Below are 57,671 nucleotides of genomic sequence, written 5' to 3' on the forward strand. Positions count from 1 at the left end.
CCGAGAGGATCTTGTCCGTTATGGCCGATCAAATGCCATGTTCGATGCCACGATCGATGAAGCGTATGGGGCCAGCATAGAAGGCCTTGGTCAATGCCAACCCCACTGCCAGTAAGCAGACCTTTCCAAGGTCCTAGAAGGATCGACACCGGACGGACGGTCACCTGATACTGAATGTCCGCTACCGGGCGTTGAGCTGATGTCTGCTCATGGCGCGAAGCTGCGGTCTGGAATGGCAGGGTTTGGCCGTAAGAAGCAGGTCCGCTCCGGAGAAGTGCCGCTGCAAAAGCGGACGGGCTCATACCGACCCATGTCAGCCGTACCGACAGCCGTCGGCGCTTCTTAAGAGCGTCCGTTCGCTGACCGTCCCGCAACTCCGGCTCGGGGTGAGAAGCCGACTTCAGAACGCCATGGCGCTCTGGCGCGAGATCCGCGATCAGGGCTTTGCTGGAACTCATCGGCAGGTGCACCGCTACGTCGCCGAGCGCGCACGGTGCCGGCGCCGCGCACCGCCCACAAGTAGCTGTCGCGAACCGACGCGACGAGCGCGGAGGCTCCCAAAGCAGAACCGATCGCCTCTCCGAAGCAACTGGCCTGGACCCTGGTTCAGCCGATCAAGACGTTGCCGCCCCGTGCCGCGGCCGACTCGCTCGCATCCGGCACGACGCCGAAGCAGCACGCGTCGCCGATCTGGCTCGGCGGTTCACGATGTTGGTGCGCGCCTGTGGCCTAGATGGCGACCGACCGGTGGATGCGGCCGGCGAACTCGACAGATGGCTCCTCGAGACGCGCACCTGCGGCGTGGCGGCATTGGAGACCTTCGCGGCTGGCTTGGCGCTGGACGGGCCGGCGGTTCGGGCGGCGCTGACGACGCCCTGGAGCAACGCGCAGGCCGAAGGGCAGATCACTCGGCTGAAGATGCTCAAGCGTACCATGTACGGCCGCGCCAGCTTCGCACTCCTCCACCGCCGCGTGCTCCTCGCTGCCTAATCCACGCAAAGTGCGGGAGAACCGCGAAATCGGGTGAGGATCAGGAGAACCTGTCCCATAGCGCGTCCCTCCATGCGGCATCAGTCGTACCACCACTCAGCGGGACCAAACATCTAGTGGCGACGTTAGGTCACCCCGGCCGGCGCATAGATCGATCGGAAGCGCACGGCGCAGGACCGACGCGCCGGTGCCTCGATGCGCTGGCGCTGGATCAATGCGGGCCTGCCGCCTCCGGACGATGCACCACCATTCTTTTCACGCGCAGCACTTACGTGTTCACGTCGAGAACCCGCGTGCCCACGATTGTTGCTGAGCCAGCGGAGCCGGTGCTGCCGTACCCCGATCTGGAGACCTGCGTACTCTGCAGGTTCTTGATGAACGCCGCTAACACGGCGCCAGAGTCTTGCACGCCTCCTGCGCCTTGCGAAGATAAGTCGGCTGTTGAGGGCCCCGCTTTTGTGGGTCCTTTGGGTTGCGGGACAGTCTCAGGCGTTGTCGCGACAGCGCTGGAGTCGTCCGAGGCAGTGGAACCTTGATTCAGGACTCTCTTGAGCACATCGCCTTGCGAGTCCGTCAGCTTTCCGGATGAAACCTGCGCATCGATGAGCGAACCGAGACGGTCCTGGACCTGCGAGACCTCGAGTTCGGTAGAGGCAGCGGAACCGACGTTGTTAGTTTGAACCGACGCGAGCTTAAGACCCGCTCCAGCAGTGTCCGCCGGTTGAGCCTTGGCGCCGTTGGTGTTCGTACCTGGTGCGTCCGACCTGGCTTCACGATCACGGAAGTACTGCAGGAGCGCCGCTGTGGAGCTGGAGACTGAGGTCATATAGGGCCCGCCGATACGCACGAGGCTACCGACAAGCATTAATGGACCAGCAAGGTTAACGCTCGCTTGTTTGCAAGTGCCGCAGATCCGCCTTTCACATGCGGCTTCTAACCTGTTGCGGAAACGTGAGGGTCACTGAGCCATCATCCGGCTGATCGCAGCGAGCACCTTCGCCTCGCCGTAGGGCTTCGGCACGAAACAAGCATTCCTCGGCACGTCACCAGGCATAGGCTTCACCTTGCCCGATGTCATGACAATGCTGATGCCTGGCCAGCCCAAGTCCACGCAGGCCGCCAACTTGATACCATCGATGCCCATCGGCATGTCGATGTCGGTCAGGATCACACGGATTCCCGGGACCCGCATAAGCTCCTGAACAGCAGACGAGCCACTATCTGCTTCCACCACCTTATACCCGGCGCTATCAAGCATGGCCACGGCTGCCATGCGGGTGACAGCATCGTCTTCGACAACAAGGACCAACGGTTTGCCGCCCAGTGCCCTGCCCATGGTGCTGCCCCCGAGATTTCTTGATTAGTCTGAAACTCCCGCAGTCGACGGCTGCCGCTTACAACCAGTAGGTGTGTGAGTTGCTAATGTCGAGTTAACGGGCCACAAATTCAAACTAACTACAACTAGCGAAGATCAGCTAACATACCTTCTACGTCAACGTGTCCGGATGTCGAGATGGATCGAGGTTGTAGGACGCCCTTGCTAAGGGCCAGTCAGCATGCACTTCAAAGCGAACCAAGATCCAGTGCGCCGGGGCCCTGGTGGAGGTTCCGAGAGTGCATCGCGCCATGGCACGCTGAACAACGCCTCGGCGAAAGCGTTTGGCGCCTCGACGACATCGACCTGCCGCCACGCGCCGCTCAAGCGGGGCTCGCACTTTCCTGCACGGAGCGACGGCGAAGAACCACACTTATGTACCCCAAAGCACAAATGATTTAGGTTATTTAGGCCCTGTATGCGTATCTTTCCTGATGTGACTTGAGCGTAGCTTCTGTATGTGCGTCGGCGGATGCGGCGCGCGACCTAAAGCAGGACGCCTGATATAGCTGGAGTCTCAGCGCCCCCCCCCCGATTGGATTGCATCCATCCAGGCAGGTGAAGGTTCGTGCAAATCATCTACAGTATCGACAGCATGCGAAAATTTCTTCTCGCGGTCTATAGATTAATCAACTTCAACACCTGAGGCCCCGCTACCAAGACTGAACAATTTTAGATACCCTTCGAACGGCGAGACCATATGCATCTGCATCCGATTCGATGCGGAGATGGACGCCGCGCTCGCTGGTCGCAACAACGCGCACGCGCACGGTGCCGATCATCGCCACCTCAATCTCAAGTCGGGTGCCGGGATCAGCCACAAAGTCTTTCGGCACTATCATCAGAAGTCCACCCGTGCTCACATCGAGAATCGCCGTTCGATAGGTGCGCGCTGCATCTCGGACCCGAGCCGAGAGGGTCACCAAAAATCGAGGCGCTTCGCGCCGGTCACCGCCATCGCACATGTCGTTATTGTGATCCGGGCAAATTCAATTCGACACTGGCAGTCTGAAGATGATCCCTTAGAAATCTTCATAGCCCGCATTAGGGTAAAGAGACGGTTAACCTTCCGAGACGAGACTGCGCGCACTTTTGTAACCCAGCGCCCGCGCCGTATCGCAGCCGATGACCGCAGATCAGGCCTTTTCTCATCCCGCTTGCACCTCAACCTGCCAACGCCCGTGGAGCGCCACTGGTCGCCGGGCCTTTCGGCGATGACCGACCCGCGCCACGTGTCGCACGGCTCCAAGGCTGAGGCGCTGCGCCAGGTCGTTGACGCCGTCGCCGGGCTGATCCTGCGCCTCGATCCTGCGGGGCGGGTGACCTTCGCATCCGCGGGCGGGCAGGCATTCCTCGGCGAGGTAGCCACTTCCCTTGTAGGCCGGTTCTTGCACGAAGCCGTTCACCCGGAGGACGAGGTCGCCCTCGCTACTACCGCACAACCGTGCGGCTCCGACACAGCTGTTGTCCGAATGCGCGATGCGGGTGCGCGCTGGGTCGCGACGGTGCTGGTCGTCCGGAACGTCCCCGGCACCGGTGACCGCATCGTCACTATCCGCGAGGCATCCGAGCATGAGCGGACTCATGCGGACCTGCGCGCGAGCCGCGACCATTACCGGGCGCTCGTAGATACGCTGCCGCAACTGGTCTGGATGGAACGCGCCGACACGGGCGAGACGGTCTACGTCAACCAAGCCTTCGAAACCTACTGTGGGCCGATTCCTACCACCCGCGCCGCCCGCACCGACCGGTTCCACCCTGACGACGCCGGCCAGATCGGCGACGCCTACGCCAAGGCGCGCGTGCACGGCCGGTTCTGCGAGGTCCAGGGTCGCGTCCGCGACCGGAACGGTCGCTTCCGCTGGCACCAGTTTGTGTTCCGGCCCCTGCACATGGGCAGCGACCTGATCGGCTGGCTCGGGTCTGCCCTCGACATCGACGAGGTCGTGAGTGCGCGGGAGGCGCTGGCGGAGAAGGGCGAACTCCTGCGCCTTGCTCAGGAAGCGGCGGGGGCCGGGCTGTTCGCCATCGACCTCGCGACTGGCGAGATGATCCTCTCGCCTGAAAGCGCATGCAGGCTCGGGTTGCCAGAGGATCGCCCTGCGGTGGTAGACGTCGCCGATTGGATGCGCCGGGTCGTCCCGGATGATCGCGCGACGACCCTACGGGCGGTGCGGGAGGCCTCTTCGGGACGCAGGACCTTCGACGTCGCGTTTCGTGTCCCCATAGCCGGAGGCGATCGCCGATGGATCCAGGCGATCGGACGCCCACAACTCGACCGGGACGGCGTCGCGGTGCGAATCGTTGGCCTGACTCTCGACATCACCACCCGGAAGGACGGCGAGCGTGCGCTGATCGAGGCCAAGGCGGCGGCCGAGGCCGCACGGATCGAGGCGGAGTGCGCCAACACAGCCAAGACTGAGTTCCTCTCCGCCATGAGCCACGAAATCCGCACGCCGCTCAATGCGGTGATCGGCTTCGCCGGTTTGCTAGCGGAATCCGAGCGTCTCGACGGCGATCTTAAACGTTACGCGGAGCTCGCCGCGACGGCAGGCTCGAACCTACGCACCATCGTCGACGACATCCTAGACTTCGCGTCCGTTGAGGCCGGCGCAGTTAGCCTAGACTCCGCGCCGTTCGCGGTTCGCCCACTGGTCGATGCCTGCGTAGGCATCGTCGGAACGTCAGCGGCTGCAAAGGGCCTCGACCTCGTCGTGCGGATCGATGACGTCATTCCAAGCTCCCTCGTGGGTGATTCCGGGCGACTGCGGCAGATCCTCCTGAACCTCCTCAACAACGCCGTGAAGTTCACGCCTCGAGGCAGCGTCACCATCAGCCTGCGCCATGAAGGGATGAGCCTGGCTGGCGACCTGATCCGATTCAGCGTGACGGACACGGGTATCGGCATCTCGCCTGACCGTCAGGAGCGGTTATTCCGGCGCTTCTCGCAGGCCGACAGCTCGATCCGTCGCGATTACGGCGGCACCGGTCTCGGCCTGGCGATCAGCCGCCGGCTGGTCGAGCTGATGGGCGGCACGATCGGCCTCGTATCGGAGGCGGGCAGAGGCTCGACCTTCTGGTTCACGCTTGCGCTACCCCTGGCGTCCGCCGTCGCTGCGGCCATCCCGTCCCGTTCGTCGCGTCGAGGCAGAGCCGGACGCATCCTCTTGGTGGAGGATGTGGAGATCAACCGCGAGTTGGCCTGCACCGTGCTCAGGGCTGCTGGCCACACCGTCGACTTCGCCACGGATGGTATCGACGCGGTGCGCGCCGTGGAGGCGGCCAACTACGACCTCGTGCTGATGGACGTCCAGATGCCACGCCTCGACGGCATGATGGCTACCCGACTGATTCGCTGCCTGCCAGGTTCAGTTGCCCAGGTACCTGTGGTCGCGCTGAGCGCCAATGTACTGCCGGATCAGGTGGAGGCGTTCCGAGCTGCCGGGATGGATGATCACTTCGGTAAGCCGTTCCAGCCTCAGGAGCTCTGTGACGCGGTGGCACGATGGCTCGACAGGTCGGCCGGCGCAATTCTAGATGCAGAACCGACGCTCGACTGTGAGCGCCACGCGGACAACATGGCGCTGATCGCTCCAGACACGCTGACCCGACTGCTGGGACAATTCCATGAACGCGCCGAGCATGCGTTCGCGAATCCCGACGCAGGCTTCAACGCAGATCCTGCTCGCGCCGCTGCGCTTAAGCCGCCTGGTACGGCGGCCGAGCGTGCGGTCCTGCGCGCGGAGGCGCACGCCCTGGCAGCGGCAAGCGGCCTTCTGGGCTTCATGCCGCTCAGCCGAGCCTGCTTGGCCCTGGAGCGGGCGACCGAGGACGTTGCGTTCGACGAGCTCCTGGTCAGAACCCAGGCCCTCGCTGTCGCGGCCGCTGCCGAGACGCGGGCGATGCTGGCGTGCGGCCTTGTCCCGGCCCGGACCGCGTCGGGAGCGAGGTGATGGCGACGGCAGAACCGGATGGAGTGACCCGTGGCCGCATCGCGATCCTGGCGGACGACGATGAGTTCTTCCGCCTCGCCATGACCTCCCTGCTCACCCGGCAGCTCGGCTTCGCCCGGGTGATTGAGACCGCAAGTCTGGACGAGGCGATCGCCGCTCTATCCGGAACACCTGAGACGGCACTGGCCCTGTTCGACTTACAGATGCCTGGCATGGCGGGTGCAGGCTCGGTGGCGGCCGTGCGCGAGTGCTATCCCGCGGTCAAGGCCGCCATCGTCTCGGCCTCCAACGCACGTGCCGATGTGCTGACCGCGCTGGCTGCCGGCTGCCACGGCTACGTGCCCAAGACGCTGGGTACCGCGGAGGTGCTGCGCGCCGTCTCGGCTATCCTCGACGGGGCGATCTACGTGCCTCCTTTCATGGCCGAGCCACCGCCCAGCGCGTCCGCGCCGCCTGCCGGCGAGGTGGTGCTGACCCGCCGTCAACGGGAGGTGCTGGAACTCATCGTGGCCGGCCGATCCAACAAGGAGATCGCCCGGAGCCTCGATCTCGGCGAGGGCACCGTGAAGGTGCACGTGGCGGCGCTCCTGCGCACCCTCGGCGTTGCCAACCGGGCGGCTGCCGCGGCGGCCGGTCCACGGATCCTCGCGGCCGGACTAGGCCAGTCGGCCTAGTCTCAAATCGCCCATCCACAGGCTGCGCGTGCAAGCATGGTCCGCACGGATGTACGCCAGTGCTTCAAGGGCGGAGCGAGATCTTGGACCTCGTCTTTCGAAGACCACATGTTTAGGCGCCTATAGCGGCTTAGTCCGTCTTTTCGCTGCATCCTAACCGCTTCAGCAAGGACCGATTAAGGCTGCTGGCCGGATCCTAAAGGCGTCCTGCAAGTCACGTAGTGTATCGATATGCACCGTAGCCTCATCGGGTGCGCCGCGGCCCTGGCCACGGCGGGTTGCCCCGTCGCCCAGGCCGCCGACTGGTATACAGGGGCCGAGCCGCCGTCCGGCCCCGACGCCTGGATCGTGGCCGTCGACACCTCGGCCTCCATCGCGTCGCAAGGGTCGCAATTCGCCAGCGCCACCGTGACGGCAGCGCCCGCAGGGGACCTGCTCACCAGCGGTATCCGCGTGCGGGTCGATGGCCTGATCGGCTCATACCGGGCTGAGAGCCCCGGCGCGGCCCACGCCGTCGGCCAGCAGACCGATGTCGCCGCGATGGCCGGCTACGCGCTCGTCGGTCCGGACAGCGTGCTCACCGGCTTCGTTGGGCTGAACGCCCGCCACGACGAGGTCGCGCAGTCCGGGGCGAGCGAGACCACCACGCACACCGGCGTCGGCCTGAAGACGGCCCTGGACTACTATGCCCGGCCGACCGCCTTCACGATGTTCCAGGCGACCGGCTCCTACGCCACGACGTTCAACGCCTATTACGGCCGCGTTCGCTTCGGCATCGCGGCGCTCGCCGGCGGGTATGTCGGGCCAGAATTCACCGCGCTCGGTGACGACTACTACCGGCAATGGCGGGTCGGTGGCCACCTGAGTGGCATGCAGATCGGTGCGGTGCAGCTCGGACTGTCGGCCGGCTACGTCTACGACCACGTCCGCAAGGGCGGTCTCTACACCTCCCTCGATCTGCGGACGGGCTTCTGATGGGCACCACGACGCTGGACAGCCCGGTGACGGGGGACGTCGTGACCGTCGGGACGGCGGCCTCCGCCAGGGCCGCGCGACCGCGCATCCTGATGGGGCTGCTCTGGGCGACCTGGGCGCTGTGCGCCGCGCTCGCCCTCGGATTTCTGGTGCAGCCTGTCGGCCCGACGGCTCAGCTCGCGCTGTGCGGCGCGGCCGGCGCTGGCATGGTCGTACTCTGGCTGCTGTTTCCGCGCCGGGGCCTTGCTCGGATGTTGTTCCTGGCGCTCGGCACGACCGTGGTCATCCGCTACGTCTACTGGCGGCTCACCGGCACGCTGCCGGCGCTCGATGATCCCGTCAGCTTTGGGCTCGGCGTCGTGCTGGCACTCGCCGAGCTCTACTGTGTGCTGATCCTTACGGTCAGCCTGATCATCAACGTCGAGCCGCTGGCCCGTGGCGCGGCGCCGACGCTGCCCGAGGCGGAACTCCCCACCGTCGACATCTTCATCCCCTCCTACAATGAGTCTGTGGAAATCCTGGGCGTTACCCTGGCGGCGGCGCGCAACCTCGACTACCCGGCCGGGCGCGCCTGCGTGTGGCTGCTCGACGACGGCGGCACCGATCAGAAATGCGCCGATGCCGACCCCGCCAGGGCCGAGACGGCCCGGTTGCGCCGGGCCGAGTTGCAGGCGCTCTGCGCCGCGCTGGGCGCCCGTTATCTCACCCGGGCGCGCAATGAGCACGCCAAGGCCGGCAATCTCAACAACGGGCTGACGCAGGCGCGCGCCGACCTCATCCTGGTGCTCGACGCCGACCACGCGCCGTTCCGGCCGTTCCTGCGCGAGACCGTCGGCCTGTTCGCGCAGGACCCCAAGCTGTTTCTGGTGCAGACGCCGCACGTCTTCATCAACCCGGACCCGCTGGAACGGAACCTGCGCACATTCACGAAGATGCCGTCCGAGAACGAGATGTTCTACGGCGTCACGCAGGCCGGCCTCGACAAATGGAACGGCTCGTTCTTCTGTGGCTCTGCGGCGCTGCTCAGGCGAGCCGCGCTCGACGCGGTCGGCGGCTTCTCGGGCATCACCATCACGGAGGATTGCGAGACCGCATTCGAACTCCACGCCCGCGGCTGGACCAGCGCCTATGTCGACCGGCCGCTGATCGCCGGCCTCCAGCCGGAGACCTTCGCGGACTTCATCGGCCAGCGGGCGCGCTGGTGCCAGGGCATGTTCCAGATCATGCTCCTGAAGAACCCGCTGCTGAAGCGCGGCCTCAAGCCGATCCAGAGGCTCTGCTACCTGTCCAGCATGACCTTCTGGTTCTTTCCGCTGCCGCGGCTGATCTTCATGCTGGCACCGCTTCTGCACATCTTCTTCGACGTGAAGATCTTCGTCTCGTCGATCGATGAGGCGCTGGCCTTCACGGCGACCTACGTGGCCGCCAACATGATGATGCAGAATTACCTCTACGGCCGCGTGCGCTGGCCGTGGGTATCCGAACTCTACGAATACGTGCAGGGCGTCTATCTCGCCCGCTCAATCGTCTCGGTGATGCTGTCGCCGCGCAAGCCGAGCTTCAATGTCACCAACAAGGGCGTTGGCCTCGACCACGACCACCTGTCGAGCTTGGCATGGCCGTTCTTCGCGATCTTCGGCGCGCTGGTGGCGGGCTGCGCGACAGCCGCGTGGCGCTACCTCTTCGAGCCCGGGGTGACCAGCCTGATGCTTGTGGTCGGGCTCTGGTGCCTGTTCAACCTCGTGATCGCGGGCGCGGCGCTGGGCGTCGTGGCCGAGCGCCGGCAGCCGGAACGCAGCCATAGCCTGCCGGTGAAGCGGCGCGCCGTCGCGTCGGTCGGTGGCGCGGTGTTCGAGGTGATGGTGGAGCGGGCCTCGGCCGAGGGCTGCCGCCTGCACCGCTGCGACGGCTCGGCGTGGCCGGTCTCGGCCGGGGCGGGAAGCGTGGGCCGGATCGTCCTCGCCGAGGCGGCCTGCGGGCCCCTCACGTTCCGTCAGGGCAGCGGCCTGTCGGGCGAGACCTGGGACGTGACCTTCACGGATTCCAGCCCCGCCATGTTCCGCAGCCTCGCCGAGCTGATGTACGGCGACGTGTCAGCCCTGCGAGCGTTCCTCTCTGGCCGACACCGGCACGAGAACCTGCTATCCGGAAGTCTGCGCTTCCTCGTCTGGGGCGTCACGGAGCCGGTGCGAGCCATCACGTACGCCGTCCGCGACCGCCGCAGCGTCCCGCCCGTCGCGCAACCGCTGACCGCTCCGGCTGTGGCCGCGCCGGCCCGCCCGACCCCGACGGAAATTCCCTCCGCATCGGCAGGGTCAATCCGCGCGTATGCGGCGGAGGAGCCGTCAACGCTGATCGCTTCCCCGGTCGTCGCTCCGGCCATCGCCCCGGATGCCGCGCCCCTGGCCGCTACGGCGGCCGCCGCGACGCTCCCACCTCTGGCGACGGTGCCCGTGCCGCTGATCGTCCCGGCAAGTGCGGAGACGCCCATCCAGGCGCGACGCGCGGCCCCGCCGGCTCAAGCGCTGGAGGCAGGCGCTTCCGTCGGCATGCCGCTCACGGACGCAGCCTGGAGACGCGCGGTCGCCGAACTCGCCGCCGCCGAGGCTCCCGCCGCGCTCACCGTCGCGACTCCGGCTGCAGCCTCCATCGGGGCCGCCGCCGAGACGCGGCTCGACCCTGCGGCCTGGCTCGCCGAAATCTTCGCCCTCGCCGGGGTCGAACGCGCCGAAGCCAATCGCGCGGACCTCGTCCGCGGGCCTGATTTTCGCGCGCTCGGCCGCGAGCCGGTCGCTCCCGCCACCATCCGCTCCGCCGCCTGAGAATCCTATGCGCAACGGTCTCCGCCCGGCTCTCGCGGCCACCCTTCTCACCTGCGCGGCGGGGGCCTCGGCCCAATCCTTCTCGGGGGCCGGACCGGCCCCGGTTCTGATGCTGCCCTCGACCGAACGGGCGGCGACCGTCACCCCGGTCGAGCTGGCTGCCGCCGCGCGGCCAGTTCCGGCCGGCGCAGCCGAGACCGGCCCGACCCTCCGCCGGCCGCCCGCAATCGCGGCGCCGATGCGGCTCTGGGGCGAGAACGGCCGCCTGAGCTTCCCACTCTACGTCACCGAGGCGGAGGCGCGGGCTGGTGGCCGGTTCCAGGTCGGCTACGTGGCCGCGGTCTCGATCCTGCCTGAGACCGCGCGGCTGACGTTCAGTCTCAACGGCATCGAACTGGGTAGCGCCGCCATTGACGGAGCCAGGGGTGCCCGCAGCCTCGGCTTCGACGTGCCGCCGGGGGTGATGTCCCGGGGCTTCAACCGAATCGACATCGCGGTGGCGCAGCGCCACCGCGTCGACTGCTCCATTCCGGCGACCTACGAGCTATGGACACAGATCGATCCCGCGACGACTGGCCTGCTGGCGACGTCCGAAGGGCCGTCCGATCCCGCCGACCTCCCGGCGATCCGGGGCGGACCCGACGGGGCAGTGCCAATCCGCCTGATCCAGACTGGTGAGAAGCTGAGCCTGCGCACCGTGGAGCGGGGACTCGCTGCGCTCCAGGCCACCGTCCTGGCCGGCCGGTTCATCCAGCCGGCGGCGGATTTCGGCCCAACCGCCGAGGATGGCGACGGGCTGGCGCTCGCGGTTGGTCGCGTGGCCGAACTCGCCGGGAGTGTTGATCTGGCGTCGCTTGGCCCTGTGACCGGGCCGCGCCTTGCGCTCCTGCCACGGACGGCGGAGCGCCGCCCCGTCCTGGTTTTGACCGGGCCGGAAGATGCCGATGTGACCGCCGCGCTTGCGCAGCTCAAGGAGCTGTCGCGGGCGGACCCACTCGGGACGCCACGAGGCCTGCGAGCGCTCGCCGATGCCGGCGGCCGCCGGGTCTCGGACGGGGAGACCCTCACCTTCGCGGAGCTCGGCATCCCCGACACGCACGTGTCCGCGCGCACCCATCGGATCGCCTTCGACCTCGCCCTGCCGCACGACTTCATGCCGGCGGACTACGACAAGCTGATCCTGGACCTGGACGCAGGCTACCCGGCCGGCCTCGCGCCTGGCGCCCAAATCGTCGTGGAGATCAACGGCGCGAACGCGGCGAGCGCGCCACTGGGTCGCCCGGGCGGAGAGGCGATGAACCGCCGCGCGGTGTTCCTGCCGCTGCGGCTGCTCCGTCCGGGTTTCAATCGGATCGCGATCCGCGCCGAGTTGCCGCGCACCGATGACCAGGCCTGCGCGGACGAGACGGGGGTCCCCACGGAGCGACTGTTCCTCGCCGGCTCGAGCCGCTTGACCATCCCGCCGCTGGCGCGGGTCGGCCGGCAGCCCGAGATCGCCGAGACCGTCGCCGAGGCCTTCCCCTACGCCGGCTCGGCCCGACGCCCGACCCTCGTCGTCCCGGCCCCGGATCGCGACACCATGGCGGCCGCGGCGACGCTCGTGGCACGACTCGGTCTCGCCGCCGGCCGGGTGCTGCCCTTCGCGTTCGCCGCCGGCCGCGCCGCCATAACCGGACCGACCGTCTTCGTGTCAACCGCTAGGACCCTGGACGGAACCGTCCTGACCGCAGCAGGCCTCGATCCGCAAGCCTTGCTGGACGCCTGGGCCGACCATGAGGCAGCACCGTCACGGGAGAGCGGCCCCGCGTTGCGGCGCCGCGTGCTGCGCACCGACGGCATCGCGGCCTGCAGCGCGCTGGCGCCCCCGCTACCCGAGGCCGTGGCCGAGGCCGCCGTCAAGCCGGACGGGAAGCGGGGGGTGCGGACGGGCGGTCCAGTCCTGGCGGAGGCCGCCGCCCTCATCGCGCAGGGTATCACCGGACCCGCCGAGGACGATCTGCTGACCCTGGTGACGGCCCCCACCGCCGCCAGCTTGCGGGAGGCGGTTGCGTGCCTCGTCCATCCACGGGTTTGGAAGCGGCCGGAGGGCCGCCTCACCGCGCTCTCGTCCATCGACGGCTCCGTGATCGTCGAGGCTGCGGCGGAGCCCCGATACGTTGCCACGCTGCCACCCGCACCAGCCAATCTCCGCCGCGTCGCGGCCGGCTGGCTCTCTCTGCATGCCGGCCTCTACGGCCTGTTCGGCCTGCTGCTGGCGGGCGGTCTCGCTGGCTCAACTCAACTGCTCGTGCGCAACCTCGGTCGGAGATCGGAATGAGCGTCTTCGTGCGCGGCGGCGCCATCCTGAGGATGGTCATGAGCATCCTGGCCATGACGTTCCTGGCCGTGAGCTTGGCCGAAGCAGCGACGGCCGGCCCCGCGCCGCCTCTCGCCGGGGCTCTCGGCAGCGGCGAGGCGTGGCGCGCCTACAAGGCCCGATTCATCACCGAGCAGGGCCGCGTGGTGGATACCGCCAACGGCGGCATCAGCCACAGCGAGGGCCAGGGCTACGGCATGCTGCTCGCCGTGGCGGCGGGCGACCGCGAGACGTTTGAGCGGATCTGGACTTGGACGCGGGCGAACCTGATGGTCCGCGACGACCAGCTTCTGGCGTGGCGCTGGGAGCCGGACAAGCGCCCCGCGGTCGCCGACATGAACGATGCCTCCGACGGCGACCTGCTTGTCGCCTGGGCGCTCACGGAGGCGACCGAGGCGTGGCACGATCCCTCGCACCGGGTTGCCGGCCGCCGGATCGCCGTCGAACTCGGGCGCAAGCTGATCCTGCCGCGCACCCCGCAAGGTCCGCTGATCCTGCCGGCGGTGGCAGGCTTCTCCGCCGAGGAGCGTCCCGACGGTCCGGTGGTCAACCTATCGTACTGGATCTTCCCGGCCTTCGATCGCGTCTCGCTGCTCGCGCCTGAATTCGACTGGAGCGCGCTGACGCGCAGCGGGCGCCGCCTGCTCGCGGCCGCACGCTTCGGAGCCGGCCGGCTGCCGGTCGAGTGGGTCTCGCTGTCCGGGTCCGCGCCCCGGCCCGCGGCCGGGTTCCCGGTTGAGTTCGGCTACAACGCCCTGCGCATCCCGCTCTACCTCGCGATGGCGGGCGTCACCGATCCGGACCTTTACGCGCCGTTTCTCGCCCTGTGGCAGAAGCCCGACACCGGCCTGACCCTGATCGAGACGGATACGGGCCGGGTCGCGGCGCGGCTCACTGAGACCGGGTACGCCGCCATCCCGGCGCTCGCCGCCTGCGCGAGCCGCGGGGCGCCATTTCCGTCGGCTCTGATGCGCGTGCGAACCGACAGTGAGAACTACTACCCCGTCACCCTGCACCTGCTGGCCCTTGCGGCCCTGCGTTCGAGGTATCCGACATGCGCGCCGCGCTGATCCTCGCGGTCGCCTTGTTGGCCGGCGCGCCCGCCATCGCCGGGACGGCCGACGCCGCCAAGCCGGACGAGACCGCCCTGCGCTACTACGCGAGCCAGCATCAGCGCGCGCGGGTGGAGGCGGAGACCGAGCGGCTGCGACGGCGCTATCCGGGCTGGCAGCCGCCGGCCGATCTCTGGACCGCGCGCGCCGGTGGCGAGGATGAGGACGGGCTCTGGGACCTTCTCGCGGCCGGCCGCGATGCGGATCTCGGGACAGCGCTCGTCACCCGGGCCAAGGCTGAGCCGGGCTGGAAGCCATCGGCCGCGCTGCAGGCCGCCGTGGCTGCGCGCGCCCTGCGGCAGTCCTGTCTGTCCCTCGCCAGGACTGGCCGCTGGGCCGAACTCGCAATCTTCTCGGCGGGCCGCCGGTCCGAGATCGAGGCAGCCGACGCGGAGGTGGTCTGGGCCGCCGCCGAGGCCTACGGCCGGACGGAGCGCCAGGGACTGGCCCTTGACCTGCTCCGCGCCGTGCTCACCGCCGGCCGCTTCGGCCCAGAGGAGCGGCGGGTCAGTCTCCTGCGGGCGATGCAGATCCTGCCGATGTCCGACGTCGACCAACTCGCCGCGCTCGGGCCCGCCCGGGACCTCGACGCGATCCGCGTGGACCTCGTCCGCGGACGCATCGGCGCGGTGCTCCACGACGAGGCCGGCCAGTCCGTACCGCCCGAGGACCTCGCCGTTTTCCAGGCTTACGCGGAGACCGCGCCCGACCCCGATCAAGCGGCGCTCGTGGCTTGGCTCGCCTTCAAGCGGCACGACCTGCCCACCGCCCTCACCTGGTTCAAGCGCGCCATCGCCCGTGGCGGCGACGCCATGGTGGCGCACGGCCTGGCGCATACTCTGCGTCTCCTAGGCTTGCGCCGTGACGCGGAGGACGTAGCCTATGCGTGGCGCGAACCGCTGGTGAACAACACCCTGCTGTTCATCGATCTTCTCGAGGCGGATCTCACGCAGGAGGACCCGCCCGCTATCGAACCGGAACGCCTGAAGCGTTACGCCGAGGTCACCCTTGCCACGGCGTCGGGAGAGGGTGCGCAGGCGCTCGCCTGGTACGCTTACAACCGCTGCCAGTTCGACACGGCGCTCAGCTGGTTCCGGCGTGCCGTGGCGTGGTTCCCCAAGGAGGCTACGGTCTACGGCTACGCCCTGTCGCTGCGTCGGATGCATCAGGAGCGCACGTTTCTGGACGTCGTCAATCGTTACGACGGATTGTTCCCGCGGGTCGTCAGCCTCCTGTTTCAGTCAGCGGTCGGCCGACCGATGTCCTGCGAGACCGCCCCGACCCGGGTCGCCAGGACCGTCACAGGCCCGGTATCCGGCTATCTCGACCTCGCATCCCCGGTCGGAGCGGCGAAGAGCGGGCGCGTGCCGCAGCCCGACGAGGTCATCGCCAACCGTGCGTCGGCGGCCCCCGTGATCCGGCGCAGCGACTTTCCGGTCGCCGTGCTCATGGAGAACGACCTGCGCGCCGCGCCCACCAACAGTCCGGTCGCCGACGCGCACTGGTCCGACCGACCGCGGGGCAGGCCCCCGACTGTCGCCCGGCGCGTGCCCGGCATCGGGCCGATGCCTTACGAGCGCTACGGCTTCTCGCTGCTGCCGGCCTGGAACGGAGCCGAGCAAGCCAGTCAGCCCAGCGCCGCAGAGAGCCCTGCGCCACGCGGGACGCTCTGGGCGGACGAACGTGCCGCCCAGGCCGACGAGCCGGCGCGCGGCCAAGTACAGGCGCCTACAATCCCGGAGCGAGGCGCCCCGACGACGACCGGTTCAATCGGCGCGCCGCAAGTGATGCGTAACCAGATCGTGCGAGAGAAGGCCCCGTGACGCTCACCATCCGCACATACCTGGCCCTGGCGTTGACCGCCCTCGCCCTCGGCGCCTGTACGGCCCGCGACGAGGTGCGCTCCTCATCAGGCGGTGCACGCTATGCCAGCCTGGACGCAATCGCGGACGGGCGGCGACACTCCGCGCGGGCGACCGCACCGGCACGGCCAGCCACGCCGGTCGTCGTCCTGCCGGACTGGATCGGTCGCCCGGTGCGCCTGCAGGAGCGCGACGCCGCGGACGAGTTCGAGCAATCCGTGTCGCTAAGCCTCGCGCCGCGCGGCGGAACACGGGAGAACCTCGTGCTGCTGCGCATGTCTCACACGGAAGCCGGCGCCGAGGTGGTGAGTGGGGATCTCGTTCCCGGCGGACGGCCGACCGAGGCCGGGATTCGCGCCGAATTGGCGGCGGCCTTCCCGGGCACGGTGATGCACGTCGTGACCCACCCCGCCGCGAATGCCTACGGACCTTACGGGCTCGCGGTTGGACGGACAGCGGGGGGCGCCCGCTGCCTGTATGCCTGGCAATGGATCGCGGCGGCGCCGGAACTCGACCCGGCGTCCAGAAGGTCCGCCTCGCTATCGCTTCGGGTCAGGCTTTGTCGCGCCGACATCCCGCTCGACGCGATGGCGGCGGCAGTGAACCAGATCAAGCTCGTGACGCGTTACGAGGGGTCTCCCGTGATCGGGACACCGGCTCCTCGCGCCCCCTCGGCGGCGCGCCGGCACGCGCGACCCCGCACCGTCGTCGGGTCGCCGGACCCGGCACCAGCCGGGACCGCCGGGCAGGCCGCCACCTTGCCGGCGGGCCGGCGCTACCTGGGTATACCCGACGCGGCCGCAACTCCGGACGATGGGCGAGCCCTCCGGGATGCCGGACCCGGCCCGGCGGCGCTAAGCCGGGCCTTCGTTGGCGCCCAGCCCCCCGCTCCGGCCGAGGCGATCGTCGCGGACCTGCCGCCGGAGGCGCTCCGCGGCCCGGTCGCTCGTGCCGCGGCCCGCCCATGAGGACCGCATGACCGACCGAATCCTGCTGGTCGAGGACGACCCCGGTTCGCGCGACCTGATCGGCACCTTGCTCACGGCCCGAGGCTACGCGCTCGACAGCGCGGCCGACGGCTTCCTGGGGCTGCGCCAGTTGAGTGAGCGCCGCCACGGCATCGTGTTGATCGACTATCACCTGCCCGAGATGGATGGCTACGCCCTCGCGCGACTGATGCGCGAGATCATGGGAGTGCATGGCCACGTCCGCCTCGTGGGGATCACGGCCGACCGCCACGGGCTCGCCTCCCGCCGCGGCGCGGACGCGCTGTTCGACGCGATCCTGGTCAAACCGATCGAGCCCGAGCTGCTCTACGCCACGCTCGACCGCCTGCGAGAACAAGATGAGCCGCCAGCGGCGCCGGTCGCCGTGGAGCTGCCGGCCGAGGCGCTCTGGCGCCGACGCGGAATGGCTGGACGACCGCGGGCCGTCCTGTACCCGGATCTCGGCGCCGAGGCCATCGCCGCCGTGAGCCACGCCTTTGTCGTCGGCCCCGTTGAGGACGCCGAGGTTATCCTGATTGGCGCAGAAGACGGCCTCGCGCAGCTCCGGGCCCTCCCAGCCGGCAGCCCCGGACATCTTCTGCCCGCCATCGACCTCACCGGTCGTTTCGAGCGAGGCTGCGACGCGACTTTCCGGGTGAACGACCCGAAGGCGTGGACTGGGCTGGCAGAGATCTGTCGCGCCTTTGGCGAGCGCCGCACGGGCCTCGCCGCGACTATCCGGAGTAGCGATGCAGCCGCCAGCCAGTTACTCGCCTGGCTTTATGTCGGTGAGCGCAGCCTACCCTTGTCCGCCAATAGAGTGCCTGCAACCATCCTGGCGGCCGGGCTCGCTCACAGCGCGGCGATGGCGGCTATACTGTCTCTGAAAGAGCAAGATCTGGTGGCGTGCGAACCGGCTGAGGGTGGACTTTTGGTACGACTAACCTCAGCCGGGCTATCTGCCGCGACGGCTGGCATGCCCGCCGCCGCGACCCTGTTGCCAGATTCCAACCCGGACCCAATCTGCGACCAGGAACGGGTCCAACGCCTCCGGGAGGCGATCGGCGCGGCTGAGGTAGAGCGCCTGACCGGTGATCTATGCGTGCGGATCGAATCTGCGTTCCCGACCGAGGCGACACGCCCGCTTATCGCGCAGGAAGCGCACGCACTGATCGCCATGGCCGGCAGCCTCGGCTATACGCGCTTGGCAACAGCGTGCCGGACCCTCGAAGCTGCCGCCTCGTCGGGAGCGGACGAGACGGCAGCCCTTCGACAAGCTAAGCTGGCGATTGCTGATGTTCTCCGGATGCGATCCGCCGCGTGAACCTCTGAACTCGCTGCGCCATGAACTGCATCTATGCGAATGGTCAGTTGCAGCTGGTAACGTCCGCTTACGGAACAACGTCACAGCCAGCTGAATGACCGCGATGGGCGCGAAGCGGAACGCCTGCTTCTGGACGCCGAGCCAAGTTCCGCCAGCTGCGCGAATTCGGAGCTTGAGTGCCCTAGCCCACACCGCAGGTAGATCGGTTCACCGTCGTAGGTCGCTGATGCCGAGTTCGGTCCACATCCAGCCGAAGTCGTAGCTCGCCATCGGATCGCTGGGCGCGCGGCCACGCCTGCTCTCGCTCTCCAGGAACTTCAGCCAAGCCGCCGCCTTCTCGCGCCCCGCCTTCGAGCGCACGCTGGCGCGCGGGGTCTTGTCGCCCAACATGCCGACTGGCTGATCGAGAGCAGCGCGGTAATGGCCGCTCAGCCCCTCGTGCACGAGGCTCGTCTGCAGGTCCGGTGGAAGCTCCACTTCATGGGGCGGAGCCTCCTTCTGAGATGAGGCCATCGCCTGCGCGACGGTTTGGATCTCGGTCAGCGGCGAGCGCACCAGACCTTCCAACAAAGGTGTGAGAAATGCCTGTGCCCGCGTGGCCCGATCCGCCGAGTTGACGCTCACCAGCAAGCCCGTCTCGATCAACTCGATGGTGCCCAGCACCGTGCCACCGTTCTCAAGCGTCACGCTGTAGGTCTGCATCGTTCCGGTGCCGGCCGTACCGGTGTTCCGTGGCTTCGAAGCTGGACGAGACCCTGTTTCGAGCCAGTTCCAGAATGTGTCGGTCTCCTCCCGCAGGTCCGGCACGGTGCGTAGTCGCGCCCGCACCTCGGCCACGGCTATCCTCGGCAGGAGTGGGTACCGCATGGTGTGGAACGCGATCTCGGTGCCCTCGCTGTTCACCAGGGTCGGTAAGCTCGGATCCAGCAGCCCGGGCAGGATGTCTGCGAGCCACAGGTTGGTGAACAGCGGCGCCGCGTCGGTCAGGAGGAGTGTGTCCAGGACGCTCCGGTCGGCATCGGCCGGCAGATCCCCCTTCCGCGCCAGCTTCTCGAACTCACGACCGGCGCGCTTGGCCGAACTCTTCAGGATGCGCAGCACCTCCTCGGAGGCATCGCGCCCGAACGAGAGCACACCGCCTGCCATAACATGCGAGCCGCCGTGCTCGACGATGCGTGCGCCGATCCGCTCCCAAGGCGCGAGAGATCGACTGGCCGTCCGCTCCGTGATGCGGACCGGCTCGCCTCCGCGGACCAGATCACGGGCCAGGAAACTATCGCCGGGAACGAGGCCGCTGACCTCGTACAGGCTCATCACGGAGCGGCGCAGCGCCTCCATGTAGCGCCTGTTGGCGACCGGCTCCTTCCAGCCACGGCGCTTGAGGTACGCGTAGACCAAGTTGACGTCGTCGGGTTCGACGGTGCGGGTGAGGAAATCCTCGAAGGCGCAGCCCCACAGCGTCATGAACTGAGCCGGACCCAGGAGGCTCTCCAAGTCCTCCAGCTCCAGGTCGGCTTGCTCGCAGGCTGGCCCAACATGCAGCCAAAGCGCCTCCTCGAACGGCTCCCGCCACTCCTCGCGCGTGAGCCACTTGATGAGACCTGAGAGCGAGGAGCTGCTGGGCATGGCGGTTCCGGAAGCTCACGCCAGGGTAGCGGCTGGTGCTCGACGATCCAAGCATCCCGGCTCTGCGAACCCTTCTGCTCGGGGAGGCACACAGTCCAGGAAACGAGAGAGCTGCCGCCGTTGCTGCCGAGCTTAGATCACAGGCCCGCGAGCCCTCGCTGCGCCTGGAACCACAGGGTGCGCGAGGCGCTGACCATATCGACCGCAGCGGGTTGTGGAACCGGAAGCGAACCATGGCCGACAGAGCGAACGCCGAGCCTCCACTGACCGTCGATCGCCGCGACTTCGTCAAGCTCGCCGGCGTCGCCGCAGCTGCAGTCGGTACGCCGGCCACCGCGGCCTTGGCCCAGGTCGCGCAGACCGAGCGCGTCACGTCACAACCTGCGCCGCCTCTCGTGGCCGACGAGACCACCGCCGACATCTTGGTCGACACCCTGATCACCTGGGGCGCCACCCACGTGTTCGGCATCGTCGGCGACGGCATCAACCCGATCGTCGAAGCCCTGCGCAAGCGTCAGGACAGGATCGCTTTCATCGGCGTTCGCCACGAGGAGGCCGCCGCCTTCATGGCCGGCGGCATGGCCAAGCACGGCGGTCGCCTGGGAGTGTGTCTCGCCACGACCGGACCCGGCGCTGTTCACCTCATGAACGGCCTCTACGACGCCGCCTACGACAACGCCCCCGTAGTCGCAATCACCGGCACGACCTTCCACGACCTGGAAGGAATGCGCTTCATGCAGAGCGTCGACACCGTCAAGCTGATGCAGGATGTCGCGCTGTTCAACGAGCGTGTCACCGGCCCCGCCAACGCTGTGATGCTCGTCAACCGCGCTTGCCGGGCGGCACTTGCCGGCAGGGGCGTCGCGCATCTCACCATCGCCAAGGACGTGCAGCGCCAAGTCCTCTCAGCCGACAAACCCTCGCCCGAGAACCATGGCGGGCGCACCTCGTCCTCTTGGTCGCCGCCGATGGGCACCCCGCCCGCAGACCAGCTTCGGGCCGCCGCAGAGGTCATCAATGCCGGCAAGCGCATCGCCATACTGGCTGGTCAGGGCTGCGCAAACGCCGTGCCGCAGCTGCGCCGTCTGGCCGGGAGCCTCGGTGCGCCGGTCGCCAAGGCTTACCTCGCCAAGGCGCTCCTGCCTGACGACGATCCGCTGACCACCGGCGGTATCGGCCATCTCGGCACGGCGCCGTCGCAATGGGCTATGCAGGCCTGCGACACGGTCCTGATCCTCGGCTCAACCATGCCGTGGATCGACTACTACCCGAAGCCCGGTCAGGCGCGGGGCGTGCAGATCGACATCAAGCCGGATCACATCGGCCTCAAGTACCCCGTCGAGGTCGGCCTGACCGGCGACATGGGCGCGACGCTCGACGCGCTGATGCCGCTGCTGAGGGCGGAGCCCGACCGCGGCTTCCTCGCCGAGGCGCAGACGCGCATGCGCGATTGGCGCAGCCTGCTCGACCGGGTCGAGACGACCCAGAAGGGGCCGCGCCTGCGGCCGCAGACGGCGATGCGCGCGCTCAGCGACTTCGCGCCGGCCAACGCCCTGTTCAGCATGGATTGCGGCGCAAACACCCATTTTGCCGCGCGCCACATCCAGATCCGGGACGATCAGAGCTGGACGGGCTCGGGCACGCTCGTGACGATGGCCTCGGCCCTGCCGCTGGCCATCGCGGGCGCGTTCGCCCATCCGGGTCGCCCCTCGATCGCGGTCGCGGGTGATGGCGGCCTGGCGATGCTGATGGCGGAGCTGTCGACGGCGGTCCTGCACGGGCTCTACGTCAAGGTCATGGTGCTCAACAACGATGCGCTGGCGCAGGTGAAGGGCGAGCAGCGGGAGATCGGCGCGCAGGAATACGGCTGCAAGTTGGGTCACATCGACTTCGCGGCCTATGCGCGTGCGGTAGGCGCCAAGGGCTTCAGCGCCGGCAGCGTCGCCGATCTCAGGCCGGCGGTGCAGACGTGGCTGTCGACGCCAGGCGCGGCGCTGCTCGACGTTCAGGTCGATGCTGAGGAGGAGAGCCAGAGGCCCGACAAGGTCACGGCTTGAGCGGAAGCCGGCTGCCGCGCAACGGAGCCTCTTCTGGCGGCCAAAAGCTCATCTTCGGGATTCGTGCATTCGAGGCCTGATCGGTCATCCAGGCGGCTTTGCGCTTGTAGCCGTCAACAGGCCGACGAACTAGCCAGCCTCTCGCCGATGAGCGAGTACTTCCGTGGCGCCACCAGCAATCACGGATGGAGGACCAGCTTCTGCGGGCGCCAGTTCAGCAGTTCGCCGACGTAGATCTCGTTCTCGGACGGGCAGGCGATCTCGTGGATCCAGCCGAACTGCTTGAGCTGTTTGCCCGTCTCGCCGAGCACGCCCAGCACCTTGCCGTCGAGCGACAGCTTGTAGATCCGCCCCGGGAAGGCGTCGGCGACGTAGAGGACCTGCTTCGGTCCGGGTGTGATGCACAAGGCCCAGGGCGCGCCCGGCGTGAACAGGTCGACCGTGGTGCGATCCTTGGCCGGCTTGCCGCGGATGATGGCACGCGCCTTGTCGTAATCGAACGGCACGTCGATCTTGATGATCCGCTGGATGTGGCCAGCGGTGTCCATCACCTGGATGCGAGCGTTGCCCCGATCGGCGATGTAGATGTTGTCGTTCGCGTCGGAGGCGATCGAGTGCAGGGTGCGAAACTGACCCGGCTCGGTGCCGTAGCTGCCGTAGGAGTCGACCCAGTTGCCGTCCTTGTCGATCTTGGCCACGCGTGAGTTGATGTAGCCGTCGCTGATGTAAGCGTTGCCGGCCTTGTCCCAGGCCACGTCGGTGACCTGCCGGAATTGACCCTGCACGGGCGGCAGCGGCGGCGTGGGGTGCTTCCAGGGTTCGGCAGTCTCGTCGGCGGCTTCGGTTTTGCGGCCCCAGACCATGGCGACGCGGCCCTCAGGGGTGAACTTCACCACCATGTCCGAGCCCTTGTCCAGGACCCAGATGTTGTCCTCGTGGTCGACGCGCACGACGTGGGCGAAGGACCAGGCGTACAGGCCGTGACCGATCTCCCGGATGAAGGTGCCGTCGGGATTGAACTCCAGGAGCTGGGTGGCAGCCGCGCCGTAGGCGGGCCCCTGCGTCGCCCCGCGCGACAGGATGAAGATGTGCCCCTTCGAGTTCAGGGCGATGCCGGCGACCTCACCGAAGAAGATGTCCGGCGGCAGCTTCAGGAAGTCCGGGACTGAGTCGAACGCGATCTCGGAAACCTGCGTCGCGGTGGACGAAGGTGACGCTGCTGAGGAAGCAGGTGCCTCGCCTGCTTTGATCTCGTCGGCGCGCACGGTGGGCAGCATCAGGGCGAACACGCCCACAGCAACGCACAAGGAGCGGATCATCTCAGGCTTCCTCACGGGCCAGCCGGTTCGATCGCCGAGCTTGGCCACGCCGGCTTAGCCCTAAAACCGACAGCTCGGAAGCCGGCGCTCGGTGATCACTGCGGATCGGCACCAATCTCACGCAGGTATGCGGCCGTCGCCGGATGCAGCCAAGCGGCCGGCACGTTCGAGACGAGATTGCGCGGATCGCTCTCTCGGCCCTGAGGATAGAGCCTGGCCAAGGTCTCTCGACCTCGGTCTGTCGCGCGCACGAGCCGGGTGACGGCGGCATCGTCCAGCTCTGGCCGAGCGAGGACGAAACTCCAAGACCCGACGGTCTCGATCGCTGCATCCTGTCCGCGGAAGGAGCCAGCCGGGACGGTCAGGCGGCGCATCGAGGCGCGCAGGGCCAGGATCTTCGGGATCGCTTCGGGCGCCGGGCCGAAGAAGCGGGCGCCGCCGGGCGCATCCGCGAGGGTCTTGAAGCCCGGCCAGCCGAGGCTCGCGCCCCACAAAGCGGCTGCTCGGCCGTCGAGAACCTGTGTGGCGCCCTCGCCAGCGTCGTCGAGGAGGATCGGCGTGATGTCGTGGTCCGGATCGATGCCGGAGCCTTGCAGCACGGTTCGCCCCATGATCGTGAAGCCCGAGCCGCGCGTGCCGAGAGCGACGGCACGGCCGCGCAGATCCTGCACGTTCTGGATCGGACTGGAGGCTGGGACCACAAACATGCCGGGCGAGGCGTCGATGGGGGCCACGACCGACATGCCGGTCCCGTCAGCCCGCCCACTGGACAAAGCCTCGTAGGCATACTCACCCTGTACGAGGGCCAAGTCGAGCTTGCCCGCTTTCAGCAAGGTCAGGTTTTCCGCTGAGCCCTTCGTGATCCTCGGCTCGATCATCACACCTGAATCGGACTTACTGACTGCAGCAATGAGCGCTCGGCCGAAGGCGGGGAATGAACCACCGGGCGTTGCCGTCCCGAGCGTCAGATGCAGCTCTGGCTCAGATCGTTGAGCCCGCGCGGGTACGGTCGCAGCGAGGGTGATGATACCGAGGAGCAGTTCACGTCGCTGTACCATGCTGCTCTCCATCAACGTGCCAGTCGCGACGCGTCCACCATCGCTTCAGGTGCCCGGCGAATTTCAGACAGTCCACGGGAACGGAAGTTCCGCTGACGGCGCAATCTCGTGCTGAGGCCTTTGCTGAGGTGGCGTCCGCTTTCGGGATCCTGCCCGCGACGCCTGAACAGCTGGAACGGGCGCGAAGCCGAACGTCTGCTTCCGGGCAGACCGCCAATTTCCACACTTGGCGCGGAACGGACAGCCGCCTCCCGACCCAACCCGGTCACAGGAAATGATCGGCGCGGCTCCCCAAAGCGGACATTCCCATCGGGGTGGAAGGTGGATCGCAGAATAAGATATACTTAAACGCCAGGACGCTGATTGGTCCCCAGGGTCAATCTCACTAAATGCATATTGAATAACATTTGAGAGATATTTTTTGTCTTCGAGCATCAAACGGCCTGGGCAGTTTCGGGCAAGTCCACTGAAGACATCGCGGGCCCCAAAACAGAGATTGGTTGCGGAAGCCGAAGATTGACCTGCAGCGTGGGATCGGAGCGGAATAGGGTTTTCAGGAAGGCCGAGACCGCCCTGATGCGGGGCGAGAATTGCAGGTCGGTGTGGACGTTGAGCCAGAGATCTCGAATCGTCGACAAGTCATCGTGCAGTACCGGGACCAGGAGGTCGCGTCCGGCAACCGCGAAGCTTGGGAGGAGGACGATGCCGAGCCCACCGGCGGCCGCCTGCTTCTGCGCGATCATGCTCGTCGAGTGGAACACGGTACGCCGATCCGCGATGATTTCGTCGAGCCACCGCACGCAATCGACCTGCACGAGGTCTTCGACGTAGGTGACAAAGGCGTGGCGCTCCAGATCCTGGATGGATCGTGGCGTTCCCGCCCGGTCGAGGTAGCCCGGTGAGGCGTAGAGCCCGAGCCGGAAGCGGCCGATCCGCTCGGAGACGAGCCCCTGCCCCGGTGGCTCGAAGAAGCTCAGGAAGAGGTCGGCCTCCCGGCGATTCACATAGACCGTCTGGGGCGATGTCAGCAGCTCGACGGTGAGGTCGGGATGCGTCTCGTGCAGGCGCACGAACCGCTCGGCGAGATAGAGGGAGGCGATGCCCTCCATCGTCGCGAGACGGACGCGGCCTCCGGCCTGCCCGGAGCTGGGAGTGACCTCCTCCTCCATGGCGATGATGGCGCTCTCCACCCGCTCCGCGTGGCGGAGCAGGCGCTGGCCGGCCTCGCTCAGGCGCAGGCCGGAGGGCATGCGCTCGAACAGGGAGACGCCCAGGGCGGCTTCCAGATGGGCGAGGCGCCGGCTGACGGTCGATTGATCGACCCGCAGCCTCTTGGCCGCTCCCGCGAGGCTGCCCCCACGGGCGGCATGGACGAAGACCTTCAGGTCATCCCAGTCGAGCTGATCGAGGGCACGCATGGTCTCGCGCGGCGCAAGAGTCGCGCCACGTCGGCGGCTTGGGATCCGTGCAAGGGCGCTTGCGGAATTGACCGCTTCAAGCGGCGGACAGGCTGCCTAAGCTCGGCCTCGAAAGGGCAATCCAGGAATCCCCGTTTCATGAATCCCCGTTTCAAGGCGGCGGCCATCCATGCCGCACCGGTCTTCCTCGACGCCACGGCGACGACGGACAAGGCGGTTTCCCTCATCCACGAGGCGGCCAGGGCCGGCGCGGCCCTCGTCGCCTTCCCGGAAACCTTCATCCCGGCCTTTCCGGTCTGGGCCGCCCTTGCGGCGCCGATCGACAACCACGACCTGTTCGCCCGCATGGCCGACCAGTCGGTCCTCGTCGACGGACCGGAAGTCGCCCGCATCCGCGAGGCCGCGAAGGCGGCGAGGGTCATCGTCTCCATCGGCCTCAGCGAGCGTTCACCCGTGAGCGTCGGCTGCCTGTGGAACAGCAACCTGCTGATCGGCGAGGGCGGCGACATCCTCAACCACCACCGCAAGCTCGTTCCGACCTTCTACGAGAAGCTGGTCTGGGCGGCAGGCGATGGGGCCGGGCTGCGGGTGGTCGAGACCGCGATCGGCCGGATCGGCCAACTCATCTGCGGCGAGAACACCAACTCGCTGGCCCGCTATAGCCTGATGGCGCAGGGCGAGCAGTTCCATATCTCGTCCTGGCCGCCGGTCTGGCCGACGCGGCGCCCAGCGGGCGGGGGCAATTACGACAACCTCGCCGCGAACCGCCTCCGGGCGGGCGCCCATTGCTTCGAGGCCAAGGTCTTCGGCCTCGTCACCGCGAGTGTGCTCGACCGTGCGGCGTTCGACACCATCGCCTCTTGCGATCCCCGGGCCGCCGAGGTTCTGGAAGGGACGCCGCGCGCCGCCTCGTTCTTCCTTGATCCGACCGGCGCCCAGATCGGCGAAGCCCTTCGGGACGAGGGAATCCTCTACGCCGAAATCGACCTCGCAGCTTGCATCGAGCCGAAGCAGTTCCACGACGTGGTCGGCTACTACAACCGCTTCGACGTGTTCGACCTCACGGTGAACCGCCGCCGCCTCGCCCCCGCGGCCTTTCGCGATCCCGGCTCCGCCCCGCCGCCCGCGGGTGTTTCCGCGCCTGTCCCCGGCGACGGCGCGTGACTTGCTGAGCGTTGCCTCGACCCCTGCCCGAGTGGAGATGTGCTATGATGTTCGACCGTCGCAAGCTGCTCCTCGGGGGCGCCGCCGGACTGATGCTGCCGGGCTTGGCCCGCGCGCAGACGCCCGCCGCGATCGGCACCTTCCCGGAGGGTGTCGGCGCTGACTCCGTCTTCGTCGGCCTCAACATGCCCCTGACAGGCGTCTTCTCCGGTGATGGCAACGACCTGAAGCTCGGCTACGAACTCGCCATCGCGCAGATCAACGCGGGCGGCGAGATCCCGGCCGCCTGGGGCCTGAAGGGCAAGGGCGTCCTCGGGCGCCAGATCCGCTACAAGGTCGCCGACACGGAGGGGAAGCCCAACGTTGCGGTGCAGGCGGCGACCCAGTTCATCCAGCGGGACAAGGCGATTCAGTTCTCGGGCTCCGTGAGCAGTTCCGAGGCCATCGCCCTCGAGGAACTTGCGAGCCGCGACAAGGTCCTCTACATGGTCGGCATCGCCGGCTCGAACGACGTCACCGGCAAGAACTGCCAGCGCTACGGCTTCCGCTCGCAGCAGAACGCCTACATGGCCGCCAAGGCGCTGGCCCCGGTGGTCGCCAAGGCGCTCGGTCCCAAGCGCAAGATGGCCTTCCTGGTGCCGGATTACACCTACGGCCAGACGGTCTACGAATCCTTTGCCAATTTCGCCAAGGAGGCGGGCTGGACACAGGTTCTGAAGGAGACCGTGCCGCTGGGCACCGCCGATTACAGCTCGGCGCTCCTCAACATCGCCAACAGCGGCGCCGACGTCTTCGTGAACATCTGCTTCGGCGCGGATGCGGTCGCCTCGACCAAGCAAGCCGAGCAGTTCGGCGTCCTATCGAGCATGAAGCTCGTCGTGCCGAACCTGTCCTCCTTCCAGGACAAGGAACTCGGCGCCGAACTGATGCAGGGCGTCTATGGCTCCTGCGATTTCTGGTGGACGCTGGAGGACCGCTATCCCCTCGCCAAGACCTTCGTGGCGAGCTTCCTCGACAAGAACAAGTATCACCCACGCTGGGGCGCCCACATCGCCTACATGCAGACCTATCTCTGGGCGCTCACGGTCGAGCGGGTCGGCGGGTTCAACCCGGTCGACATGATCAAAGCGATGGAGGCCTCGAAGAGCCAGCCCTACAACTCGACCATCGGCCGCGTCTATTACCGCGCCGAGGACCACCAGATGGTCCGACCAATCCCGATCCTGAAAGGCAAGGCGCCCGCCTCGATGAAGGGGCCGGAGGATTTCTACGAGATCGTGGACGTGGTCGAGGGCGAGAGCGTGATGAACCCGCCCGACCTGTTCGGTTGCAAGCTCGGCCCCTACACCTGAGGGACCGGCCATGCCCAACACGGTGGTTCTCCTCTCCCAGGCCTTCAACGGCCTTGCCCTTGGGAGCCTTCTGGCGCTCGTGTCCAGCGGGCTCACCATCATCCTGGGCACCCTGGGGGTGCTCAACTTCGCCCACGGTGCGCTGTTCGCCGTGGGGGCCTACACCGCCTTCGTGATGATGTCGGCGACGCATTCCTTCCTGCTCGCCCTGCTCGGCGGCTGCGCCGTCATGCTGGTCGTCGGCTTCGCCATGGAGCGGCTGGTGATCCGCCATTTCTACGCGAGGCCCGACGAGGACCAGATCCTCGTCACCTACGGCATCGGCATTGTTCTCGTGGAGGCGTTGCGCGCGTGGTTCGGGGGGAACAGCCAGCGGGTGCCGTTGCCTTCCTGGGGCGTGGGGGCGACCAAGCTCGGCTTCCTCGTCTACCCGACCTACCGGCTCCAACTGATCGGCATCGTCGCGGCGCTCCTCCTCGGCCTCTACCTTGTCCTCTACCGGACTGCGATCGGCCTCGTGGTGCGGGCGGGCATCGAGAATGCCGGCATGGTCGGCATCCTCGGCATCGACGTGCGCCGCACCTTCCTCCTCGTCTTCGGCATCGGAATCGTCGCGGTGGGGCTCGCCGGGATGCTCTACGCCCCCGTCGTCTCGGTGACGCCCGACATGGGTGCCAGCTTCATGGTGCAATCCTTCGTGGTCATCGTGCTGGGCGGGCTCGGCTCGTTCCCCGGCGCGGTGGTGGGAGGGCTGATCGCGGGCGAGGTCATCAGCCTGACGAGTGCCTTCAGCTCCGCCTATTCGGAGGTGATGCTCTACGGCCTGATGGCACTGGTGCTGGTGGCGCGCCCGCAAGGGCTGTTCGGCACGGAGGGCCGCGTCTGATGCCCCCTGCCCTCCGCCGCATCCTCCCCGAACTGGCGCTCGCCGCCTTCCTGGTGGTCGCCCCTCTCCTGCTGCCGCCGCTGGGCTTCTCACACGACCTGCTGACGCGGGCGCTCAATTGGGCGCTGTTCGGCCTCGGGCTCGACATCCTGTTCGGCCTCGCGGGCCTCCTCTCCTTCGGCCAGGCCGCCTTCTACGGGACGGGCGGGTTCGTCGCCGCCACCCTCCTCGTCTCCGGGACGGTGGGAAGCGTCTGGCTCGCCCTCCTGGCTGGGACGCTGGCGGCGGGGCTATTCGGCCTCCTCGTCGGCTGGCTCGCCGTCCGGCGCATCGGCATCTACTTCGCCATGATCACGCTGGCCTTCGGCCAGATGGCGTATTTCATCGAAAACTCCCCGCTCTCGGAATGGACCGGCGGCGAGAACGGCATCGCCGGGGTGCCCCTTCCGACAATCGGCTTCGGGGCGGGCGCGGTGCGGATCACCGCCGGGCTGCCGATGTACGCGCTCCTCGCGACCACCTTCCTCGTCGGCTTCGTTCTGGCCCGCCGCATCGCAAAATCCCCTGTGGGGCTGATCCTGCGGGCAGTGAAGGAGAACACCGCCCGCGTGGCGATGCTCGGCCACGACGTCCCGGCCTACAAGCTCGCCGCCTTCACCATCGCCGCGCTCTATGCGGGGCTCGCCGGGGCGATGCTCGGGCCGTTCCAGAGCTACATGCCGCCGGACGCTTTCGCCCTGGAGACCTCGGGGCAACTCGTGGTGCAGACCATCGTCGGCGGCGTCGGCACCTTGGTCGGGCCACTGGTCGGCGCGGCCCTCTGGCTGTGGCTGCGCGACAACCTGCAACTCATCCCCGGCCTCGGTCCGCTGTGGAAGCTCGTCCTGGGGCTCGCCTTCATCGGCCTCGTGATCGGCCTACGCCGGGGCATCTGCGGGGAGATCCTGCATCTCTGGAACCGCCGCCGGGAGGCCCGTCGCCTCCGCGCGGAGCTGGCCCGGACGGAGGCCATCGAGGCGAGCGGCGGAGCACCGGCCCGCGCCGTCCCGGCTGAGATCGCCCTGCCGATGCCGCGCCCGGCGGTGGACGGACGCAGCGCGCGCGGGGAGATCGTCCTTGAGGCGCGCGGGCTCGCCCGGCACTACGGTGGCCTGAAGGCGGTCGACGGCGTGAGCTTCACCGTGCGCCGGGGGTCGATCCACGCGGTGATCGGGCCGAATGGAGCGGGCAAGAGCACCCTGTTCAAGATGCTCTCCGACGAGGTGAGCCCGAGCGCGGGCGAGGTGCTGCTGTTTGGCGAGCGGCTAACCGGAGGCGGGGTGAGCCGAGCGGCCCAGCGGGGCATTGCCAAGAGCAACCAGCTCAACCAGCTCTTCCTGAACCTCACGGTGCGGGGAAACCTTCGGGTGGCGGCGCTGGCTCGGGCGCGGGGCGGCTTCCGCCTGGATCTCATCGCCCCCGCCGACGGACGCCCCGAGGTGGAGGCGCAGGTAGCGACTCTGATAGACCTTCTCGATCTCGGCGAGCGGGCCGGCACCCCGGCGAGCGTCCTGGCCTATGGCGAGAAGCGACGGCTGGAGATCGGCATGGCGCTCGCCACTAGCCCGAACGTGCTGCTCCTCGACGAACCCTTGGCCGGCATGAGCCTGTCGGAGCGGGCGGCGACCTGCGCCCTGATCCGGCGCATCGCGAAGACTTGCACGGTCGTCGTGGTGGAGCACGACCTCGACGCCATCTTCGACCTCGCCGAGCGGATCACCGTGCTGTGCGAGGGCCGCCTCCTCGCCAACGGCCCAACCGATTCCGTGCGCCGGGACGCAGCCGTCCAGCGCGCCTATCTCGGTACCGGCCCGGCGGAAGCCGGTGCCACCCTGGGGAGCGCCGCATGAGCCTGCTCGAAGTCGAGGGCATCGACACCCTCTACGGAGATTCCCACATCCTGTTCGGCGTCTCCCTGCGGGTTGAGGAGAACGAGGTCGTGGCCCTCCTTGGCCGCAACGGCGCCGGCAAGACCACGTCGCTGCGCACGCTGATGGGCGTGCTCAGCCCCCGGCGCGGCACGATCCGCCTCGACGGCAAGGCGATCCACGGGCTCCCGCCCTCGCAGATCGCCCGCGTCGGCATGCAGCTCGTGCCGGAGGAGCGCGCCGTGTTCGGCGGCCTGACCGTGGAGGAGAACCTCCGCGTCGCGCGCCTGACCGCCCCCAAGGCGTGGCCCCTCAACCGGATCTGGGAGATCTTCCCCCGGCTCAAGGAGCGACGCACCTCGCGGGGGCGCACCCTCTCGGGGGGCGAGCAGCAGATGCTCTCGATCGCCCGCGCCCTGGTCCGCGACCCGCGCATCCTCCTCCTCGACGAGCCCTTCGAGGGGCTGGCGCCGCTGATCGTTCAGGATCTGGTCGTGTTGACGAAGCGTCTGGCCGCGGAAGGGCGCACGATCGTCGTGGTCGAGCAGAACGTCGCAGCGGTCCTGAGCTTCGCCGACCGGGTCTACGGCCTCAACAACGGCCACGTCGTCTACGAGGGGCAGGCCTCCGCTCTCCGGACGGATCCCGCTCCGATGCGGAACTTCATGGGCTTGGCGCCGTGAGCGAGACCACGGACACCGTCTCGATGCCGCTGCTTACATCGAGCGATCACCAATTTGGTTCGGTCAACTAAGAGATGTTTGATCTTGCAGTTTGATGTCTGTTCTTGCTGCATTTTGCCCGAAAGAAGACCGGCGGGATCCAACCTTCTGCGTCGTTTGCGTGGACGCTGTGCGGCGCCCAACGATGGCCGAAAGCCGTCCGTCCACTTCCTGGCATGAGGTGGATCAAAACCGATGTTTCCGTTCGCAGCGTTTTACCGAAGCTTGAAATGCTGACACGCTTTCCCGACAGAATGAAGGCCATTCCAGAGCTTGCCAAACGGCGCATGGGTTCCGTCGGCAAAGCGATCGAATTTCCGACGCGTGCGGTTGTGCTACCTACCGTTGCGTTCCACTAGGGCAAGCTCTGTAGAACGGCTGCGCTGGAACTCGGTCGCGGTATTCGCGTAAGATCAAATCATGCTCAGGTCGCTCGACCTTCTAAGGCAAATTACCCCGGCCGCGTCGCTCATCGCCGACGACGACGGACATATGACCCTTGCCGGCGGTGGCTCCGGTTACACCAAGCCATGGCATTGGCATGACGGCCTTATGCTGCTGTTGCCCAGCCTAGGTGCTTTCCGCCTCAAACACGAGGCTCGGCGCGAAGGCGTCTGGGTATCTGAAGACCGCTTCGCCGTCGTTCCTGCCTCGCATGCTCACGACACGAGCACTCTTCGAGATAATCAAGCTCACATAGTCGCTTACGTTAAAGAAAACGCGCTCCGACGCATCGAAGCGAGCCTCGGTTCGTTAAGCCGCGTCCGAACCTCCATTCGGACGAGCGGTATGTTCCCCGTCACCCCCGAGATCCGTACGCTTCGCGCCCTCTGTCTCGACGGCACAGGTGATACGTTAGGCTCCGCGGCTGTCCGCGCCCACCTCTCAGCCGCATTACTCATCCGATGCCTAGCAGCCATCGAGCAGGGCCGACCTCTCCCCTCGGCATCCCGACACGGACACGGCAAGGCCCTGATCCGTCAGGCGAGAGCTATAATCGCCGCGCGTCTGGATCAGGACGTCCCGCTCGACCTGCTAGCTGAGCGCCTGGATGTCTCACGCCGCCACCTGACCCGCCTGTTCCACGCCGAAGTCGGCTTGTCGGTCGGCGCGTTTCACCGGGCCAAGCGTCTCGACGCCGCCAAGGACATGCTAAGAGCTACGGACTTACCCGTCGACGAGATCGCGTCCCGGGTCGGGTTCGAGAGCGGCTCAGCCTTGTCCCGCGCCCTGCGTCGGCGAGACGGTCAGGCAGCTACGGGAATTCGGGCATCCTCACGAGCTCTCGTGGCCCACTCGGTCAAGAAGTAAGGCCCACCCGGCCGCGCGGGCGGTCCTTGTTTCCTACAATGATCTCCGATGACGGCGCGGCCGAGGTCCTGCGCGCTGCGGGTTGGGTATCTCAGTCATGAGCGATGTCGAAGTCGAAGTCGTACGCGTCTTTACCTGCGGTGGCGCGGGGGGCAATCCTTGCCCCGTCGTGGCGGACGCCGGCACCTTAGACGCAGGCGCGATGCAGGACATCGCTCGGCGGTACCGCCACGAGAGTGGGTTCGTGCTACCGCCTGAGGACGACACACACGACCTCCGGTTCCGCTTCTTCGTGCCAAACCACGAGATGGAGATGTGCGCCCACGCCACCATCGGCACCCTCTGGGTGTTAGCCCGCCGCGGGCGGTTGGCGAGTGCGCCGGTGCGAATTGCAACAGTGAGCGGTACCGTCACCGGCTTCGTCCAGGCCCACGACGACGGATCGTGGCGCGTTGAGATCACCCAGCCAACCGGACGGGTCGTGCCGCTCGCATCGGAGCGTGTCGACACCGTCTGCGCCGCCCTGGGCATCAGCCGCGATGCTCTCGCCGATCTACCGGTGCACAACGCCGCCACCTCGCGTGTGAAGACCCTCATACCGATACGCTGGCCGGAGGGCCTGCACGCTCTCGCCCCCGACCCTGCGGCGGTCGAAGCCGCGTGTCGGGCCATCGGCTCGACGGGCCTCTATCCTTACGCAGTCCTAGACGGGCCGGGGCGCACGTTTGAGGCGCGGCAGTTCCCACGCTCATCCGGCTACCCGGAGGACGCTGCAACCGGCATCGCCGCGGCGGCGCTGGCGTTCGGTCTCCTGCACGATGGAACCGTCGAGCCCGACGATCGCCGCATCCTAATCCACCAAGGCCGCGCCATGGGCCATCTCTCGGAAATCTCGGTTCGTATCGGCTTCGCGGGTGACCGCGCCCTCGGCTGCTTGCTTGGAGGCGAAGTCGCCCCCGAGGACGAGCGCGGCTCCGCCAATGAAGGATCCTTCAAGTGAACGGCGCGATCCTAGCTCGCTTGGCGGCGGCCGGGCTGGCATTACCGCGACCGACAATGCCTGCCGCCAACTACGTGCCATTCACGCGTGCCGGCCCGCTGCTTTTCGTAGCTGGGCAGACCCCTGTACAGGATGGCGAACCCCAGTATTGCGGCATCGTCGGCGAGGGCATCACGATCGAGGAGGCGCAGGCCGCGGCGCGTCTATGCGCACTGAACGTTCTCGCCCAAGTCGACGTTGCCCTCAAAGGCGAACCCCTTCGAGTACGCTGCCTCCGGCTAGGTGGGTTCGTCCGCTGCACGGGCGACTTCATACAGCAGGCGCGGGTGCTAGACGGCGCCTCGGACCTCATGGTGCTCGCCCTCGGCGAAGATGGCCGCCACGCGCGTACGACGGCCGGGACCAACGCCCTGCCGCGTGGCGTGCCCGTCGAGGTCGAGGGCGTCTTCGAGCTGGCATGACCTTGTCGTGGCTCCCTGCAGGGGACGCCCGTGTCGGCCAGACAATCGGAGCGACCTAGAAACGGAAAAGGACATCGACGATGTATGCCATGAAGAACGCGGCCGTCGCCGCGACGATGACGTTCGCGTTAGCTTCTCCCTCACTCTCAGCAGAAGAACTCACAGGCACACTCAAGAAGGTGAAGGATACGGGCGTCATCACGCTTGGGTTCCGGGACGCTTCGGTGCCATTTTCCTACCTGGACGGGGATCAGAAGCCAGTCGGCTATGCGCTTGAGATCTGCTATCGTATCGTTGATGCGGTAAAGGAGCGGCTTGGGCTTGCCAAGCTTGACGTCCGGCTCAACGGGGTGACGTCGGCAACGCGCATCCCACTGATCGCAAATGGCACCATCGACCTTGAATGCGGTTCGACAACGAACACGTTCGAACGCCGCAACCAAGTTTCGTTCACCAATACCGACTTCCTGACCGCGACGCGCTACGTGTCGAAGAAGAGTACCGGTCTGCACACCATCGATGACCTGCAGGGCAAGACTGTGGTCTCGACCTCTGGCACGATTAACCTACGCCAGATCAACGAAGCCAACATCGCGCGCAACCTCGGTCTGACCATCCTACCCGCCGTCGACCATGCAGAGGCGTTCCTGATGGTCCAGAACGGGCGGGCAGTGGCCTTTGTGATGGACGATGTGCTGCTGGCCTCTTTGGTAGCCGCAGCCAGGGATCCCGCTGCCTTCGAAATATCGTCGGAAGCCTTATCGAAACCAGAGCCCTACGCCGTCATGCTGCGCAAGGATGACGCCCCATTCAAAGCCGTGGCTGACGCCGCAACAGCCAAGCTCTACGCCGGTCCCGAAGGACAGGTGTTATACGACAAGTGGTTCACGAAGCCGATCCCGCCGAGAGGGATTAACTTGGGGCTTCCGATGAGCGCTGCACTGCGGAAAGCTTTTGCGAGTCCGACCGATAGCTTCGACCCAAGCGCCTATTGATCACCACTCAATTGCGCGACATCCAGATCCGGGACTGTCAACTCAGTCCTAGTTGGTGAATGATATCGTTTGAGGTGATTATTCATTCGGCTTGTCCGAAGGATTTTTAATAAGTTCCTTGAGCTTGCTCGACATAGGAAATTCAAGATTTGCTCCTCTTGGGGGGATAGGGCTCTCGAACCACTTAGCGTACAGCTTTTCGTACGCGCCGGACTTCATCAAATCGGTTAGAGTTTCATCGACGAGCGCCTTGAATTGTGGGTCGTCGCGTCGAATCATGAGGGCGTAGACATCGGATGGGTAAGCTTGGTCGAGGATCGTCAGCTTGCTAGGGTCCTTTGTATTTGCCCGTAAGCCAGCCAAGTTGATGTCGTCTTCTATGAATGCTGCGGCGCGCCCGGTTTCGACTAAGAGAAACGACTCGGCGTGATCTTTAGCGGACATAATGGTAAGTCCAAGGTTCTCGTTCTGATTAAGCTTATTCGCGAACTGAGCCGTGTTAGTCCCTGACGTTACGGCTACCGTCTTTCCCTTGAGATCAGTCGTGGAATGGATGTTTTCTGCAGTGCGCACCAGCCACCTGAACTGCGGCACGAAGGTGGAGACCGAGAACGCCACCTGCTTCTGGCGGGCAAGTTGATTTGCCGTCGAACCACACTCGATGTCGACGGTGCCGTTCGCAACAAGTGGCATACGAGTCGCCGAATTGACCGGATTGAACGCGACCTTGAGATCGGATGCGCCAATCTTGGCTTTGACGGCATCGACTACTCGGGCGCACAGGTCCACCGCGAAGCCGGTCGGCTTCTGCGCGCCATCTAGATAGGAGAATGGGACGGACGCTTCCCGGTATCCGACCGTAAACGTACCAGACTCTTTCGCCTTCTTGAGCGTACCCATGAGTTCCTCTGCCCTCGCTGATGGGTGCGGCCATAAACTGAGGATCAACGCCCCAGTCACGGTCGTCCAAGCCAAGTTCCGCATCGTCTTCTTCCTTTTATGAGATTTGCCCCAGCTCCACCGGCCGCGGCGGCCCCTGTTCAAGCGGCGGTGGGGAGGGCAGCGTCGATGGCGTCGCCAAGGCGTTCGACGACCGTGTCGACCGTCATCGCGTCGATGATGAAGGGCGGGGCCAGCAGAACATGGTCGCCTCGGGCGCCATCAATTGTGCCGCCGGCCGGGTAGACCGCGAGCCCCCGTTCCATCGCGGCGCGCTTGACCCGCGCATTAAGCTTCAGGTCGGGATCGAACGGCTCCTTGGTGCTGCGGTCCGCCACCAGTTCCACGCCAACGAACAACCCGCGACCGCGAATGTCACCGACGTGCGGGTGATTGCCGAAACGTTCAGTCAGCCGCCGCCGCAGATGCGCGCCCATGACCTGAACGTTGTCGAGGAGCCGGTCGCGAGCGACTACCTCCTGCACTGCGAGAGCTGCCGCGCATGCCATCGGGTGGCAGATGTAGGTGTGGCCGTGCTGGAACGACCCCGAACCTGCAGCGAACGCCTCGAAGATACGACCACTCAGCAGGGTCGCACCAATTGGCTGGTAGCCCCCGCCTAAGCCTTTGGCGATCGTCATTAGGTCGGGCGCGACGCCATCCTGTTCGCAAGCGTGGAGCGTGCCGGTGCGACCCATGCCGCACATCACCTCGTCGAGGATCAGTAGAATGCCGTAACGATCGCAAATCGCACGGATCTGCTTGAAATAATCAGCCACGGGCGGCACGGCGCCTGCGGTTGCACCCACAACCGGCTCGGCTACGAAGGCCATCACTGTCTCTGGGCCGAGCTCGAGGATTTTATCCTCCAGCGCTCCAGCGGCGCGTGCCGCGTAGGCGTCGTCGCTCTCGCTCACTTCCTGGTACCGGTAGGCGAAGCAGGGGTCGATGTGATGGGTTTCAACCAGCAGCGGCGCGAACGGAGCACGGCGCCACGCATTACCACCTGTAGCCAAGGCACCGAGGGTGTTGCCGTGATAGCTTTGGCGGCGGGCGATGATCCGGCTGCGGTTTGGCTGGCCGATCTCTACGAAGTACTGGCGCGCCATCTTTAGCGCGGCCTCGACAGCCTCCGAGCCGCCAGAGTTGAAATAAACGTGGCTGATACCGTCGGGCGCGCCTGTGACTAGGCGGTCGGCCAAAGCCTCAGCCGCATCGCTGGTGAAGAAGCTGGTGTGGGCGTAGGCGAGCTTGTCGGCTTGGGCATGGAGCGCTGCAACCACGTCGGGATGGCCATGGCCCAGGCAAGACACCGCGGCCCCACCGGAAGCGTCGATGTAGGAGCGGCCATCTGCGTCGTAGAGTTCGACGCCGCCGCCCCCGACAGCGGTCGGCAGCCGAGCGCCGATTGTGCGATGCAGGATGTGCGTCATACGTCTTCGTCCTTCAAAGTTGTTGCGAGCTTAAAGAGCGCGTTGTTTTCGGCTGCCGACCACCGATGGACGTCGGCGGTGTTTGGGACCGGTCCGGCGAACAAGCCGTCCGGTATCGAGCCCGGAAGCCGCGGAGGCAGGCGCTTGGCTTGCAGCAGCAACCAGGTCAGAGGGACCTACCGTCGAGGCTGTATTGGTTTCTCCGACATGATCGCCCTCATCCCGTTTGAGCGCCTTAGCGGTCTATGCTCCTGCCGAGCCGGGCGCAGTTGCTCGCCGAGGCACTCGGCATCCGAGATGATCTCATTGTTTCATCGTGTACCAATATGATCCATGCGTTGCAACATCATCTTTCAAAGGGTAAGGGGTTAGTATGAGCCAGGAGGCGCTTAGGGACAGGATCGTCGCCGACTACGGCGCGCTCTCGGAGCAGTTCCGAGTCGCGGCTCAGTACGTCTTGGACCACCCCAGCGACGTCGCGCTCCTGACGATGCGCGAACAGGCGCGGCGGGCAGGCGTCCAACCAGCCACGATGACACGCTTCGCGAAGCATCTCGGTCTGGATGGGTACGACCGTATCCGTGAGGCCCATGCTGAGACTCTGCGGACGGGTGGTTCTGGTTTCGCCGGCAAGGCGCGTGCCGTCGGACCGGGCCAGAAAGGCGCGAAATCCCTTGCCGCTGCCATGATCGCATCGCTCGCCGCGCAGGTCGCGAGCCTAGCGAAACCGGAGACGCTCGCGAGCTTGGTCGCTGCGGCGGAACTGCTGGCGGGTGCGAGGCGGGTCTACTGCGTCAGCCTGCGCTCGATGCATCCGATCGCTTGGCATTTCCACTACATCATGACGCTCGTCGGGGAGCGCAGCATCCTGCTCGATGGCCCGGGGGGGACGGGGCCTGACGCGTTGGGGCGGGCCACGGCGGACGATGTGCTGCTGGCCGCGACGGCGCTCCCATACACGCGTGCGACGGTCGAACTGGCGGAACACGCTGCCTCGCGCGGCATCCCGGTCGTAGCCATCACAGACAGCATCGTATCGCCTCTCGCCCGCCTCGCTCGGTACGTCGTCACAGCGCCGACCGAAAGCCCCGCGCCGTTCCACGCGATGTCGCCGGCCTTCGTGGTCGCCGAGATCCTCGCCGCTCTCGTGTCTGAAGCGGACGGCGAGGAGACGGTGGCCGCGCTCCAGCGGACCGACGGACATCTCGCGAGCCTCGGCATCCACCTGCAGCCGCGATCCGCTGGTCGACGGCCACGCTTGGGGGCGAGAGCCAAGACGAGCATGGCCGAAGCGACACCAGATGGGTCTAGAGGGGAAATCGAGCATGCGAGAAGCGGGATTTATAGGACTGGGCCAGATGGGCCGGCCGATGGCGATGAACCTGCTGCGAGTCCCGGGCGGCCTCGTCGTCGGCGCGCGGAAACCTGAGCAGCTCGCCGAGTTCGAGCGCTGGGGAGCCCGGACGACCACGCGCCTCTCCGACGTGGCCGAGGCGCACGTAATCTTTCTGTGCCTTCCAGACGGGGATGCGGTTGAAGCTGTCCTATTCGGCCCCGACGGCCTGGCCGAGCGGCTGAGGCCAGACACCGTCATCGTTGACACCAGCACGATCGCCTACGCGCAGGCCCTCGAACTCGCCGGAAGGCTCGCTAACCTGCGCGTCCATTTCCTCGATGCTCCCGTGTCCGGGATGGCGGCGCGGGCCGCCGATGGAACGTTGACGGTGATGTGCGGGGGCGATCCCAACGTGTTCGAGTCGGTCCGAAAACATCTCGACTTGATCGGGAACAAAATTGTCTACGCTGGGCCGAGCGGTAGCGGCCAACTCATCAAGCTCATAAATCAGCTGTTGTTCGATATCAACGCTGCTGCGCTCGCTGAGATCTTGCCGATGTCCGCGAAGCTAGGTCTCAATTCTGACCTGGTGGCGGAGGTCGTTAACTCCGGTACGGGCCGGAGCCACGCGTCCGAATTCTTCATTCCGCGCATACTTCAGGGGCACTTCTTCGACGGCTACTCGATGGCACACGCCTACAAGGACCTGGTGAGCGGTGCAGGCATCTCGGCAAACCTGTGTGTGCCAATGCCCGTCCTCGCTGCGGCTACTGCGACTTATCAGGCCGCGCTGCTTAGCGGTCACGGCGACAAGGACAAGGGCGGGATGGTCCGCGTCTTTGAGGATCTCCTCGACGTTCGCTACCGCAGCCACCCCGCCTGCCCCTGACCCTGATTAAGGATCGAGGTACCCAGATGACCGATGAACCGCATGGCCTCGACCGGGGCCTAACCAATTACGGCGACCGCGACTTCGCCCGCTACCTGCGCCGCTCCTTCGCCCGCTCAATGGGGATCTCGCGGACGCTGCTTGACAAGCCGGTGGTCGGCATCGCCATGACGCCGTCCGGGTTCAACAACTGTCATCGCGGCATGCCCGAGCTGGTGGAGGCCGTCTCGCGGGGGGTGCTGGCCGCTGGGGCCCTGCCGCGGCCATTCCCAACCGTGTCGCTGGGCGAAGTTTTCCTTAGTCCGACCAGTATGATGTACCGCAACCTGATGGCCATGGACACGGAGGAGATGATCCAGGCCCAGCCGATGGATGCGGTCGTGCTGATCGGCGGCTGTGACAAGACGGTCCCGGCCCAGCTCATGGGCGCGGCCTCTGCGGGTCTGCCGGCGATCCAGGTCGTGACCGGCCCGATGTCCACCGGACGCCATCGGGGCCAGCGGCTCGGCGCCTGCACGGATTGCCGGGGCTTCTGGGCCAAGTACCGGGCCGGGACAGTGGATGCAGACGAGATCGCCGAAGTCGAAGGCCGGCTCTCCGTCACGGCCGGCACCTGTGCGGTGATGGGCACCGCCTCGACCATGGCGTGCATCGCCGAGGCGCTCGGCATGTCGTTGCCGGGCACGGCCGCGATCCCGGCGGTGCATTCCGACCGGCTGGTCGCCGCCGAAGAGACGGGACGGGCCGCGGTGCGCCTGATCCAGACCAAGATCACCCCAGCCCAGGTCATCACCCGGGAATCCGTGGAGAACGCGATCCGGGCCCTGATGGCGGTGTCCGGATCTACCAACGCCATCGTGCACCTCACGGCCATCGCGGGTCGGCTAGGCATTCGGATCTCATACGAGCGCTTCAACCAGATCTCGGACGAGACGCCGGTGCTGGTCGACCTGAAGCCGGTGGGCGAGGGCTACATGGAGGATTTCCATGCCGCCGGCGGCATGGGTGCGCTGCTGCGTGAACTGCGCCCGCTCCTGCATCTCGGCACCGTCGATGTGGAGGGCCGTACCCTGGCCGAACGCCTGGATGAGCCGCCCGGCTGGGTCGACCGCTCGGTTATCCGGGCCTTCGACAATCCGGTCTCGCCGGTCGGCGGGCTGGTGGCGCTCACCGGCAACCTCGCCCCCGAGGGGGCGATTTTTAAGCGCGCTGCCGCGACGCCGAACCTTTTCGAGTCCGAGGGGCGTGCGGTGGTTTTCACCGGCCTCGAGGACCTGAGCCGGCGGATCGACGATCCCGAGCTCGACGTGGGCCCAGGCGACGTACTGGTGCTGCAGAATGCCGGCCCGCACGCTGCCGGGATGCCGGAGGCCGGCTATCTGCCCATTCCGAAGAAACTCGCCCGGGCGGGGGTGAAGGACATGGTGCGCATTTCCGACGCGCGAATGTCCGGCACCGCCTTCGGGTCGATCGTTCTGCACATCGCCCCCGAAGCCGCGATCGGCGGCCCGCTCGCGGCGGTGCGCGACGGCGACAGGATCCGCCTATCGATCCGGGACAAGCGGATCGACCTGCTGGTCGAGAATGATGAGATTGCTCGTCGGATCACGGACCACCGACCGCCGCCGGCCCCGACCCGGGGCTACAAGGCGCTCTACCGCCGCACCGTCACTCAGGCTCCTGAGGGCTGCGACTTCGATTTCCTCATAGGTAAAAGCGCACCGAGCGGTGGGTAAAGCTTCGCATATCAAGCTAAGCCCCTCCACAGTGCTTGGTTGTGACGTACGTCGTTCCGATAGGGCCTGCTCCTGTGGGACGGTCTACAATCTCGGCCGAGCCGTTCCAAAAGGTGTCTGCGAAGTTTGGAACGCCAAAAAGACCGACATTTTAGATCCGTGTGGAACGCCGCTGTGCAGTGCCTTTGATCAGGATCGGTCGCGGCGGGGCATCAGGTTGCCTGCAAGCGGACCTTCCGAACTTCAGAGAAGGGTCGACACCGGACGGATGATTACCTGGACCTGAATGTCCGCTGCCAGGCGGTGGGTTGATGTCTGCTCATGGCGCGAAGCCGCGGTCTGGAATGGCAGGGTTTGGCCGTAAACGGTATGTCCGCTTTGAATAATAACTGCCGCCAGAGCGGACATCGAAGAGGGCACGACGCTAATGCTGCTGAGCCGTCCTCGCCTTTCTCAGGCTGAGAGTCCCTTCAGCCTTTCAGCCAAACTCGCCGAGGCGAAGTCGCCGCGATTGAGGATCTGGCTCGCGCCGCGGAGCTTGCTTCGGTCGACCACAGAGAATTCTCGACCTGTCAGCACGATCACCGGGATATCAGAGCACCCGGGCAGTCCTCGTACGCCCTCGAGGAATCCGAAACCATCCATAACGGGCATGTTCAGGTCTACGATCACAACGTCCGGCCTGGTATCGCCCGCGAGTTGCAAGCCTTCCTCGCCGTTCGCGGCTTCCACGACCGACCAGCCGTCTTCCTCCAGGGTGGCGCGCATCGCCATCCGGGTTACGGCCTCGTCCTCAACAAGGAGCACGGTACCGCGCCGGTCCGTCTCCGCCAGCCTGAACTGGTTCACGATCTTGCCGAACCGCGACCAGTCGACCGGCTTCAGCATGTAGTCCGCGGCGCCGAGCGATGCCGCGAGATTGCGCTGGTCGACGGACGTCACCATCACGACCGGGATCGGCGCCAGCATCTCGTCGGCTTTGATCTGGCTCAGCACCGACCATCCGTCCACGCCTGGCATCATCACGTCCAACAGTATGGCCCGAGGCCGCAGCCTTCGGGCCAAATCGAGCCCACTCCTACCGTTCGTGGCTGTCCGTACTCGGAAGCCCTCGCGATGAAGAAACCGCGTGGTGAGCGCGAGTTGATCCGTATCGTCGTCGATGACCAAGATGAGATCGCCTCCCACTTCATCGTCAGCGATGACGTCCGGATCGGGCGAGTTTTGCTCGTCGACCGCGGGGACGTAGGTCGCTGGCACGGTGAAGGTAAAGTTGCTGCCCTGGCCGGGGACGCTGGACACCGTGATCGTCCCCGCGAGCATGTCGGCAAAAGAACGTGTCAGTGAAAGGCCGAGCCCGGTCCCGCCAAAATTGCGTGTTGTCGAGGCATCGGCCTGCTCGAAACGCCGGAACAAGCGCGACACTTGCTCGGCTGTCATCCCTATTCCAGTATCCGAGACTGAGAACGAAAGCCTGTCGCCACCCGGAACGTCGGTGATGCGCGCGACAACAAGCGTGATGGTCCCGCTTTCCGTGAACTTGGCTGCGTTGCTCAGGAAATTGAACAGCACCTGCCGCGTCTTGGTCAGGTCGGAATGCATCCGGCCCAACTCGGGCGCGAGCTGCATCTCCAGTGTGTTGCCCTTTTTGCCGACCAGCGTTGCAACGGAACTCGCCACGTCACGCAGCATGTCTCCCACCGCGAAATCCTCGGCGTAGACATCCATCTTGCCGCTCTCAACCTTGGAGAGGTCCAGTACGTCGTTGATGAGTCCGAGCAGGTGACGGGCGTTGCGCTCGACCTTGCTAATGTCAGCTACAAGGTCCGACGCATCGCAGCCGTCCGCGATCTCCTCCCCCATCATCTCGCTGTAGCCGATGATGGCGGAAAGCGGGGTGCGGAGTTCGTGGCTCATATTCGCCAGGAAATCGCTCTTCGCAGTGTTAGCCTGCTCGGCCGCTTCCTTAGCAGCCTCCGCCGCAGCGTTGGCGCTGGTCAGCGCTGCCTCCCTTTCGACGAGGACGTGGTTCGCTCCGTTGAGCTGCTCCAGCGTGGCTTCGTTCTGCACGACGGAGCGGCGCAACGCATGGCAGATCCACACCATGGTCGCGCCTACCGTCACGTACTGACACAGCAGTGCGACGTCGACGCCGCCGAGTATCCCGTCGCGCGTATAGAACCACGCAGCGATCAAGGTGGACAACGACAGCGCCAGCGTCCCGGCCCCCCAGCCGAAAGCCAGGGTGACGACGAGGAGGACAGGAATGTACAGCAGAAACGGAGCGACATGGGCCGGAGCCAGGAACCGAACGAACGTCATGGTGCCGATCAACGACAGCGTGACACCGTAGTCGATTACCGACGAATGACGCCGGCGGGCGACCGTCCCGATCAATTTGTGCAAGCTGCTCATGGGTAGTGAGTGTCACGACCCGAGAGCTATGGAAAGCGAACGGTTCCCACACTGCCAGCCCCGGAACGGAACGAACGTCGTGGCCAGTTGTCCGGTGCGGTGATCATGCTCGGGCATGCGGGCCAACCGCGTTAAGTGCGAAGGAACTGGCTGGGTCTGGCCGATAGCACCTGGTTCGCTTTAATTTTAATGAAGCAATTGAGCGAACGCTGGTTTGCTCAAATACGATAATATCTTAACGAACTGATAGCTAATAGGCGTACATCACTTTAAGATCGGCATTGAAAGAGCGGATATCAATGATTTCGACTGATTAAATGGAGTAAAAGCTCTGACTGACCAGATCATCCGATCGCAAGACACCGGTCATGCTCATTTTGATCTAGGGGTCATCACCTTCCCACGACCTTCAAAGATCTCCGCCTAACGGTATGCTACGCTTTCAGGGCTAAATTCACTCACGCCGAGCCGTGCGCCTGGGCTGTCGACCAACCGGAGTCACGCGGAAGGCGGGATATGGATATAGCACACGTTCACGGCGAAGCGGTTCCTTTCCGTCTCGAACAGTGCGAGATCTCCCAATCCCTTTTTTGTGCTTGCGGCCGCATCGATGGTCCACACTGGCTACAATCCTGCCCTCGTCGCCCTCTCGATCGCCATCGCGGTCTTCGCCGCCTACACCGCGCTCGATCTCGGAGCTCGCGTCAGGGGGGCCCCAACCGGCTTGCGGTTAGCGTGGATCGCCGGGGCGGCGTTGACCATGGGGGGCGGCATCTGGTCGATGCACTTCGTTGGCATGCTTGCCTTCGAGATGGGTCTGCCAGCCGCCTACGACCTCGGCCTCACTCTACTCTCACTCTTGGTTGCCGTCGGCGCCACCGGCGCCGCTTTCGCTTGGGTCAACCGGACCGGAGGGCTCCGGCGGGACATCCTGATCAGCGGGCCGCTGATGGGCCTTGGCGTCGCTGGGATGCACTACACCGGCATGGCGGCGATGCGGGTGCCAGGCAACCTCGCCTATAGCCCGACCATCGTCGTTCTGTCCGTCGTGATTGCGGTGACGGCGGCGACGACCGCTTTATGGCTGACGTTCCGGCAGCACGGCCTCGGGCAGAAACTAGCGGCCGCTTGCTTCATGGGTCTGGCCGTGGCCGGCATGCACTACACCGGCATGGCCGCAGCCACCTTTACCGCCGAAGAAGCAGGTGCCCATCACGCACATGCCGCAATCCTAGATCCCAGTCAGCAATCCCTCGCCTTGTACGTCGCCGGCGCGACCTTCCTGATCCTGTTCCTCGCCATGCTGGCCTCGTCCGTCGATCAGCAGCGGGTTCAGCGCGACCTACGGGCGAGCGAGGCGCGCTTCCGCGCCGCGGTCCAAGCCGTGCGTGGCGTGCTTTGGACCAACAACGCCGAGGGCCGGATGGTCGGCGAGCAGCCCGGCTGGTCGGCGCTGACCGGGCAGGCCCGCGCAGAGTATGAAGGGTTTGGCTGGGCCGAGGCCGTCCATCCAGATGACGCGCCTGCCACGATCGCTGCATGGCAGGCGAATCTCGCCCGACAAGGCACCTTTGTCCATGAGCACCGTGTGCGGGACGTGGACGGGAGCTGGCGCCACTGCGCGATCAGGGCAGTGCCGGTGCGGGATGCGCGCGGAGTCATCCGCGAATGGGTCGGCGTTCACACCGACATCACGGAGCAGCGCGAGGCGGAGGCCGAGCTGCGGGAGTCAAACGAAGAACTCCAGCGGTATGCGTATATCGTCAGCCACGACCTGCGGTCCCCGCTGGTCAACGTCATGGGCTTCACCAGCGAGTTAGAGGCGACGCGCGAGGACGTGCGCGCCGCGCTCGATTCTCATCCGCATGCATCCCGAATCGACGCAGATCTCGGCGAGGCACTCGGTTTCATCAAGGCTGCCGTCAATCGGATGGAGGGCCTGATCGCCGCCATCCTAAAACTCTCGCGCGAGGGCCGGCGCACTTTCAGCGTGGAACCCCTCGACACGACCGCCCTGATCCAGAGCATCGCCGACGCGCAGCGACACCAGACTGAGGCGGCCGGCGCGATGGTGACCGTCGCGCCGGATCTGCCACGGATCATGGCTGATCGACTGGCGGTCGAGCAGGTGTTCGGCAACCTCATCGATAACGCGGTAAAGTACCTCGACCCTGCGCGGCCCGGATTGATCGAGGTGACGGCCCGGTCGCTGGGCGAACGCCGAGTCCGCTTCGCCGTCACTGACAACGGGCGTGGCATCGCCGAGCGCGACCACGCCCGCGTGTTCGAACTGTTCCGGCGCTCGGGCGTGCAGGACCGTCCGGGCGAGGGGATCGGGCTCGCCCACGTCAAGGCCCTGGTGCGCTCGCTCGGCGGCCGCATCGACGTCGCCTCCGAACTCGGCCGCGGCACTACCTTCAGCGTGACGCTGCCTCGGACGGCGGCTACAGCAAAGCCCATCGACGGCGAAGCAATGCGGCTGGCCGCGGAATGACCTGGGAGCCCGCCGTGCACTCTGTCAGCATCGTGATGATTGAGGACGACGAAGGCCACGCCCGGCTGATCGAGCGCAATATCCGCCGTGCCGGTGTCAACAACGAGATCGTGCCATTCCGTGACGGAACGTCGGCACTGGCATACCTGTTCGGACCGGACGGCTCGGGCGAGGCGAGCGCGCGGCGCCATCTGCTGATCCTCCTCGACCTCAATCTGCCAGACATGACCGGCATCGACATTCTGGAAAAGGTGAAGGCCAACCCGCACACCAAGCGCTCGCCCGTCGTGATACTCACGACCACAGACGACAGTCGCGAGGTCCAGCGCTGCTACGACCTCGGCGCCAACGTCTACATCACTAAGCCAGTCAATTACGAAGGCTTCGCCAACGCAATCCGGCAGCTCGGCCTGTTCTTCTCGGTGATGCAGGTGCCCGAGAACCCATGAAGCCCCTGACCGACGGCCCGACCGTGGACGCGGTGTCCGCACGCATCCTGTACATCGACGACGATCCCGGCCTCGGGCGGCTGGTGCAGCGCTCGCTCACCGCACGCGGCCATACCGTCGAGCTCCTAGCCGACGGCGAGTCGGGCTTGATGCGGCTGACCCAGGGCGGCATCGACTTGGTGGCCCTCGACCATCACATGCCGGGGCAAAGTGGTCTCGACCTTTTGCCCAAGATCCGCGCGTTGCCGAACCCGCCGCCCGTCATCTACGTCACCGGCTCGGAGGACAGTCGAGTTGCCGTGGCGGCGCTGAAAGCCGGGGCCGTCGACTACGTGTGGAAGGACGTTCAGGGCCAGTTCCGCGAACTGCTGGGGGAGGCTGTCGACACGGCGCTACGGCAGGAAGAACTCCGGCGCGCCAAGGAGCGGGCAGAAGCCGCCGTGCGCGAGGCGCGCGATCGAGCGGAGATGCTCCTGCGGGAGGTCAATCATCGCGTTGCGAACTCGCTCGCGCTTGTTGCGGCGCTCACGCATATGCAGACCGCCGCCGTGTCGGACCCGGCGGCCAAGGCTGCACTGCTGGAGATGCAGGCACGCATCTCGGCCATCGCCGGGATTCATCGGCGGCTCTACACCTCGGACGACGTCGAGGCGGTTGAACTCGACGCCTACCTCGCGAGCTTGGTCGAAGAATTACAAGTCTCGATGCGAGCGAGCGGCCGCGATCACGCGATTCGGCTCAGCGCTGAGCCGGTGCGGCTTGCCACCGACAAGGCCGTTTCCCTGGGGGTGGTAGTCACGGAGTTGGTGACGAACGCATACAAGTACGCTTACCCGCCGGAGATCCGCGGAGAGATCCGCGTAGCTATCGGGCGGGCGGACGCGGGTGGCTTGATGCTAATTGTCGAGGACGACGGGGTGGGCTGGAGCGGCGAGGGCAAACCTCGCGGGACGGGCCTCGGTTCGCGCATCGTCCGCGCGATGGCGACCAACCTGCACTCTGCCCTGATCTACGGAACGGGCACGGGTGGGACGCGGGCCATACTTTCTTTCCAGGTTTAAGGTTGGCCTCATCGGAACGAATGGGCGACAAGTCGGCCAGGGTCGATGCCCCCCGGCCGGATCTGGCCGAAGGCTGTCTGTTTGGTTTCTGGCAATCAGCGGCGCGAAGCAGAAACGGTGGATTGCTCTTGCTCTCAGCGCTGCGGCTTCAAAATGGTGGTGTCACGCAGCAGGAGCTTGGAAACGCTACGAAGCACGTGCTCCATCCGCTTAAGCGCCAGCGCTACAAGCGTGCCGACCGCCCGACAAAGAGGACAAGCCCCACTGAGATGAGCCAAAAGGGCCTCCAGCAGGGCAGCAAGCGGCACGATGCCGGCGCCAGGCTGACGCAGAGGAGCCACGCCGCCATGGCCATCGTGCCCGTACTTAATAATGCAAGGACAGCACAGCTTAATCCCGCAGACCAGCAACCACGCTCATCGATCATTTTGATCGGTTCACGCCACCGTGAACACAGCGGCGCCTCATTCTGACGCCCAAGAGAACCCGGGCGCTCCCGCGTGACGCGCGATCGGAGCGCGTCCAGCCGATGCAGGTTCGGTCATCACCTCGACTGCGGGCTACGGATTAAACTGAGGCGGTGGTGATGCTGTTCATCTGGTCGGGCTGGGGGATCGTGGTCATCCCTGTCGTGATCGGCACGGCGGTTGCGGTCGGGGCGCTGGGCGGCTTGGCGCTTCGGGCCCTCGGTCACCCCGAACTCATTTTTCTCGCCATCAGCCTCGGTTTGTTCGCGGCCGCAGCCGCCAATTGGATCGTCGGCCGACGCCTGAACGGTCGTCCGCCGCGCGAACTCATCGACCCGGCCACGAACCGGCGCGTTCTTCTCCGCCGTCGTCACGCGCTGTTCTGGGTGCCGGTACAGTACTGGTCGGTGCCAGTTGCGCTCGCCGCGCTCGTCCCGCTGCTCGCCCTGCGCAATCTCTGACTTTCACGACCCCAACAAGCCCAATAGTCGAGGAGATGAGCATGCCGCGTGGCAGCTGTCAGCGTTCGGGAAAACGTCGCCGGCTCTTCGTAGCCTGTCTCGCCACTGTGCTGGTTGCGCCCGCCGGGGCCGTGACACCGGTGACGCCTGTAGGTGTCGAGAGCTGTGACGCCTTCCTAGACGCATACGCGCAGTGTGCAGCAAGCCCAGGCGTGCCGGAGGCCGTGCGCCCCAACATCCGTCAGGGTATCGGCACGCTGCGGGAGAGCTTCCGCGATGCCATCAGCCGCAATGCGTCCGCCCAACCGACCGTCGCCCAGCAGTGCGCCCAGGCCCACGAGGCCGTGCGCAAGAGCATGGTCGACGCCTTCAGGTGCGACTTCCCCGCCCCGCCGCCAGCCTCACAGGCGCTGCTGCAGGCCGCGCCTCCGGCCACTGCCACGCAGGCCAATGCCCGCGCGGAGGCCCGGGTCGCGCCACCCCCGCCGAGCCGCGAAGCGCAGGAGGTCGCGAAGGCGAACGCCTACACCGAGGTGCAGAACCACCTCGTGCGTTCCCACCCGCTGGAACGGCAACTCGCCGAGTACCGACGCGACAACGAACGCGTGCTCAAGCTCGGCACGAAGCTGGGCGCCAACGCGTGGTACCATTTCGGCATCGTCGACTTCGACGGGGTGATCGACGAGTTGGAGAAGGCGGCAGCTCTGCCCGGGACCATTCCCGAGATCAACCCGCAAGCCACGCGGCTGCTCACAGCCTTGCGCGAGCTTAACCCGACGCTCAAGGCGCTGACCCGCTACCAGACCACGCGGGAATTCAAAGAGGACGGGTACAAGTTTGCCCGCGAGCAGCATCCGATCCTCGTGTCCAAGGTCGAAGCAGCCGCGAAGGCGATGGACGCCTACGGCACCAGCCTGTTCGAGCGCGAACTCGCCCGGGACGAGCGCCGGATGGCGACGCTGCCGGAGGACACCCCAGCACGCCGGCTGCTCGCGACCAGTTTGGCGCTACGTCGGGCGGTGCAGCGCTTCGAGGCGCTCGGGCCGAAGGCCGATACCGCCCCGTTCCTCACCGCCCTGGGCGACGTGTCGAGCGCCAACAGACAGCTCGGGGCGACCTTCGACGGCATGAACCCCAAAGCGAATTCGTCGTGCACCGGCTACGCGGACACGGTGGCGAGCGTGATCGGCCACGGCCGCGACGTCGTGCGGGACATCAAGGCGAAGGCTGACCCGAGCCAGCCGGCGCGGCTGTTCAACGACGCCTACAACCGCTCGGTGCGCGATCTCGAATCCTGCCAGCGGTACGAGAGTCGGGCGCGGCCCAGCTGACGGACCGCCAGGACTGCGAAGGCCGGCTTCCATAGACAGTCGAATGCCGAGGGGCAGATGATCGTGCCGCTTCATCAGGACCGCCGCGGCAGTCGCCGGCTTCCTCCCGCCGTCTGGCTCGTCGCCTGGGTCGTCGGCGTTCCGGCATTGCTCGGCGGGCTCGGGGTTTGGGAGGTCGAGCGCGGGCTAGCGAGCGCCGAGAGCTATACGCGCCGCCGAGTTGAGCTGCCGGTCTCCGTCATCCAGCTGCGGCTGCTGGCGGCGACAGATCCCTACGCCTCGGTCCGGTTCGAGGGTGCACGAACCGCCTACGGCGCGGCGCTCGCGGCCGAAAAGGCCGAGGAGGCGCTGGCCGCGGTCACACGCGATCTGCCGCTCGCTCGGGCCCGCGCGTGGGTGCCGTACGCGACGCCCGCCGGCGCGATACTCGCGCTGCTGGCCGGTCTCGTCGCGCTGGCCGGAGGCGGCGCCGCGGGCTTGTGGGCGCGGCGCTCGCGCGACGCACTGCTGACGAGTTTCGGTCTCGTGCGCCTTGTGCTGCCGGTGCTGCTTGGCCTGCAGATTGTGGGCCTGAGCCTTGCGGTGCTCGCGGCCGCGCTGTTCGAGGCCACCGGGCTGTGGTTCACCCAGCGGTTCTCGGCTGGTGAGGCCAAGCTGCTGCTCGGCGCCCTCGTCATCGCGGCCCTGGCGGCCTGGGCCGCGGTCGCGGCAGTGCGCGGCCTGCGCGGGGTGTTCGCGCTGTTCACCCCCGAGCCCATCGACGTGCGCGGTCGCGCCCTCGATGAGGCTGAGGCACCAGGTCTGTGGCGGCTCGTACGCGAGCTCGCCGGTCGCGGGGACGCGCTCGCCCCCGACGCGGTGGTCATCGGCTTGACCGGGGGCTTCTTCGTCACAGAGGGCGCCGTGCGCCTGAGCCCGGACGGGCGGACGCTGACGGGGCGCACGCTGTACCTGCCCGCTCCCTATCTCGGCGTTCTCGACGGGCGCGAGCTCTCCGCGGTGATCGGGCACGAGCACGCGCACTTCGCCGGCGAAGACACGGCCTACAGTCGGCGCTTCACCCCGATCTACGCCGGTCTGCATCGCGCGCTGACCGCGCTGGGCAATACCGGCCCCGGGGATCTGCTCACCCGCCCCGCCGCCTATGTCGGCCATCGCAGCCTCGGCACCTTCGACGCGGCGGTGGCGCGTTGGAGCCGGGCGCGCGAGTTCGAGGCCGACCGGCGCGGCGCCCTCGTCTCCGGCGCACCGCCCGCAGCCTCCGCCCTGCTGCGCGTCGGTGTTCTCGGGCAGGTGGTGAGCGAGACGCTCCGATCCGCCTTCGACGCGCCCAACGTGGCCCCCGACGACCTCGTCGCGGGCGTCCTCGACGCGATCCCCGCCGTCGGCTTCCCCGACCCGGGGGCGCACCTCGACGAGCGGCAGGCGCATCCCACCGACACTCATCCGCCAGACCGGCAGCGTATCGCGGCGCTCCGCGTGCCGCTCGACGCCGCGCTGTTCGCCCGTGCCGCTCGGCCGCTCACCATGGGCGACCGTGCCTGGCCGGCCGCCCTGATCGCGGACTGGTCCGGCCTGTGCCGCGAACTCAGCAACGACTTCCTCACCGGAGCACGGGAGCACCAGGTCGCCGAGCGAGCCTACTTGGATGCGGTCGCGGCGGCTGTGCCCGTCGAGGAGACGGTGGTGCATGAGAACGGCGCGCCGATGGTCTGGACGATGGGCGTCCTAGCGCTCCTCTTCGCCGGCGCCGGCGCTGCCTTGCTTATGTACCCCCGCGCCCTTGGCGTCGCGCACGATGCGCTGGCGCAGCAGATCCTCGCCGCCGCTGCCGCGGCGGGTGTCGCCTGGGCAGGGATCTACGCCGGTCTCGTGCATCGACGCGGCCGGACGCCGCTGTTGGTGCTGACGCCGGACGTGCTGCGCTCGCCGCTACTCGACGGTGCGGTCGCGTGGCAGGATGTGGCGGACTTCCAGGTCACGCACGGCAAGCGGCTCACCCTGACGCTTGCGCTCACGCCGGACGCCACATTGCCGAGGACCAAGCGCCTGTTCTCGCAGGCCGGAGTGAGCCGACGGCGACGTCACATCAGCGTGCAGTCTCTGGGCGCGCGCGGCCTCAAGCCCGACGCCTTCGCTGCGCTGATCGGACGCTACCTCGCGGCCTCTCGTGCTCGCGTGCACCTGTCAGCGGCGCATACAGGGATCTGAACGCTCGGCCACCGGCAAACGTCTTTCCAAACGCTGGTTCAACGCCGCTTGTGGCTCGTCGCCCTATTCTTCGCGGCATTCCTGATCGGGCTAAGCTGGCTCGTCGTCGGCGACCTGCCCAAGGTCGAACACCACTACGTCTTGGAGCAGATCCTCGACTGCGAGCCGGCCCGAGAGGATCCGCTCCTCGTCGCCCGCACCGAGCGCCTTGATGCGTTGAAGGCGGTCGAGGAGCGGATCGAGGCGCTCAACCGCACTGCTTTCGAGCTCAACCTGCGAGAGGCCGCCTTGGCGATCGTCGACGCCGAGCTTCGTGCGGTGGCGTAGAGCCAACTCGAAGCAGCAGAGCGTGGACAGGAGTTGCGCGTGTTCGGCTAGCTGCCGCTGCTCGGCACCCGGTAGGCGGTCTCGATCATCCGGAGCAGATCCTCGCGGCCTCGGTTGTCCTCCGCTGCTACGTCCGCTTCTGGGTTCAACCAATGACGTGCCCGATGGCTGATATGGGCGCCAAGCCGAACGACCGGTTTTGCACGCATCGGTGATCCGGCAGGGCGAAGTCTGGCCGAAAGCGGCCCGACCGCTTCGGTGGGGGTTCGCGAGCAAAGCGGACGAGCTTTCATAAACCTTGCTCGGGCATCTCACTTCAAATTGCAGACCCGCCGCACAGACACACTGATCTCACAGCGAAAGATCAAGCAAGCGCCCTTCGAATAGGCGGTCCCGTGATGTGCGGATATGTGCGGCCATAGAATTGCGCGCCGCCTCAGCCTCACCATTCTGGATCGCATGGAAAATGGCTTCATGCTCTTCGAACACGCTCTTCAGGCCGGAATTCGGTCCGAGCAAGGACAATCCGTGAATCTTCATGCCGACCGCGACGTGGGAGCGCAGCGCCTGAAGCGAGGCCGCATAATAATGATTGTTCGAGGCTTCCGCGATCGCGTGGTGGAAGGCAAAGTCGGCATCCTCGCGGTGCTGCTCCTGGCGCGTAGCCGTCGCGAGAAGGTCCAGGGCCGCCGCAATGCTGAGAAGCGCCGACTCGTCACGCCGTAGGGCGGCATGGAACGCGGCGTCCGGCTCGATGGTGAGCCGGAACTCGTAGCACCGCTGGATATCGGCGATGCTTTCCACCGGCGCGAACCCCAGTGTCTGCTTTGCTTCGCTCGCCTTGACGAAGCTGCCCGCCCCGCGCCGGGACACAATCGTTCCCTCACGCCGCAGCCGGTCGAGTGCAGAACGCACCACGGGGCGAGAGACCCCGAACTGGCCTGCGAGATCGTGCTCGCTCGGCAGGCGGTCGTTCGGCGCGTAGGTGCCGTCCGCTACCCTGGTAAGGATCGCCCGGTAGACGGTATCAACTAGGCTAGTCGGGCGAGGCGTCGGCGCCTCCGGTGATAGGGCCAAGGATGCTGTCACTGGCGTTCCGTTCCCGCACTGCTGCTTGGGCAGGGTATCGGTTCGAGAGAGCACCAACCTGACACATCTTGCTGCTCTCGTCACCCGACTTGTTAAAAAGATGTCAGATGCCTTGCTCTTCATCCCGGACGACCAACGATAGCCCTCTCCGCGCGAGCCGATCGTAAATCGGAAGATACCGCTGGAAACCTGTCTTGAATTGGGCGGCCAAGACCCCTTGACCTGTCGTGAGGAGGCAGGTAGTTGCATTACAACTTTATAACAAGTTGCTGCTGGGCTGGACCCTGCTTCTAGGGAGATCGCCATGAGTGATGCTCAAGGCTTCGTCGATCGCTTGGCCGCCATCGTCGGCCCCCGCAACGTGATGGGGCCGAAAGACGATCTTGCCCCCTACGTCACCGATTGGCGCGAACGTTATCACGGCCACGCCGACGCGGTGGTGAAGCCCGCCAACGTTTCCGAGGTGTCGCAGGTCGTCGCCCTGGCGCGTCGCGAGGGCGTCTCCATTGTCCCGCAGGGCGGCAATACCGGCCTGTGTGGCGGCGCCACCCCAGCGGCGCCCGGCCGCAACCTCGTGATCAGGCTGGACCGAATGCGGGCGATCCGCGCCGTCAGCCCGCTGGCCAACACCATCACTGTCGAGGCTGGTTGCGTTCTGGCCGATATCCAAGCCGCGGCCGAGGCGGCGGACCGGTTCTTCCCCCTGAGCCTCGGGGCCGAGGGGTCCTGCCAGATCGGCGGCAACATCGGCACCAACGCGGGTGGAACCGCCGTGTTGCGCTATGGCCCGACACGCGAACTCGTCCTCGGTATTGAGGCGGTGCTGCCCGATGGCCGGATCTTCGATGGTCTGCGCGCCCTGCGGAAGGACAACACCGGCTACGACCTGAAGCAGCTTTTCATCGGCGCCGAAGGCACCCTCGGCATCATCACGGGTGCGGTGCTGAAGCTTTTCGCCCGGCCACGGGTGTCGCTCACGGCGCTCGCGATGCTGCCTGGCGTCGAGCAGGCGCTGGAGGTGATGGGCCTGCTCCGCTCCCATGTCGGCGACCGGCTGGGTTCGCTGGAGATCATGAACCGAAGTCAGATCGAAGCGATCCGCGATCACGTGCCGGACACGGCGATCCCGTTCAGCCTCGATACGCCCTGGTATCTCATCATCGAACTGACCGACACGCTGGCCGGCACGGACCTCGCGACGCCCCTCGAAGCCGCCCTGGGCGAAGCCTTGGAGCGCGAACTGATCTCGGACGCGCTGATCGCGTCGAGCGAGGCTCAGGCCAAGGGCATCTGGAAGGTCCGCCACAGCGTCTCGGAGGGCAACAAGCGCTCCGGGCTGGTGGTCTCCCATGACAGTGCCGTCCCGCTCGACCGTCAAGCCGCATTCGCCGTGAATGTCGAGAACCGAATCCAGGAAGCGGTGCCGCACGCCCTCGTGGCGATGCACGGCCATATCGGGGACGGCAACATCCATGTCTGCGCCCTGATCGACCGGGCGCGGCTCACGGAGAGCGGCGAGGCTGAGCGGGTCGTCGCCCTCATCAACGGCATCGTCGATGACGAAACCCGTCTGCAGCGCGGCGCCATCAGTGCCGAACACGGGATCGGCCTGTCCAACCGTGGCCGGCTCGCTCGCGTGACCGCCCCCCTAGAACTCGACCTGATGCGGGCGATCAAGGGCGTGCTCGATCCTGCCGGCTTGATGAACCCGGGCAAGGTTTTGATGGACTGAACAACGATAAGAGGGAGGAATAAGCCGTGACGGGACAAACTACCTCAAAGCTGCCCAAACAACGCTGGACCATCGTTTTGATGTGCTTCCTGGCGGTGGCGATCAACTACGTCGACCGCGCCAACCTCGGCGTCGCCGTGCCGATGATCCAGAAAGAGTACGGCCTCGATCCGGCCCTGATGGGCCTGATCCTATCCGCGTTCTTCTGGTCCTACGTGCTGATGCAGCTTCCGGGTGGCTGGCTGATCGACAAATTCGGCTCGCGCCTGACCTACACCGTCGCCACGCTGATCATGTCGGTGGCGACCCTGGCGACGGCGTTCGCGGGCGGTGTGGCCTCGCTCATCGCCTGCCGTCTGGTGCTCGGGATCGGCGAGGCGTTCTGCTACCCGGTGAACGCCAAAGTGACCTCCCTGTGGTTCCGCCGCTCCGAGCGCGGGCTCGCCACAGGCATCTGGGCCTCGGGTTCGCGCGTCGGCTCAGCGATGACCCTGCCGCTTGTAGCCTTCATCATCGCCAATTTCGGCTGGCGCGAAGCCTTCCTCGTCACCGGCGCCATCGGCCTCGTGTGGATGGTGCTGTGGTACGTCCTCTACCGCGACCCGAAGAACCATTCCGCCGTCTCGGCAGAGCAGCTCGCCGTACTAGAAGCCGATTATGCGGTGAAGGCCGGCGCCAAGAAAATTGGCTACGCCGAACTGTTCCGCTACCGGACGATCTGGGGGATGATGATCGGGTTCTTCTGCCTGAACTTCGTCATCTACTTCTACACCACGTGGTTCCCCTCCTACCTCACGCAGTCCCGCGGCTTCTCCCTGGCAAAGCTCGGCACGCTAGGGCTAGTGCCCGGCCTCGTGGCGATCCCGGCCGGCTGGCTCGGCGGCTATCTCTCCGACCGCCTGTTCAAGGGTGGCTGGAGCCTCACCGCCGCCCGGAAGACCTGTCTCGTTGGCGGCCTGCTTGCTTCCTCCGTGGTGGCCCTCGCGCCACTGGTTCCGGGTGACGCGGCGGCGCTGACCCTGCTGGCGATCTCATATTCCGGCCTCGCCTTCGCCGGCGCCAACATCTGGACGCTGCCGGGCGATGTCGCCCCGACCCCGGCCCACGTCGCCTCGATCTCAGGCATCCAGAACTTCGCCTCGAACCTGGCAGGCATCGCCATCACCACCTTCACCGGCGTGATGGTCTCGATCACGCAGGGTTCGTTTGTAGTGCCGCTCGCTGTGGCCGGCACGCTCAGCATCGTCGGTGCCTGTTCCTACCTGTTCATCGTCGGCGAGATCGCGCCGCTGAAGAGCCGGGACGACGAGACCGACGCCCTCGCGGTCGGTGCCACCCCTTCCAAGGCATGAGGGAGGCTCCGATGCCTACCCTGCGCCTGATCGCCGACGACCTGACCGGGACCCTCGACACGGCGGCCGGTCTCACGGGTCTCTGTGGCACGATCCCGGTCGCGTGGCCGGAGATCCTGCCGGATCGGGCATCGGGTTCGCTCGCCATCGATTCCGGGACGCGCGAGCGCGGAGCGGAGGAAGCGGTGCGGATCACGCACGGCGTTCTACCCCACCTCGACGGGGCGGATATCGCCTTCAAGAA

General features: G+C 66.5%; 42 protein-coding genes and 2 pseudogenes (1 of these 44 running past the window's edge). 34 read left to right on the forward strand and 10 right to left on the reverse strand.

The genetic code is table 11. The annotated features are described in order from the left end of the window. Positions 1-401 precede the first annotated feature (401 nt). Positions 402-990 (forward strand): annotated as a pseudogene (locus MKL09_RS26915) (transposase); the annotation flags it as partial. A gap of 958 nt (positions 991-1,948) precedes the next feature. Here MKL09_RS26915 and MKL09_RS26920 read toward each other — a convergent pair. Then, the gene (locus MKL09_RS26920) at positions 1,949-2,326 is read right to left on the reverse strand and encodes a response regulator (RefSeq protein WP_244025070.1); all 378 of its coding nucleotides are present in this window, start codon (positions 2,324-2,326) and stop codon (positions 1,949-1,951) included. A 692-nt stretch (positions 2,327-3,018) separates the two neighbouring features. Beyond that, positions 3,019-3,330 carry a PilZ domain-containing protein gene (locus tag MKL09_RS32425; protein WP_409566995.1) on the reverse strand — a complete coding sequence of 104 codons (312 nt, stop codon included), beginning with the start codon at positions 3,328-3,330 and terminating at the stop codon, positions 3,019-3,021. A 507-nt stretch (positions 3,331-3,837) separates the two neighbouring features. Between MKL09_RS32425 and MKL09_RS26925 the strand changes: the two genes are divergently transcribed. The 9 genes from MKL09_RS26925 (at position 3,838) to MKL09_RS26965 (ending at position 18,429) form a co-directional block, all read left to right on the forward strand. Continuing rightward, positions 3,838-6,318, forward strand: coding sequence for an ATP-binding protein (locus MKL09_RS26925; RefSeq protein WP_409566996.1), 2,481 nt, complete (start codon positions 3,838-3,840; stop codon positions 6,316-6,318). Further along, entirely contained in the window at positions 6,318-6,992 is a 675-nt protein-coding gene (locus tag MKL09_RS26930; RefSeq protein ID WP_244025072.1) for a LuxR C-terminal-related transcriptional regulator, read from the forward strand. The genes MKL09_RS26925 and MKL09_RS26930 overlap by 1 nt, the downstream gene beginning before the upstream one ends. 231 nt (positions 6,993-7,223) lie before the next feature. Continuing rightward, positions 7,224-7,967, forward strand: coding sequence for a cellulose biosynthesis protein BcsS (gene bcsS, locus MKL09_RS26935; protein ID WP_244025073.1), 744 nt, complete (start codon positions 7,224-7,226; stop codon positions 7,965-7,967). Positions 7,968-8,059: 92 nt separating this feature from the next. Beyond that, entirely contained in the window at positions 8,060-10,789 is a 2,730-nt protein-coding gene (gene bcsA, locus MKL09_RS26940) for a UDP-forming cellulose synthase catalytic subunit (protein WP_244025104.1), read from the forward strand. Positions 10,790-10,796: 7 nt separating this feature from the next. Then, positions 10,797-13,106 carry a cellulose biosynthesis cyclic di-GMP-binding regulatory protein BcsB gene (locus tag MKL09_RS26945; RefSeq protein WP_244025074.1) on the forward strand — a complete coding sequence of 770 codons (2,310 nt, stop codon included), beginning with the start codon at positions 10,797-10,799 and terminating at the stop codon, positions 13,104-13,106. A 32-nt stretch (positions 13,107-13,138) separates the two neighbouring features. Continuing rightward, the gene (locus MKL09_RS26950; protein ID WP_409566997.1) at positions 13,139-14,215 is read left to right on the forward strand and encodes a glycosyl hydrolase family 8; all 1,077 of its coding nucleotides are present in this window, start codon (positions 13,139-13,141) and stop codon (positions 14,213-14,215) included. Next, positions 14,200-16,080, forward strand: coding sequence for a hypothetical protein (locus MKL09_RS26955; protein WP_244025076.1), 1,881 nt, complete (start codon positions 14,200-14,202; stop codon positions 16,078-16,080). Before MKL09_RS26950 ends, MKL09_RS26955 begins: the two co-directional genes overlap by 16 nt. Continuing rightward, on the forward strand, positions 16,077-17,087 hold the full coding sequence (gene bcsN, locus MKL09_RS26960; protein WP_244025077.1) for a cellulose biosynthesis protein BcsN: 1,011 nt from the start codon (positions 16,077-16,079) through the stop codon (positions 17,085-17,087). The genes MKL09_RS26955 and bcsN overlap by 4 nt, the downstream gene beginning before the upstream one ends. 7 nt (positions 17,088-17,094) lie before the next feature. After that, positions 17,095-18,429: a response regulator gene (locus MKL09_RS26965; RefSeq protein ID WP_244025078.1), complete on the forward strand. Its 1,335-nt coding sequence runs from the start codon at positions 17,095-17,097 to the stop codon at positions 18,427-18,429. A gap of 207 nt (positions 18,430-18,636) precedes the next feature. Here the strand turns inward: MKL09_RS26965 and MKL09_RS26970 are convergent, their stop codons facing one another. Continuing rightward, on the reverse strand, positions 18,637-20,055 hold the full coding sequence (locus tag MKL09_RS26970) for a hypothetical protein (RefSeq protein ID WP_244025079.1): 1,419 nt from the start codon (positions 20,053-20,055) through the stop codon (positions 18,637-18,639). A 233-nt stretch (positions 20,056-20,288) separates the two neighbouring features. Between MKL09_RS26970 and MKL09_RS26975 the strand changes: the two genes are divergently transcribed. Continuing rightward, positions 20,289-22,112: a thiamine pyrophosphate-dependent enzyme gene (locus tag MKL09_RS26975; RefSeq protein ID WP_244025080.1), complete on the forward strand. Its 1,824-nt coding sequence runs from the start codon at positions 20,289-20,291 to the stop codon at positions 22,110-22,112. Positions 22,113-22,291: 179 nt separating this feature from the next. Here MKL09_RS26975 and MKL09_RS26980 read toward each other — a convergent pair whose 3' ends face one another. The 3 genes from MKL09_RS26980 to MKL09_RS26990 all read right to left on the reverse strand — a co-directional run bounded on the left by MKL09_RS26980 (position 22,292) and on the right by MKL09_RS26990 (position 25,907). After that, entirely contained in the window at positions 22,292-23,431 is a 1,140-nt protein-coding gene (locus MKL09_RS26980) for a peptidyl-alpha-hydroxyglycine alpha-amidating lyase family protein (protein ID WP_244025081.1), read from the reverse strand. Between the two features lie 95 nt (positions 23,432-23,526). Continuing rightward, positions 23,527-24,489 (reverse strand): TAXI family TRAP transporter solute-binding subunit, encoded by a 963-nt coding sequence (locus MKL09_RS26985; protein WP_244025082.1) that lies wholly within the window; start codon positions 24,487-24,489, stop codon positions 23,527-23,529. A gap of 434 nt (positions 24,490-24,923) precedes the next feature. After that, on the reverse strand, positions 24,924-25,907 hold the full coding sequence (locus tag MKL09_RS26990; protein WP_243941783.1) for a LysR family transcriptional regulator: 984 nt from the start codon (positions 25,905-25,907) through the stop codon (positions 24,924-24,926). Between the two features lie 138 nt (positions 25,908-26,045). On the opposite strand from MKL09_RS26990, the gene MKL09_RS26995 reads away from it, so the two are divergent. The 9 genes from MKL09_RS26995 (at position 26,046) to MKL09_RS27035 (ending at position 35,705) form a co-directional block, all read left to right on the forward strand. Continuing rightward, on the forward strand, positions 26,046-27,071 hold the full coding sequence (locus MKL09_RS26995; RefSeq protein WP_243941781.1) for a carbon-nitrogen hydrolase family protein: 1,026 nt from the start codon (positions 26,046-26,048) through the stop codon (positions 27,069-27,071). A 44-nt stretch (positions 27,072-27,115) separates the two neighbouring features. Beyond that, a complete protein-coding gene (locus MKL09_RS27000; RefSeq protein ID WP_243941779.1) occupies positions 27,116-28,423 on the forward strand; it encodes a substrate-binding protein in 1,308 nt (435 codons plus the stop codon). A gap of 10 nt (positions 28,424-28,433) precedes the next feature. Next, positions 28,434-29,309 carry a branched-chain amino acid ABC transporter permease gene (locus MKL09_RS27005; RefSeq protein WP_243941777.1) on the forward strand — a complete coding sequence of 292 codons (876 nt, stop codon included), beginning with the start codon at positions 28,434-28,436 and terminating at the stop codon, positions 29,307-29,309. Beyond that, the gene (locus tag MKL09_RS27010) at positions 29,309-31,198 is read left to right on the forward strand and encodes an ABC transporter permease subunit (protein WP_244025083.1); all 1,890 of its coding nucleotides are present in this window, start codon (positions 29,309-29,311) and stop codon (positions 31,196-31,198) included. The genes MKL09_RS27005 and MKL09_RS27010 overlap by 1 nt, the downstream gene beginning before the upstream one ends. Then, the gene (locus MKL09_RS27015; RefSeq protein ID WP_243941773.1) at positions 31,195-31,899 is read left to right on the forward strand and encodes an ABC transporter ATP-binding protein; all 705 of its coding nucleotides are present in this window, start codon (positions 31,195-31,197) and stop codon (positions 31,897-31,899) included. Before MKL09_RS27010 ends, MKL09_RS27015 begins: the two co-directional genes overlap by 4 nt. A gap of 459 nt (positions 31,900-32,358) precedes the next feature. Further along, positions 32,359-33,249 (forward strand): helix-turn-helix domain-containing protein, encoded by an 891-nt coding sequence (locus MKL09_RS27020; RefSeq protein WP_243941769.1) that lies wholly within the window; start codon positions 32,359-32,361, stop codon positions 33,247-33,249. 97 nt (positions 33,250-33,346) lie between these two features. Further along, entirely contained in the window at positions 33,347-34,249 is a 903-nt protein-coding gene (locus MKL09_RS27025) for a PhzF family phenazine biosynthesis protein (RefSeq protein WP_244025084.1), read from the forward strand. Next, positions 34,246-34,710 carry a RidA family protein gene (locus tag MKL09_RS27030; RefSeq protein WP_243941765.1) on the forward strand — a complete coding sequence of 155 codons (465 nt, stop codon included), beginning with the start codon at positions 34,246-34,248 and terminating at the stop codon, positions 34,708-34,710. The genes MKL09_RS27025 and MKL09_RS27030 overlap by 4 nt, the downstream gene beginning before the upstream one ends. 89 nt (positions 34,711-34,799) lie before the next feature. Next, complete coding sequence (locus tag MKL09_RS27035; protein WP_244025105.1) at positions 34,800-35,705, forward strand: amino acid ABC transporter substrate-binding protein; 906 nt, start codon at positions 34,800-34,802, stop codon at positions 35,703-35,705. 78 nt (positions 35,706-35,783) lie between these two features. Here MKL09_RS27035 and MKL09_RS27040 read toward each other — a convergent pair whose 3' ends face one another. Together MKL09_RS27040 and MKL09_RS27045 are read right to left on the reverse strand one after the other, a co-directional pair. Continuing rightward, entirely contained in the window at positions 35,784-36,605 is an 822-nt protein-coding gene (locus tag MKL09_RS27040; RefSeq protein ID WP_243941762.1) for an amino acid ABC transporter substrate-binding protein, read from the reverse strand. Between the two features lie 140 nt (positions 36,606-36,745). Continuing rightward, positions 36,746-38,077, reverse strand: a complete 1,332-nt coding sequence (locus MKL09_RS27045) for an aspartate aminotransferase family protein (RefSeq protein WP_244025085.1) — start codon at positions 38,075-38,077, stop codon at positions 36,746-36,748. Between the two features lie 373 nt (positions 38,078-38,450). On the opposite strand from MKL09_RS27045, the pseudogene MKL09_RS27050 reads away from it, so the two are divergent. From MKL09_RS27050 to MKL09_RS27060, 3 genes and pseudogenes are all read left to right on the forward strand, one after another. After that, positions 38,451-39,332 (forward strand): annotated as a pseudogene (locus tag MKL09_RS27050) (MurR/RpiR family transcriptional regulator); the annotation flags it as partial. A 115-nt stretch (positions 39,333-39,447) separates the two neighbouring features. After that, positions 39,448-40,302 (forward strand): NAD(P)-dependent oxidoreductase, encoded by an 855-nt coding sequence (locus tag MKL09_RS27055; protein ID WP_244025086.1) that lies wholly within the window; start codon positions 39,448-39,450, stop codon positions 40,300-40,302. 26 nt (positions 40,303-40,328) lie between these two features. Beyond that, entirely contained in the window at positions 40,329-42,038 is a 1,710-nt protein-coding gene (locus MKL09_RS27060; protein WP_244025087.1) for an IlvD/Edd family dehydratase, read from the forward strand. Positions 42,039-42,491: 453 nt separating this feature from the next. Here the strand turns inward: MKL09_RS27060 and MKL09_RS27065 are convergent, their stop codons facing one another. After that, positions 42,492-44,453, reverse strand: coding sequence for a response regulator (locus MKL09_RS27065; RefSeq protein WP_244025088.1), 1,962 nt, complete (start codon positions 44,451-44,453; stop codon positions 42,492-42,494). A gap of 610 nt (positions 44,454-45,063) precedes the next feature. Here MKL09_RS27065 and MKL09_RS27070 point away from each other — a divergent pair. From MKL09_RS27070 to MKL09_RS27105, 8 genes are all read left to right on the forward strand, one after another. After that, on the forward strand, positions 45,064-46,947 hold the full coding sequence (locus MKL09_RS27070; protein ID WP_244025089.1) for an MHYT domain-containing protein: 1,884 nt from the start codon (positions 45,064-45,066) through the stop codon (positions 46,945-46,947). Continuing rightward, positions 46,944-47,396, forward strand: a complete 453-nt coding sequence (locus tag MKL09_RS27075; RefSeq protein WP_244025090.1) for a response regulator — start codon at positions 46,944-46,946, stop codon at positions 47,394-47,396. The genes MKL09_RS27070 and MKL09_RS27075 overlap by 4 nt, the downstream gene beginning before the upstream one ends. Beyond that, a complete protein-coding gene (locus tag MKL09_RS27080; RefSeq protein WP_244025091.1) occupies positions 47,393-48,457 on the forward strand; it encodes a response regulator in 1,065 nt (354 codons plus the stop codon). The genes MKL09_RS27075 and MKL09_RS27080 overlap by 4 nt, the downstream gene beginning before the upstream one ends. Positions 48,458-48,477: 20 nt before the next feature. Then, positions 48,478-48,930 (forward strand): hypothetical protein, encoded by a 453-nt coding sequence (locus MKL09_RS27085; RefSeq protein ID WP_244025092.1) that lies wholly within the window; start codon positions 48,478-48,480, stop codon positions 48,928-48,930. Positions 48,931-49,043: 113 nt separating this feature from the next. Next, entirely contained in the window at positions 49,044-49,385 is a 342-nt protein-coding gene (locus MKL09_RS27090; protein WP_244025093.1) for a hypothetical protein, read from the forward strand. A gap of 41 nt (positions 49,386-49,426) precedes the next feature. Continuing rightward, on the forward strand, positions 49,427-50,716 hold the full coding sequence (locus tag MKL09_RS27095) for a DUF3829 domain-containing protein (protein ID WP_244025094.1): 1,290 nt from the start codon (positions 49,427-49,429) through the stop codon (positions 50,714-50,716). 57 nt (positions 50,717-50,773) lie between these two features. Beyond that, on the forward strand, positions 50,774-52,927 hold the full coding sequence (locus tag MKL09_RS27100) for a M48 family metallopeptidase (protein ID WP_244025095.1): 2,154 nt from the start codon (positions 50,774-50,776) through the stop codon (positions 52,925-52,927). A gap of 48 nt (positions 52,928-52,975) precedes the next feature. Then, positions 52,976-53,254, forward strand: a complete 279-nt coding sequence (locus MKL09_RS27105; RefSeq protein WP_244025096.1) for a hypothetical protein — start codon at positions 52,976-52,978, stop codon at positions 53,252-53,254. 351 nt (positions 53,255-53,605) lie between these two features. On the opposite strand, the gene MKL09_RS27110 is transcribed toward MKL09_RS27105, so the two are convergent. Then, positions 53,606-54,331 (reverse strand): FadR/GntR family transcriptional regulator, encoded by a 726-nt coding sequence (locus MKL09_RS27110; RefSeq protein ID WP_244025097.1) that lies wholly within the window; start codon positions 54,329-54,331, stop codon positions 53,606-53,608. Positions 54,332-54,647: 316 nt separating this feature from the next. On the opposite strand from MKL09_RS27110, the gene MKL09_RS27115 reads away from it, so the two are divergent. The 3 genes in view from MKL09_RS27115 to MKL09_RS27125 are tightly spaced (at most 26 nt apart) and all read left to right on the forward strand, a layout consistent with a single transcriptional unit that may run on beyond the window. Next, on the forward strand, positions 54,648-56,075 hold the full coding sequence (locus MKL09_RS27115) for an FAD-binding oxidoreductase (protein ID WP_244025098.1): 1,428 nt from the start codon (positions 54,648-54,650) through the stop codon (positions 56,073-56,075). A 26-nt stretch (positions 56,076-56,101) separates the two neighbouring features. After that, entirely contained in the window at positions 56,102-57,427 is a 1,326-nt protein-coding gene (locus MKL09_RS27120) for an MFS transporter (RefSeq protein ID WP_244025099.1), read from the forward strand. A gap of 11 nt (positions 57,428-57,438) precedes the next feature. Beyond that, on the forward strand, positions 57,439-57,671 hold the start of the coding sequence (locus tag MKL09_RS27125) for a four-carbon acid sugar kinase family protein (RefSeq protein ID WP_244025100.1). 868 nt of this gene lie beyond the right edge of the window; 233 of the gene's 1,101 nt are visible here — the first part of the coding sequence; the start codon lies at positions 57,439-57,441; its stop codon lies off the right edge, out of view.

Origin of the sequence: Methylobacterium sp. J-048 (assembly GCF_022829515.1) — a bacterium.
Lineage (GTDB): Bacteria > Pseudomonadota > Alphaproteobacteria > Rhizobiales > Beijerinckiaceae > Methylobacterium.

Excerpts from the sequence above, each read along its gene's own strand:
- MKL09_RS26920 (WP_244025070.1), bottom strand. The coding sequence starts at position 2,326 with ATGGGCAGGGCACTGGGCGGCAAACCGTTGGTCCTTGTTGTCGAAGAC.
- MKL09_RS32425 (WP_409566995.1), bottom strand. The coding sequence starts at position 3,330 with ATGTGCGATGGCGGTGACCGGCGCGAAGCGCCTCGATTTTTGGTGACC.
- MKL09_RS26925 (WP_409566996.1), top strand. The coding sequence starts at position 3,838 with ATGCGCGATGCGGGTGCGCGCTGGGTCGCGACGGTGCTGGTCGTCCGG.
- MKL09_RS26930 (WP_244025072.1), top strand. The coding sequence starts at position 6,318 with ATGGCGACGGCAGAACCGGATGGAGTGACCCGTGGCCGCATCGCGATC.
- bcsS (WP_244025073.1), top strand. The coding sequence starts at position 7,224 with ATGCACCGTAGCCTCATCGGGTGCGCCGCGGCCCTGGCCACGGCGGGT.
- bcsA (WP_244025104.1), top strand. The coding sequence starts at position 8,060 with ATGGGGCTGCTCTGGGCGACCTGGGCGCTGTGCGCCGCGCTCGCCCTC.
- MKL09_RS26945 (WP_244025074.1), top strand. The coding sequence starts at position 10,797 with ATGCGCAACGGTCTCCGCCCGGCTCTCGCGGCCACCCTTCTCACCTGC.
- MKL09_RS26950 (WP_409566997.1), top strand. The coding sequence starts at position 13,139 with ATGGTCATGAGCATCCTGGCCATGACGTTCCTGGCCGTGAGCTTGGCC.
- MKL09_RS26955 (WP_244025076.1), top strand. The coding sequence starts at position 14,200 with ATGCGCGCCGCGCTGATCCTCGCGGTCGCCTTGTTGGCCGGCGCGCCC.
- MKL09_RS26965 (WP_244025078.1), top strand. The coding sequence starts at position 17,095 with ATGACCGACCGAATCCTGCTGGTCGAGGACGACCCCGGTTCGCGCGAC.
- MKL09_RS26970 (WP_244025079.1), bottom strand. The coding sequence starts at position 20,055 with ATGCCCAGCAGCTCCTCGCTCTCAGGTCTCATCAAGTGGCTCACGCGC.
- MKL09_RS26975 (WP_244025080.1), top strand. The coding sequence starts at position 20,289 with ATGGCCGACAGAGCGAACGCCGAGCCTCCACTGACCGTCGATCGCCGC.
- MKL09_RS26980 (WP_244025081.1), bottom strand. The coding sequence starts at position 23,431 with ATGATCCGCTCCTTGTGCGTTGCTGTGGGCGTGTTCGCCCTGATGCTG.
- MKL09_RS26985 (WP_244025082.1), bottom strand. The coding sequence starts at position 24,489 with ATGGTACAGCGACGTGAACTGCTCCTCGGTATCATCACCCTCGCTGCG.
- MKL09_RS26990 (WP_243941783.1), bottom strand. The coding sequence starts at position 25,907 with ATGCGTGCCCTCGATCAGCTCGACTGGGATGACCTGAAGGTCTTCGTC.
- MKL09_RS26995 (WP_243941781.1), top strand. The coding sequence starts at position 26,046 with ATGAATCCCCGTTTCAAGGCGGCGGCCATCCATGCCGCACCGGTCTTC.
- MKL09_RS27000 (WP_243941779.1), top strand. The coding sequence starts at position 27,116 with ATGATGTTCGACCGTCGCAAGCTGCTCCTCGGGGGCGCCGCCGGACTG.
- MKL09_RS27005 (WP_243941777.1), top strand. The coding sequence starts at position 28,434 with ATGCCCAACACGGTGGTTCTCCTCTCCCAGGCCTTCAACGGCCTTGCC.
- MKL09_RS27010 (WP_244025083.1), top strand. The coding sequence starts at position 29,309 with ATGCCCCCTGCCCTCCGCCGCATCCTCCCCGAACTGGCGCTCGCCGCC.
- MKL09_RS27015 (WP_243941773.1), top strand. The coding sequence starts at position 31,195 with ATGAGCCTGCTCGAAGTCGAGGGCATCGACACCCTCTACGGAGATTCC.
- MKL09_RS27020 (WP_243941769.1), top strand. The coding sequence starts at position 32,359 with ATGCTCAGGTCGCTCGACCTTCTAAGGCAAATTACCCCGGCCGCGTCG.
- MKL09_RS27025 (WP_244025084.1), top strand. The coding sequence starts at position 33,347 with ATGAGCGATGTCGAAGTCGAAGTCGTACGCGTCTTTACCTGCGGTGGC.
- MKL09_RS27035 (WP_244025105.1), top strand. The coding sequence starts at position 34,800 with ATGAAGAACGCGGCCGTCGCCGCGACGATGACGTTCGCGTTAGCTTCT.
- MKL09_RS27040 (WP_243941762.1), bottom strand. The coding sequence starts at position 36,605 with ATGGGTACGCTCAAGAAGGCGAAAGAGTCTGGTACGTTTACGGTCGGA.
- MKL09_RS27045 (WP_244025085.1), bottom strand. The coding sequence starts at position 38,077 with ATGACGCACATCCTGCATCGCACAATCGGCGCTCGGCTGCCGACCGCT.
- MKL09_RS27055 (WP_244025086.1), top strand. The coding sequence starts at position 39,448 with ATGGCGATGAACCTGCTGCGAGTCCCGGGCGGCCTCGTCGTCGGCGCG.
- MKL09_RS27060 (WP_244025087.1), top strand. The coding sequence starts at position 40,329 with ATGACCGATGAACCGCATGGCCTCGACCGGGGCCTAACCAATTACGGC.
- MKL09_RS27065 (WP_244025088.1), bottom strand. The coding sequence starts at position 44,453 with ATGAGCAGCTTGCACAAATTGATCGGGACGGTCGCCCGCCGGCGTCAT.
- MKL09_RS27070 (WP_244025089.1), top strand. The coding sequence starts at position 45,064 with ATGGTCCACACTGGCTACAATCCTGCCCTCGTCGCCCTCTCGATCGCC.
- MKL09_RS27075 (WP_244025090.1), top strand. The coding sequence starts at position 46,944 with ATGACCTGGGAGCCCGCCGTGCACTCTGTCAGCATCGTGATGATTGAG.
- MKL09_RS27080 (WP_244025091.1), top strand. The coding sequence starts at position 47,393 with ATGAAGCCCCTGACCGACGGCCCGACCGTGGACGCGGTGTCCGCACGC.
- MKL09_RS27085 (WP_244025092.1), top strand. The coding sequence starts at position 48,478 with ATGGGCGACAAGTCGGCCAGGGTCGATGCCCCCCGGCCGGATCTGGCC.
- MKL09_RS27090 (WP_244025093.1), top strand. The coding sequence starts at position 49,044 with ATGCTGTTCATCTGGTCGGGCTGGGGGATCGTGGTCATCCCTGTCGTG.
- MKL09_RS27095 (WP_244025094.1), top strand. The coding sequence starts at position 49,427 with ATGCCGCGTGGCAGCTGTCAGCGTTCGGGAAAACGTCGCCGGCTCTTC.
- MKL09_RS27100 (WP_244025095.1), top strand. The coding sequence starts at position 50,774 with ATGATCGTGCCGCTTCATCAGGACCGCCGCGGCAGTCGCCGGCTTCCT.
- MKL09_RS27115 (WP_244025098.1), top strand. The coding sequence starts at position 54,648 with ATGAGTGATGCTCAAGGCTTCGTCGATCGCTTGGCCGCCATCGTCGGC.